Raw genomic sequence first — 57,069 nt, 5'->3', positions numbered from 1 at the left:
GTCACCCTTGGCGACGCCCTCGTCGATGATCGCGGCGTTGACGGTGGGCAGGTACAGCGACGCCAGCGTGCTGATCAGCTGGAGCACCATCAGCACCGCGACCGGCCGCCGGTACGGCCGGATGTACTGGCGCAGCAGTGCCAGGAGCATTTCGTAAGCGTCGCACACGGGACGCCCGCCGGTGGCCAGCCACCGCCGGACGGCCCAATCCGCGCACCGCATCCGCCGGCGCGGCTGAAACGCCTGCTCAGGCGCGTCGGTGGTTGACCCGCTGAGCTGCCGCTACAGTGCATCGTGTGGACCGGCAGCAGGCTGAGCAAAAGCAGGGTAGCGGTGCGGCGTAACTCGAGGGCGCTGGCCGTTGCGGCGTCGGCCCTGGCGATTTTGGTCCCGGCGGTTGCCGCGTGCTCCGATTCCGGCGGCAACAAACCGGGGGCGACGTCCTCGTCCTCGCCCGGTAACTCCGAGGGTCATCACGGGCCGATGTTCCCGCAGTGCGGCGGCATCAGCGATCAGACGGTGGCGGAGCTGACCAAGGTAACCGGCCTGATCAACACCGCCAGGAACTCCGTCGGATGCCAGTGGCTGGCGGGCGGCGGCATCCTCGGCCCGCACTTCTCCTTCTCCTGGTATCGCGGAAGCCCGATCGGGCGCGAGCGCAAGACCGAGGAGCTGTCGCGCGCCAGCGTCGACGACATCAACATCAACGGCCACAGCGGGTTCATCGCCATCGGAAACGAGCCCAACCTCGGTGACTCGCTGTGCGAGGTGGGCATCCAGTTCCAGGATGACTTCTTCGAATGGTCGATCAGCTTCAGCCAGAAGCCGTTTCCGCCGCCCTGCGACATCGCCAAGGAACTGGCGCGCCAGTCGATTGCGAACTCGAAATGACCAGAAGAAGCGTCCGCGCCGCCGTAGCCGTCTTGATCACCTCGCTGGTGGTGATGACGGGTTGTTCGAGGTCGGTCGGCGGCACCGCCGTCAAGGCGGGGGGCCCGACCCGCAACAACAACTCCCAGCAGCAGTACCCGAACCTGCTCAAGGAGTGTGAGGTGCTCACCAGCGACATCCTGGCCAAGACGGTGGGCGCCGACCCGCTCGACATTCAGAGCACGTTCGTGGGCGCCATCTGCCGATGGCAGGCGGCCAACCCGGCGGGGCTGATCGACATCACCCGGTTCTGGTTCGAGCAGGGCAGCCTCAGCAACGAACGCAAGGTCGCCGACTTCTTGAAGTACAAAGTCGAGACGCGGAACATCGCCGGAATCGATTCGATCGTGATGCGCCCGGACGACCCGAACGGCGCGTGCGGGGTCGCCAGCGACGCCGCCGGGGTGGTCGGCTGGTGGGTCAATCCCCAGGCGCCCGGCATCGACGCGTGCGGTCAGGCCCTCAAGCTGATGGAGCTGACGCTGGCCACCAACTCGTAGCGGGCTAGCGCGGCACCTCGAACCCGATCAGTGCGGCGCGCCCGAGTTCGAGACCCTTCCAGCCGGACGGCACGGTCAGCACGGCGATAGCCGACGTCGGATACTTGACCGAAATCCGTTCGGCCGCAGCGGCATCGGTGCCCTCGCCGGCCAGTCCGAGGGCCAGGTCGGACATCGTCGGCTCGTGACCCACGACCAGCAGCGTCTGCACGTCGTCGCCGACCGCGGTGATCTCCTCGATCATGGTGCCGGCCGTAGCCCCGTACAGCCGCTCGCTATAGCGCACCGGCGCGTCGACGTGCGTGTTGGCCAACGTCTCTCGCGCGCGCGTCGCGGTCGAGCACAGCACGGCGTCGACGGCAGGGACGTTGGCGCGCAGCCAGTCACCGGCGAGCCCGGCTTCTCGGATGCCGCGCGGCGCCAACGGCCGCTCGTGGTCGGCTACGCCGGGCGGGTAATCGGATTTCGCGTGACGCATCAACAGCAGCGTGCGGTCATCTCCCACGGCAGACACGCTAATCCTTATGCCGCGTCGCCGTCGCCGTCGCCGTCGCGGAGGAGCTTTTCGGGGTGGTGGAAGGTGTTGGTGCGGGGCCGGCCCCTGTCGTGGTGGGGTGGGGGGATCCAGACGGTGTCACCTTTGGTGTTTTTGCGGGTGCGCCAGCCGCCGGGTGTGAGCAGGCGGTGATGGGGTCCGCAGGCGAAGGTGAGGTCGTTGATGTCGGTGCGGCGGCTGCGGGCGTAGTCGGTGACGTGGTGGACTTCGGACAGGTAGCCGGGCACGGTGCAGCCCGGGGCGGTGCAGCCGCGGTCCTTGGCGTAGAGCACGATCCGTTGGCCGGGGTTGGCGAGGCGTTTGGTGTGATACAGCGCCAGCGGTGTGGCGTCGTCGTCGAAGATGGCCAGGTAGTGATGCGCGTGGCGGGCCAGCCGGATCACGTCGCTGATCGGCAGGCGGGTGCCGCCGCCGGTGCGCCCGTGCCCGGCGGCGGTCTGCAGCTCCTGCAGGGTGGTGGTGATGATGATGGAGGCCGGTAACCCGTTGTGCCGGCCGAGTTTTCCCGAGGCCAACAGCGCGCGTGATGCCGCCAACAACGCATCGTGGTTGCGTTGGGCGGCGCTGCGCCCATCGTGATCAATGGCCTGCTGACTCGGGGTGCCGTCCACACACGGCGTGTCGTCGAGGGGGTTGCACATGCCGGGGGCGGCCAGCTTGGCCAGCACCGCCTCGAGGGTGGCCCGCAGCTCGGGGGTGAGCAGCCCGCGCAGCTCCGACATGCCATCGGCTTGTTGCTTGCCCAGGGTGAGGCCGCGGCGGCGGGCGCGCTCGGCGTCGCTGTAGGTGCCGTCGGGGTTAAGGCAATCGGCGACATGCTCGGCCAGCCCCGCCAATTGCTCGGGCCGATACTGCGTTCCATACCTGACGAGGTCGGCCTCCACGGCCGCCCGGGTGGGCGCATCCACCGCGGCGGGTAACTGGTGAAAAAACCGGCGGATCACCCCCACCTGCCCGGGGCCCAGGGCGCCGTCGCGTTGGGCGGCGGCGGTCGCGGGCAGGATCGGTGCTAAAGGTTCGCCGGTCAGCCCGTGCCGGGGTCCTAGGTCGACGGCTTCTTTCACCCGCCTCGACGCCTCGGCGCGGCTGATCAGCGTCGCCTCGGCAATCGCCTGCGGCAGGCTGCCACACAACTCCTCGGCCGTGGCCTGCCGGCCCAGGGTGTTGATCACCGGATGCTCGAGGGCCGGCAGCTGCCGGCGCACCCTTTCGCAGCGTTCCAGGTAGGCCAACTGCGCGCGGGTGCCCAGGGCATTGCAGTCGTAGCCGCGCAGAGTTTCCAAGGCGGCATCGATGGCGTCGAACGCCGCCGACACCGCCTCCGGATCAGTACTCATACCCCCGAACCTAGCGACCCCCACCGACAAAAACGCGCCCGAGAATCGCCATAGATTCACACTCGCGCAAAAACTTTCAAAACTTCGCCCGAGCCGTGCGGCCGCCGGACCAAAAAGCCGCAAAATACCCGCTCGGAGACCTGCCGGGCGAGGTCCCGCGTCTTGTCGGTGCGCGGACTTAAGCTCGCGATGCCCGGATAACCACGCAGTTCGAAAGGGGGCCGCCGCCATGCGATTCCTGCACACCGCCGACTGGCAGCTCGGCATGACGCGGCACTTCCTTGCCGGTGACGCCCAGCCGCGCTACTCCGCGGCCCGGCGCGACGCGGTGGCCGGTCTGGGAGCGCTGGCGGCGGAGGTTGGCGCCGAGTTCGTCGTGGTGTCCGGCGATGTCTTCGAGCACAATCAGCTTCCCCCGCAGGTCGTCGGGCAGAGCCTGGAAGCCATGCGCGCCATCGGGATTCCGGTCTACCTGCTGCCGGGCAACCACGACCCGCTGGACGCCTCGTCGGTCTACACCAGCGCGCTGTTCGCCGCCGAACGCCCCGACAACGTGGTGGTGCTCGACCGGGCCGGCATCCATCAGGTGCGGCCCGGTCTGGAGATCGTCGCCGCGCCGTGGCGATCCAAGGCCCCCACCACCGATTTGGTTGCGGAAGTTCTCGGCGGCCTGACGCCCGGGCCCGTCACCCGCATCCTCGTCGCCCACGGCGGGGTCGACATCCTCGACCCCGATCGCGACAAGCCCTCCCTGATCCGGCTCGCCGCGCTCGAGGACGCGCTGGCGGCCGGCGCCGTGCACTATGTCGCACTGGGGGACAAGCATTCGCGCACCGAGGTCGGCAACAGTGGCCGGGTCTGGTATTCGGGCGCGCCGGAGGTCACCAACTTCGACGACGTCGAATCGGATCCGGGCCATGTCCTCATCGTCGAGATCGACGAAGCCGACCCGCGCCGCCCCGTCACGGTGGAGCCGCGGCACGTCGGCCGCTGGCGGTTCGTCACCATGCACCGGCAGGTCGACACCAGCCGCGACATCGCCGACCTGGACCTGAATCTGGACCTGATGACCGACAAGGAGCGCACCGTGGTGCGGTTGGCGCTCACCGGATCGCTGACGGTCACCGACCGCGCCGCGCTGGATGCGTGTCTGGACAAGTACTCCCGCTTGTACGCCTGGCTCGGCCTGTGGGACCGCCGCACCGACCTGGCGGTCATCCCGGCCGACGGCGAATTCAGCGACCTCGGCATCGGGGGATTCGCCGCCGCGGCCGTCGACGAACTGGTGGCCACCGCCCGCGAGGGAGACTCCGAGCACGCCGTCGACGCGCAGGCCGCGCTGGCATTACTACTACGCCTCACCGATCGGGGCGCCGCATGAAGTTGCACCGCCTGATCCTGACGAACTACCGCGGCATCACGCACCGCGAGATCGACTTCCCCGACCACGGCGTCGTCGTGCTGTGCGGCGCCAACGAGGTCGGCAAGTCGTCGATGATCGAAGCCTTGGACCTGCTGCTGGAGGCCAGGGACCGCTCGACGAAGAAGGAAGTCAAGCAGGTCAAGCCCACCCACAGCGACGTCGGCTCCGAGGTGAGCGCCGAACTGAGTTGCGGCCCTTATCGATTCGTCTATCGCAAGCGGTTCCACAAGAAATGCGAAACCGAGCTGACGATTCAGGCGCCGCACCACGAGCAGCTCACCGGCGACGAGGCGCACGAACGGGTCCGCGCGATGCTCGCCGAAACGGTGGACAGCGACCTGTGGCATGCCCAGCGGGTGCTGCAGTCCGCGTCGACGGCCGCGGTGGATTTATCGGGCTGCGACGCGCTGTCGCGTGCGCTCGATGTGGCCGCCGGCGACACCGGCGCGCTGTCCGGCACCGAGCCGTTGCTCATCGAACGCATCGACGCGGAGTATGGGCGCTACTTCACCCCGACCGGGCGTCCCACCGGTGAATGGGCCGCGGCGATCACCCGGCTGGCCGACGCCGAGGCCGCGGTGGCGGAATGCGCCGCGGCGGTCGCCGAGGTCGACGAGCGGGTGAATCGGCACGCCGTCCTGACCGAACAGGTGGCCGAGCTCGAGCAGCAACGCGTCGCCGCAGGCCCCCGGCTCGTCGCCGCGCAGGAGGCCGCGGAAAGGATCGCCGAACTGACCGGCCAGGCGCGCGAGGCCGGGTTGGTCGCGACCGCCGCGGTGGCGACGAGCGCCGCGGCGACAACCGCGCACAACGCGCGGCTGCAACTACTCGCCGAAATCGACGCCCGCACAGCCGCTGTCGCGGCCGCCGAGGCCCAGGCACTGGAGGCCGTCGAAGCGTGCGGGGTGGCTCAGGTCGACGCCCAGACCGCCGCCGCCGCGGCTCAGGAAGCCGCCGAAGCCCTTGCGGACCTACAACGCCGCGCCGAATCCGCCCGCAACACCGTGGCTCAGCTCGCCAATCGCGACGAGGCCGAGCGGTTGAGCGCCCGGCTGGCCAAGGTTGACGCCATCCAACAAAACCGCGACCAAGTGTGCGCGGCGCTGGGCGAGATCGCCATCACCGAGCAGCTGCTGCGACGCATCGAGACCGCCGCGGCCGCTGTCGAGCGCATCGGCGACCAGCTGGCATCGACGTCCGCCGCCGTCGAGTTCACCGCCGCCGCAGCCATCGAGCTCGTCGTCGGCGACCAGCGAATCTCGTTGTCCGAGGGCGAGACCTGGTCCACCACGACCACCGGGCCCACCGCGGTCCGGGTCCCCGGCGTCCTCGCCGCGCGGATCACGCCCGGCGCGACGACGCTCGATGTGCAGGCGAAACACGATGCGGCACAACAAGAACTGGCTGCCGCCTTGGCCGCCGCCGTGGTGACCGATGTCGCCGCCGCTCGAGCCTCCGATCAGCAGCGCCGCGAACTGCAGAGCAGCCGCGACCAGTTGAGCGCCACCCTGGCCGGCCTGTGCGGTGACGAGGAGATCGACCAACTACGCGCCCGGCTCGAGCAGCTGCGCGCCGGGCAACCAGAGTCGGACCAGCCCGCGGCGGACATCGGCGCCGCCCGCGACGAACTCGCGGCCCTCGAAGCGGCGGTCTTGACGGCGACGGCCGAATCCGAGGACCACCGCCGGAGTGCCGCCGCCACCACCGCGCGGCTCACCGAGTTATCCACCCGCGCAACGGTTCTCCAGAACGCGCTGGAGACGCAGCGCGGCGAGCTCGGCGCCGCCACCGACCGGCTGGCCCATGAGCGGGCATCGGCCGGTGATGACGAGCTGGCGTCGGCGGCGGACACGGCGCTGCGGGCGGCACGGGCCGCCGAAGGCCGCCACGCCGAACTGGCAGGCGCGCTGGCGGCGGCGAACCCGAGCGCGGTGCAGGCCGAATTGGCCGCCGCGACAAAGCAAACGGAGGAACTGCGGGAGCGTTACGACGAGGCGGCCCGGGAGTTGCGCGAGACCACCATCGAACTGTCGGTGTTCGGCGGCGAGGGGCGCCAGGGCAAGCTCGACGCCGCGGAAACCGAACGTGAGCACGCCGTCAGCGAGCACATCCGGGTGGGCAGCCGGGCGCGCGCGGCGCGGTTGTTGCGGTCGGTGATGACGCGCCACCGCGACACCACCCGCCAGCGGTACGTCGAGCCCTACCGCGCCGAACTGCAACGGCTCGGGCGGCCGGTGTTCGGCCCCACCTTCGAGGTCGACATCGACAGCGACCTGTGCATCCGCAGCCGCACGCTCAATGGCGTCACGGTGCCCTACGAATCGTTGTCGGGCGGAGCCAAGGAGCAGCTCGGCATCCTCGCGCGGCTGGCCGGCGCGGCCATGGTCGCCAAGGAGGACGCCGTCCCGGTGGTCGTCGACGACGCGCTGGGGTTCAGCGATCCCGACCGGCTGGCGAAGATGGGCGAGGTCTTCGACACGGTGGGCACGCACGGGCAGGTGATCGTGCTGACCTGCAGCCCCGACCGGTACGACGGCGTCAAGGGCGCGCACCGCATCGATCTCAGCGCCTAGCCCGGGGCCTGAACTGCGCCAATCCGGCTCACGGGCAGAATGGGGCCATGGCGGGGCGACACCGATGACGATGACTGCGAAGCGGCGCCGCACGCAGCAGAAGCTGGCGGCGCTACCAGGTGTGCGGCCCGTGCGCCGGCCGATCTCCCCGGATAACCCCGACGAGTTCGATCTGTACTACGTGCGCACCGGAAGGAAGTCCGCCCACCCGGTCGTCATCATCCCGGGAGGTCCCGGGGTGGCCTCGGTGCAGATGTACAGGGGTCTGCGGCGCCGCGCAGCGGCCGCGGGCCTGGACGTCATCATGATCGAACACCGCGGGGTGGGCATGTCCCGCCACGACGACACCGGCGCGGATCTGCCGCCCGAGGCGATCACCGTGAACCAGGTCGTCGACGACATCGCCGCCGTGCTCGACGACGCCCACGTCGACTCGGCCGTCATCTACGGCGCCTCGTACGGCACCTACATCGCCTCCGGGTTCGGCGTGCGCCATCCCGGCCGGGTGCGGGCCATGGTGCTGGACTCGCCGCTGCTGTCACGGCATGACATCGTGATCGTGCGCCGCGCGATCCGCCGGCTGCTGCTCAGGGGCGACAGCCCCGAAACCGCCGCGCTGGCGCCGAAAATGCGCAAACTCGTCGACGCCGGCGTGATGACCGCCGCGGCCACCCAGGTCGTGGCGACCATCTACGGTTACGGCGGCGCCGAGCTGCTCGAGCGCCAACTCGACCTGCTGCTGGACGGCCGAAAGCTGTTGTGGTGGGCGCTGTCCCGGTTCACCACCCTGAGCCACCTGCCGTATCGCTACGAGGAAGACCTGGTGAGCCGCATCGCGTTCCGCGAGCTCGACTACGCCGCGGAACCCGACGGATTGCCGCTCGACCCCGCCGTCGCCGAACGCGAGGCGCGCACGCAGAAGGTGTCTTTCGAGGACGAGCCCTACGACCTGCCGACCGAGCTGCCGAACTTCAACTGGCCCAACGTGGTGGTGTCGGGCGGTCGTGATCTGATCACCCCGCCGGCGGTCGCCGAGCGCGAGGCCCTGCTGCTCCCCAACGCGGTGTTGCTGAAGTTGCCCAACATGGCGCACAGCGCGCTGGACTTTCGCGAGCCCGCCGCGATCGCCATCGCAAAAGCGGTGTGGCGCGGCGAAGCCGAGAGCCTCATCGCGGAAGCGCCCGCGCTCGACGCCCTTCCGGCGCGCCCCGAGCTGCGCTTGCTGTGGAAGGCGATCGGGGTGGCCGCCACCGTGGAGGGCGCCCTGCCGATCCCGGCCTGGCTGCGCCGCATCAACTCCGCGTGAACCCGATTGCGGTGTAGCGCAAGTCGCCCAGACCGGCCGCGCCGAAGTTGGCCAGCGTGCTGCGGACCGCGACGTCGCCCGGCGATTGCGTCAGCGGCAGGCTGAAGCCTTCGGCCCAGATGAGCTTGTCGAGGTCGTTCGCCAGCGCCCTCGCCCTTTCGGGGTCGAGTTCTTCCAGCGTCCGCTCGATCGCCGCGTCGATCTGGGGGCCGCCGATCTTGCCGAAGTTGCTCTCCCCGCTCGACAGGTAGATCTGGGTCAGTGCCGAGAGCGGGAAAGCGTCGCCCAGCCAACCGAATTGGGCCATGTCGAAGTCCCCGACGTTGATGTAGTTGGTGAAGAATCCGCTGCCGGCTCTGGCCACGAGGTCGAGCTTGACACCGATCTGCGCGAGGCTGTGCTGCGCGATCTGGGCGAACTGCCGACTGCCCTGGGCGTCGTAGAACAGATCGCGGATCACCAACTGGCGGCCGTCCTTCTCCCGGAACTGACCGTTGAGCCTCCACCCCAGGGCGTCGAGCTCGCGTTTGGCCGCCTCCGGGTCGTAGGGGACGACCGCGCTGTTGTCCTGGTAGCCCTTCTGCCCCGCGACGTAGATGTGGTTGCCCAGCGCCACCGGGTCGCTGGTGAGCCCGTACTGGACGACCTTGGCGATGGTGCGCCGATCGATGCCCTTGGCCACCGCGAGCCGTAACGCCTTGTCGGACAGGATGGATCCGGGCGCGCCGTTGAACGTGAAGTGCGACCACGCGGGGGCCGGGGCGCGCCGGATCGAGATGCCCTTCGTGCGCTGGGCGATGGTCAGCTGGTCCACGGTGCCGACGCCGGACGCGTCGATGGTGTTGTTCTGCAACGCCGGTAGCCGCGCGGCGTCATCGAGCACCAGGTAGGTGATGTTGTCCAGGCGCGGTCGATCACCCCACCATTTCGGGTTGCGGGACAACACGATCCGCTGGGTGGTTCGGTCCAGCGACGTGACGATGAAGGGGCCCGCGGACGGGCCGGGCCCGTCGAGTTGGCCCTTGTTGAAGGCCTCGGGCGTGGCGGTCATGCTGCGGGGCAGCAGCATGCCGTTGCCGGCGAACATGCCGCGCCACTCGGCGTACGGCTTGGCGAAGGTCATGACGGCCTGCCGGTCGTCCACGCCCCGGGTGACCGACGCGACGCGGTCGGCGCCGCTGGGCCCGGCGATCTCGAACGTCTTGTCGGCGCCGCTCAGCGCGTGGATCTGGCTGGCGATGTCCTCCCACGTGATCGGTGTGCCGTCGGACCACACCGCCTTGGGGTTGATCGTGTAGGTCACCACCTGCGGTGCGGTGCCGGTGAGTTCGACGCTGGTGAAGTAGTCGGTGTCGACGGTGGTCGAGCCGTCAGCGCCGAGGATGAATGCCCGCGGCAACGTGGCCTTCATCATGGCGGCGACTTCGGCCGAATTGCCGTCGATGTGCAGGATGTTGAAGTTGGGCGGGAAGTCGGTGAGCGCCAGGCGCAGGCTGCCGCCGTCCTGCAGCGTGGCGGGATCGTGGGGATTGATGTCGCTGGTCGTGCCGATCTCGGCGCCGTGGCCGGTCTCCGGCATCAGGCTGATGGCCGGTGAGCATCCCGAGATCCCCACCGCCATGGCGAGAAGCGCCGTCGCCACCCGCCTAGACACGTTTGCCCGGATCGGGTTGTGGCACGGCGCCCAGCAGCCGCCGGGTGTAGTCGTGCTGCGGGTCGCCGAATACCTGCCGGCTGTCGCCCTGCTCCACAATTGTGCCGGCATACATCACCACCACCTGGTGCGCGAGGTGCTTGACCACCGAAAGATCATGGGAGACAAACAGATACGAGAGGCTAAACCGCTCCTGCAGGTCGAGCAACAGGTTGATGATGCCGGCTTGGATGGAGACGTCGAGGGCCGACACCGGTTCGTCGAGCGCCAGGATCTTCGGCTGCAACGCCAGCGCCCGCGCGATGCCGATGCGCTGTTTCTGCCCGCCGGAGAACTCGGCGGGGTAGCGCGCGGCGTCGGCCCGGCGCAACCCAACGATGTCGAGCAACTCGGCGACCCGGGCGTTGGTCTCGCTCTTGCCGAAGTCGTTGGCCAGCAACGGTTCGGCGAGCAGGTCGAAGACGGGCAGCCGTGGGTCCAGCGACGCCACCGGGTCCTGGAACACAACCTGGATGTCGCGCCGCAGACTTCGCCGGCGGGACGCGGTCAGGGTCGCGACATCGGCACCGAGCACCTCGATGGAGCCGGCTTGCGGCGCAACGAGTTCCAGGATCTCGTGCAGGGTGGTCGACTTGCCCGAACCCGACTCGCCGACGATGCCCAGGGTGCGGCCCTGCCGCAGTTCGAAGCCGACACCGTCGACCGCGCGCACCTCACCGACGGTGCGGCGCAGCACCACGCCTTTGGTCAGCCGGAACGTCTTGACCAGATCGCGCACCCGCACGACGACCGGCGAGTCGCCGGATTCCGGCCGGTGGATGTCCGTCTTGACCCCGTAGATGTCGGCGGCACTGCGCCCGTTGACCTGATCGGTGCGGATGCAGGCCGCGCGGTGACCGGCGCCGACGGCGAGCAACTCCGGTTCCTCCGTGCGGCATTCGTCGATCACCAGCGGGCAACGCGGCGCGAAGGGGCAGCCGGGTTCCAGCCCCACCAGCGACGGCGGCGCGCCGGGGATGGGCACCAGCCGAGTGCCCTGCGCGGCGTCGAGCCGCGGAACCGAGCCCAACAGCCCGACGGTGTAGGGCATTTGGCGATCGCGGTACAGGTCGTGCACCCCGGCGGATTCGACCACCCGGCCGGCGTACATCACCAGTGCGCGGTCGGCGAACTCGGCGACCACGCCCAGGTCGTGGGTGATGATGAGCACGCCGGCGCCGGTGATGTCGCGCGCGGTCTTGAGGACCTCGAGGATTTGCGCCTGCACGGTGACGTCGAGCGCGGTGGTGGGTTCGTCGCAGATCAACAGGTCCGGGTCGTTGGCGATCGCGATCGCGATGACGACGCGCTGGCGTTCGCCGCCGGACAGCTCGTGCGGGAAGGCGCGGGCGCGGCGTTCGGGCTGCGCGATGCCGACCAGCTCGAGCAGTTCCACCGCGCGCCGGCGGGCGGCGTTGCGGCCCACGCGCGGCTGGTGGATTTCGATCGCCTCGGCGATCTGGTCGCCGACGGTGTAGACGGGCGTCAGCGCCGACATCGGATCCTGGAACACCATGCCGACCGTCTTGCCGCGGAACCGCGACATCGCGTCGTCGCCCAGGCCGAGCAGCTCGGTGCCCTGCAACCGCACCGAGCCCCGCACCCGCGCGTACTCCGGCAGCAGGCCCACCACCGCCATCGCCGAAACCGACTTGCCCGAACCGGATTCGCCGACCATCGCCACCACTTCGCCCCGGGCGATGTCATAGCTGATGCCGCGCACGGCGGTCACCGGCTGGCCATCCGTCGGAAACGTCACGGCCAGGTCGGTCACCTCCAGCAGCGCGCTCACCGGTCGCCACCCCGCAACATGCCGGCGCCCGGATCGAGCGCGTCGCGCAGGCCGTCGCCGGTCACGTTGGCGCACACCAGGATCAGCACCAGCACGCCCGCCGGGAACAGGAACACCCACGGGAAGGTGGTCGCGGATTGGGTGCCGTTGGCGATCAGCGTGCCCAGCGACACGTCGGGCGGCTGAATGCCGAAGCCGAGGAAGCTCAGCCCCGTCTCGGCCAGGATGGCCGATGCGACGTTGAGGGCGGCGTCGATGATCAAGATCGAGGCCACGTTGGGCACCACGTGACGCAGGATGATCCGGCGGCTGGACACGCCCATGTACCTTGCGGCCCTGATGAATTCGCGTTCGCGCAGGCTCATGGTCATGCCGCGCACCATGCGCGAACTGATCATCCAGCCGAACCCGGCCAGCAGCAGGACGAGCATCAGGATGTTGGCGGAGCTCTTGGTGCGCGGGGTGACGATGGCGATGAGGATGAAGCTGGGCACCACGAGCAGCAGGTCGACCAACCACATCAGCGCCCGGTCCCGCCAGCCGCCGAAATATCCGGCGATCGAGCCGACGGTGGCGGCGATGCCGGTGGAGATGACCGCCACGCACACCCCGATCAGCATCGACTTCTGCATGCCCCGCAGGATCTGCGCCAGCAGGTCTTGGCCCAGCGCGTTGGTTCCCAGCCAGTGCCGGGCGTTCGGCGGTTGCAGCAGCGCGTCGAAATCGAGGTCGTCATAGGAGAACGGCAGCACCGCCGGCAGCGTGTAGCAGCCGACGAACAACAGCACCAGCAGCGTCAGCGCGGCGACCGCCAACCGGTTGCGCAGGAACCGGCGCAGCACCAGGGTGCGGCGCGAGGTGAACTCCTCGGCTTTTGGGGACGAAATCCCTTGAGCCGCTTCGACTGTGGGCTCGGACGTCATGACACCCGCACCCTTGGATCGAGGGCCGCGTAGAAGACGTCCGACAGCAGGCCGGCCAGCAGCACCACCGTCCCGGAGAACAGCGTGATCGCGGCGATGATGTAGGTGTCCTGCGTCGCGATGCCCTGCACCAGCCATTCGCCCATGCCGTGCCAGCCGAAGATCTTCTCCACGAACACCGCGCCGGTGACCAGCCCGGCCACCCCGTAGGCGAACAGGGTGGCCAACGGGATCAGCGCGGTGCGCAGCCCGTGCTTGACCAGCGCACGCCGGCGGGTGAGCCCTTTGGCGCGCGCGGTGCGAATGAAATCCTGGCCCAGGACGTCGAGCATCGCGTTGCGCTGATAACGGCTGTATCCGGCGGCGGCGGCCAAGGTGAGGGTGAGCGTGGGCAGGATCAGATGCCGCAGCCGGTCCACCAACTGGTGCCAGGCCCCGCCGCCCACGCCCGGTGAGGTTTCCCCGGTGTAGTCGAACAGGTGCACGCCGAGCGCCCAGTTCACCCGCAGCGCACCCAGGATCAGCAGGTTGGCGATGACGAACGTCGGGGTGCTGAGGATCAGCAGGGCCACCATGGTGACGAGGCGGTCGCTCAGTCGGTATTGGCGGATGGCGCCCCACGCGCCGGCCACGATGCCCAGCACCGTGCCCGCGAGCGACCCAATGACCAGCAGCCGCAGCGTGACTCCCACGCGGCGCCACAGTGTGGCCCCGACGGGCTGGCCGGTGATGGTCTTGCCGAAGTCGCCGCGAACGGCGTGCGAGGCCCACTGGGCGTAGCGGATCGGTATCGGCTTGTCCAGGTTGAGCGCGTGGGCCTTGGCGTCGATCACGGACTGCGGCGGCCGCGGGCTGCGTTGCAGCAGGCTGTCCAGCGGCCGGAAGGCCACCGACGTCAGGCAAAACGTGAGAAACGATGCCAGCGCCAGCAGCACCACGTAGTTGAGCAGGCGGCGCGCCAAGAAGCGAATCATCCCCGGACGCACCCGCCTCGCATTGGGACAGGTTAACGAGCCGGGCCCCGACCGGCCCGTTGCGGCGGCCGGATCCTTGTGATCCGGCTGATTTTCATGCGTCAATAATCGGTGGCCCGTTGTTAGCATGCACCGCGGTGTTGCGACATTTTCCGAGGAGGCTCGCGTGACGGTTACCGACGACTACCTGGCCAACAACGCCCAATATGCGAGCACCTTCCAGGGGCCGCTGCCCTTGCCGCCGGCCAAACACGTCGCGGTGGTCGCGTGCATGGACGCCCGGATCGACGTCTATCGCGTCCTTGGCATCAACGAGGGCGAGTCGCACGTGATCCGCAACGCCGGGGGAGTCGTCACCGATGACGTCATCCGCTCGCTGGCCATCAGTCAGCGGCTTTTGGGGACGCGGGAGATCATCCTGATCCATCACACCGACTGCGGGATGCTCACCTTCGCCGACGACGACTTCAAGCGCGCCATTCAAGAGGAGATTGGCCTCAAGCCGCCGTGGGCGGCCGAGGCCTTCCCCGACGTCGCCGAGGACGTCCGGCAGTCGTTGCGCCGCATCGAGGCCAGCCCGTTCGTGACCAAGCACGTGTCCGCGCGCGGTTTCGTCTTCGACGTCGCCACTGGGAAGCTGCAGGAAATCAGGGCCTAGCGTTCAGCCCACCTTGTAGGTGGCCAGGGCCTTCGCGACGAGCGTGCCCTGCGGGTCGACGATCTCGGCCTCGCAGTTGACCAGCGACCGGCCGCGCCGCAGCACCCGGCCGACCCCGATGACGTCGGTGGCGCGGGCCGGGGCCATGAAGTCCAACGTCATCGACACGGTCACGCCCCGCAGCTCCGGGGGAGCCTGCGCGCCGCACCAGGCCGCGGCCATGACGGTGACATCGACGAGGGTGGCGATCGCGCCGCCGTGCACCATGTCGCCGAGGGTCACGTTGGCGGGATCCCATGGCAGCCGCAGCCTGACCTCCCGGTCGTCGAGTCGGTCGGCGACGATGCCCAGCTTTGCGACGAATGGCGACTGGGGCAGGAACGCCGCGATGACGTCACGGCCACTCGGTGCGGGTTCGGCAGGCATCCGCTCTGCTGTCGCACCGCAGACCGGCCGGAAAAGGGCCGCCGCCGCACTTGACCCGATATGTCCGGTGTCCGGCCGCCGCGCCATCGCAACGCCGGGCACTTGACAACCGTCGGGCCGAACTGATGCTATGTAGGGCAAAGCTGCCAAACTTGACCGACTCTACCAGGTTTACTCGAGGAAGCCATGACCAGCGATCTGAAGGCGGGCCCCGCCGCCGGCCAATACGAGCTGAGCCATTTGCGCTCGCTCGAGGCCGAAGCGATCCACATCATCCGGGAGGTGGCCGCCGAGTTCGAGCGGCCGGTGCTGCTGTTCTCGGGCGGCAAGGACTCCATCGTCATGCTGCACCTGGCGCTGCGGGCGTTCCGGCCCGGGCGGTTGCCCTTCCCGGTGATGCACGTCGACACCGGCCACAACTTCGACGAGGTGATCGCCACCCGCGACGAGTTGGTCGCCGAGCACGGCGTGCGCCTGGTGATCGCCTCGGTCCAGGAGGACATCGACGCCGGCCGGGTCGTCGAGCCCAAGCAGGGACGCAACTCGATCCAGACGGTGACGCTGCTGCGCGCCATCCGGGAGAACAAGTTCGACGCGGCGTTCGGCGGCGCCCGCCGCGACGAGGAGAAGGCGCGCGCCAAGGAGCGGGTGTTCAGCTTCCGCGACGAGTTCGGCCAGTGGGACCCGAAGGCGCAGCGGCCCGAGCTGTGGAACCTGTACAACGGCCGGCACCACAAGGGCGAGCACATCCGCGCGTTCCCGCTGTCCAACTGGACCGAGTTCGACATCTGGTCCTACATCGGCGCGGAGGACATCGCGCTGCCCTCGATCTATTACGCCCACCGGCGCAAGGTGTTTCGCCGCGACGGCATGCTGCTCGCGGTCGACCGGCACATGCGGCCGCGCGACGACGAGCCGGTGTTCGAAGCGACCGTGCGATTCCGCACGGTCGGCGACGTCACCTGCACCGGATGCGTGGAGTCGGAGGCCTCGACCGTGGAGGAGGTCATCGCCGAGACCGCGGTGTCGCGGCTGACCGAACGCGGCGCGACCCGGGCCGACGACCGCATCTCGGAGGCCGGGATGGAAGACCGCAAACGGCAGGGGTACTTCTGATGGCCACACCGACGACGCTGCTTCGCCTGGCCACCGCGGGTTCCGTCGACGACGGCAAGTCCACGCTGATCGGGCGGCTGCTCTACGACTCCAAGGCCGTCATGGAGGACCAGTGGGCGGCGGTGGAGCAGACGTCCAAGGAGCGCGGCCACGACTACACGGACCTGGCGCTGGTGACCGACGGCCTGCGCGCCGAACGCGAGCAGGGCATCACGATCGACGTCGCCTACCGCTACTTCGCCACTCCCAAGCGGAAATTCATCATCGCCGACACCCCGGGCCACATCCAGTACACCCGCAACATGGTGACCGGCGCGTCCACGGCCCAGCTGGTGATCGTGCTCGTCGACGCCCGGCACGGCCTGCTGGAGCAGTCCCGCCGGCACGCCTTCCTGGCCTCGCTGCTGGGCATCCAGCACATCGTGCTCGCGGTGAACAAGATGGACCTGATCGGCTGGGACAGGGAGAAATTCGAGGCGATTCGCGACGAATTCCACGCCTTCGCCGCGCGCCTGGACGTGCACGACGTGGCCACCATCCCGATCTCCGCGCTGCACGGCGACAACGTGGTGACCAAGTCCGACCAGACCCCCTGGTACGAGGGCCCGGCGCTGCTGTCGCATTTGGAGGAGGTCTACATCGCCGGTGACCGCAACCTGGTCGACGTGCGATTCCCCGTCCAGTACGTCATCCGGCCGCACACCCGCGAGCATCAGGACCACCGGAGCTACGCCGGCACCGTGGCCAGCGGGGTCATGCGCCCGGGCGACGAGGTCGTCGTCCTGCCGATCGGCAAGACCACCAGGATCACCGCGATCCACGGGCCGAACGGCCCAGTGGAGGAAGCGTTTCCGCCGATGGCGGTGTCGGTCAGCCTCGCCGACGAAATCGACATCTCGCGCGGCGATCTGATCGCCCGCACCAACAACCATCCCCGCGTCACCCAGGACTTCGACGCGACCGTGTGCTGGATGGCCGACGACGCGGCGCTGGAGCCGGGCCGTGACTACGTCATCAAGCACACCACCCGGACCACGCGCGCGCGGGTGACCGGGCTGGACTACCGGCTCGACGTGAACACCCTGCACCGCGACAAGTCGGCAACGGCCTTGCAGCTCAACGAACTCGGCCGCATCTCGCTGCGCACCCAGGTGCCACTGCTGCTCGACGAGTACTCCCGCAACGCCAGCACCGGTTCGTTCATCCTCATCGACCCCCACACCAACGGAACGGTTGCGGCGGGCATGGTGCTGCGCGACGTCTCGGTGCAGACGGCGAGCCCGAATACCGTGCGGCACAAGTCATCGGCCCCCGCCGAAGCCCGGCCGCGCGGCAAGACGGTGTGGTTCACCGGCCTGTCCGGTTCCGGCAAGTCGTCGGTGGCCATGCTCGTCGAGCAGATGCTGCTCGAAAGGGGAAGCGCCGCTTACGTTCTCGACGGTGACAACCTGCGGCACGGCCTGAACGCCGACCTGGGCTTCGCCATGGCCGACCGCGCCGAGAACCTGCGCCGGCTGGCGCACGTGGCGGCGCTGCTGGCCGACGCGGGCAACGTCGTGCTGGTGCCCGCGATCAGCCCGCTGACCGAGCAACGCGAAATGGCTCGTAATGTGCACGCCGCCGCGGGGTTCGACTTCATCGAGGTGTTCTGCGACACCCCGATCGAAGAATGCGAGCAGCGCGATCCGAAGGGGCTGTACGCCAAGGCCCGCGCCGGCGAGATCGCCCACTTCACCGGCATCGACAGCCCGTATCAACCGCCGGTCAACCCCGACCTGCGGCTTACGCCCGACCGCACCGTCGAGGAGCAGGCGCAGAGCATCGTCGATCTGCTCGAATCGCGGGCTTGACGCACGGCTGCGACTGATTGCCGCCGCCGGGTGGCACAATCCACAGAGTGCGCATGTCGGCGAAGGCGGAGTACGCGGTGCGGGCCATGGTCCAACTCGCCACGGTCCCCCATGGGACGTTGGTGAAGACCGACGACTTGGCCCAAGCGCAGGGCATACCACCGCAGTTCCTCGTCGACATCCTGACCAACCTGCGCACGGATCGCCTGGTGAGGAGCCATCGGGGCCGCGAGGGCGGCTATGAACTCGCCCGTCCGGGCAACGAGATCAGCATCGCCGACGTGCTGCGCTGCATCGACGGACCGCTGGCCAGCGTGCGCGACATCGGCCTGGGGGACCTGCCGTACTCGGGTCCGACGGCTGCGCTCACCGACGTGTGGCGGGCGCTGCGCGCGAGCATGCGCTCGGTGCTGGAGGAGACCACGCTGGCCGATGTCGCCGCCAACGCCCTGCCCAAGCACGTCGCGCAATACGCCGACGACTATCGGACGCAGGAGAGCACGCGGCACGGCACGCCGCGCGCCGGCGAATAGGCGCACCCCGCCCGCGGATTCAGCTCCCCGATCCGTACGGGCGGGTCAGGATTTCCATGGCGTGACCCGAGGGGTCGCGGAAGTACACCCCGCGCCCGCCGTCCCTGTGGTTGATCTCGCCCGGCCGGTTGGCGCCCGGGTCCGCCCAATGCTCGAGGCCGCGCGACGAGATCTTGCCGTAAATGGAGTCGAACTCCTCCTCGGAAACCAGGAAGGCGTAGTGCTGCCGGGTGATCTCCGCGCCCTCGGGAGCGTCCGCATAGTCCAGGCTGACGTCGTGTTCGAGTTGCACAACCATGAAGTGGCCGAACGGCTTTGGGCTGGGCAGGCCGAACAACTCGGTGAGGAACTCCGCGGATTCGCGTTTGTCGCGGGCGGCGACGATGGTGTGGTTGAAATTGATGGCCATGGTGTTGATCCTATTTCGGTGCGGTGAGCTCCAGGGCGATGTTGTCGGGGTCGCGGAACTGCAGGATGTAGGACGGGCCGATGTCTTTCACCGGCTCGTGCGTGATGCCGAGCTCGTCGAGATGCGTTGCCGCGGCGTCCAATTCGTCCTTGGTGGCCACCCGGAACGCGATGTGGTCGAGCCCGGTGCGGTCCTCGTCGAAGCGGTCGGTGGCGACCGGGCGCAGCCCGAGCAGCGTGCCGCCGAGGTCGTAGATGACGCCGCCGAACAGGAAGCTCAACTGGGCGCGGGTGGCCTCGTCGGCGTTGTCGGGCACCTCCAGGAGGACCGGCCAGCCGAACACGCTCTCGTAGAACTGCCGGGACCGCTCGATATCGGTGACGGTGAGCCGGACGTGCGCGATGGAACTGCTGGTGAAACCCATCTGCTCCATGCTGCCACTTGCGCGAGCCGATGTTGACTCCCATGCCAGAATCGCCGTCGTGCGGATTGCGATGACGCTGCCGGTGATGGAGCCGGACTTGGATGCGGGAATTCTGCAGAGCTGGGCACGCGCGATCGACGAGGGTCCGTTCTCGTCGTTGTGCTGGGGCGAGCGCATCGCGTTCGAAAACCCGGACAACCTCACGCTGCTGGGCGCGCTGGCCGCCTGGACCAGTCGGGTGCGGCTGCTGACGACGGTGATCGTGCCGCAGCTGCATGACCCCGTCATGCTGGCCAAGGCGCTGGCGACCGGCGACATGCTCTGCGGCGGGCGGCTGAGCGTGGGCATCGGGGTCGGCGGCAGGCACGAGGACTACCACGCCGTCGGCGCCGACCCGGCGACGCAGACCATGCGGGAGATGGCCGACCGGGTGGCCGTGATGAAGCGGGTCTGGGCGGGCGAAAAGCTCACCGAGTCGGTGCTTCCGGTCGGGCCGGCGCCGGTGCAGGCCGGTGGGCCGCCGCTGTTGGTGGGCAGCATCGGCCCGAAGACCATCCGCAGCGCGGCCGCCTGGGCCGCCGGACTGGCCGGGACCACGCTGGACCTGGACGTCGCCAAGCAGAACGAGCTGTTCGACGTCGCGCGCGACGCCTGGGCCCAGGCGGGCAAGGGCAGGCCGCACCTGGTGACGTCGTTCTGGTTCGCGTTCGGGCCGCCCGATCAGGCGCGCGCCCAGGTGCACCGTCACCTGCGGCGCTACATGAACTGGATTCCGGCGGAGTACGTCGACGCCATGGCGCCGACGACCGGGTGGGCCGGCACCGAGGAGGAGCTGCTGGCGGTGCTGCGCAAGTTCTCCGACATCGGCACCGACGAGGTGCAGCTCATCCCGACGAGCTCGGACGTCGACCAGCTCGCCCGCGCCGCGGACGTCGCCGCCCGGCTGTAGCGCTAAGCCACTAGGCGGACGCGCGCTCGTCGCCAGCGGCCGGCTGCTGGGGCGGCTGCCCCTTGCGCAGCGTCGCCAGCAACTCCCGATACGGGCCGACCAGGTACACGGTGTCGCCGCCGCGCAGCCAGGCGTCCCGGCGCGGGTGCAGCTCGACGGGCGCGTCCTGCCTAGTGATCGCGATGACGCGGGTCTGGGTGGACAGCTCGAACATCTTCAGCCCGTCGAGCTCGCTGCCGGCCGCCACGTGCATGCCGCCGACCATGAACGAGCGCTGCCCGACGGAGAACGTGCCCAGCACCTGGAGGCCCATCGCGGCGCCGATGAACCACGGCGCGGCCAATTCGACGGTGGACCGGACGTTTTCGAACCCGAACCGTTGCGCCACCGCGGCCCCCAGCACGCGGTCGTAGACGCGCAGCACCAGGGGAACGTCGGGCCGGACGACTTCGGGCATGACGCGGGGGCCCAGCATCTCGCGCAGCACGATCCCGGTTTCGATGTTGACCATGTCGTCCTGCGTCAGCACCGCCACCGCGCGGGCGTGATCCACGCGGGCGGACTCGAGGGTCTGGCGCAGCGTCGCGTCCCCGAAGATCACCGGCACGTCGAGGTCGGCGGCGGTCGACAGGTAGCGGTTGTTCTCGTCCCGCTCGACGACCGCGACGTCGTATCCGGCCAACCTCAGGTCGGCGACGACGCGGCTGCCGAACGACCCGAGCCCGACCACGATGACGTGGTTGCGCAGGTGGCGGGCACGGCGCCGCCCGACCGAGTGGGCGAACCGCCGCGACAGCAGCAGGTCGGCGATGAAGGCGACGAGCAGCGCGGTGGTCGTAACGCCGGCGAACATCAACATGATGCTGAACAGCCGCAGCCAGGTGGGCTGCTGCAGGAAGCTGAAGTCGCCGTAACCCACCGTGGCGATCGTCTCGGTGCTGAAATACAGCGCGTCCAGCCACGTCATCCGCGGGTGCGGCTGGTAGCAGAAGCGCAGGATCACCGTCGATCCGACCAGCAGGCACGCGGCGGCCAGCAACGCCCGCGCGAACATCGGGTTGACGTCGTCGCGCAGGGCGCGCGCTGCGTCGATCGCGCGCCGCAGCCGGGTCAGGCGCGTGCGCGTCACCGTCGGCCGCGGAACCTTGATGCCGCGGGCGGCCAATTCCTCGGCGGTGCCGATCATCGCCGTCCAGTCACCGGCGTGTACCGACAGGTCGCGGCCCGGGCACGACACCACCTCCCCGGGGGTGGCGCAGTTCTCCCCATGAATCACCGCCACCGGTGCCAGATCGCCGTAGATCTCGCGCAGCGTCGCGTTGCGCGGCGCCTCGGCGCCGGAGACGACGAATTCGATGCCCGCCGCCTCGAACGGGTGCACGGTGTGCGCGAGGCAGGCCTCCACCACCGAGGGCGCCGCCAGGTCGGCGACGTCCAGAATCGCGCCGGGGCGCTTGTCGGCGGCCATCGCCGTCCGCAGCACGTCGTTGCCCAGCCGGGCCACCACCCGCACCCGGGGGTTGGCTTTCCTTGCCAGCAGCGCGATTTCGAGGTTCGTCGCGTCGTCGTCGCCGACACAGATCACGGCGCGGGCGCGGGTGACTTCGGCGTTTTCGAGCTCGCCGGCGTTTTCGAGCTTGACGATGTGCACGCCGGCGTTGTTGAGCTCCTCGACGATCGTGGTCGCCAACGCGTCGTCACCGCTCACGATGATGTGGCCGCGCATGGTTACGCCCGCTTCGGGTCGTCCGGCATAACCCCCACCTCTGCTGACGTTGGCGTTTTGTTCCTATGACTATCAGGCACCATGCCGATTCATGCCAGCCCGACACCGGACGCGCTGACGGCGAGGTGAATTGCCAGCGGGCCTCGCGAGGGATTCGATAGCGGTATGACGCAGCCGGAACTGCCGGGGCCGCTCGCCGCCTTAACCCGGCTCATCTCCGAGCGCATCGCCGCGGCCGATTTCGCCGGGGCGTTGCCCCTGATGAACGAGCTGGTCACCGTGTGCCGCCCGATCCTGGGGGAGCGACACCCCAACGTGTTGGACATGAAGCTCGCGCTGGTGCACCTGCAGCTCCAGATGGGCGACCAGGCCGGGGCCTACGCCGTCCTCGAGCAGCTGGTACCCGAGTTCGAGGAGGTACTCGGCCGCGAGCACATCACCACGCTGACGGCGCGCCACATGTTCGCCGACCGGCCGCAGCAGGAGGGGCGGGCCGCGCTGGCCGAATGGCAGCAGCTGCTGGCCGACGAGGAGCGGGTGCTGGGCGTCGAGCACCCCACCGCGCTGACGTCCAGGGACCGGGTTGCGCAGAAGCGCAAGGAGCTCGGCGACTACCCGGGCGCCATCGCCGAGGGTGAACAGGTCCTCGCCGCGCGGTCCCGGGTGCTCGGCGACCACCACGAGGACACCCTGGGCACGCGGATGGCCTTGGCGCAGTGGCACGGCGAGTCGGTCGACGGCGCCGGCGCGTTGGCCGAGCTTCGGTCGCTGCTCGAGGTGATGCTCGAGAAGCTGGGGCCGGACCACCGCCACACCTTGATCGCCCGGCACACCATCGCGCTCTGGGAGCCCGAGCCCGCGGACTGCCGGGAGAAGGTCGCCACCTGGGAAGCGCTGGTGGACGACGAGGCCCGGGTCTTCGGCGCCGACAACTTCGTCACCGTCGCCGCCCGGGAGGAACTGGCGAAATGGCGCGGCCGCGTCGAGGACCGCCGGTGGGCCAACGGGGTGCGGGGCCGGGTCGAAGAAGCCAACAAGCGCCGCCTGCTCGCCAAACAGCAAGCCACCCAACGATTTTCGGATGGCGAATATCTCCGGTGCTGGCTTGCCGAGCGCGGGGCCCAATTCCCGGTCTGGGCAAACCATTACGGCGGCGACGCCATATGGGACTTCTCCCCGGATTCCCTCGATGCCCTGGAAGAGCTCGTCATCCAGCAGGCCCCGACGCCCGAGCAGCTGCTGGACGAGGAGCGCAACGCGCCCTTCGTCGACGGCGCGGTGTGGTACCTCGGCGAGGTGCTGCGCCGCGGACGGTCCCTGCCGTGGGAATACACCCGCGGGGTGACGTCGGATCCCACCGTCGGACACGTCGACGTGTTCGAGGCCCTCACCAGCGCGCTGCATTCGGCCGACCGTGGCGCCCTGCGCCGCACCTACGACCGCTTCACGGCGGCCCAGTGATACTGGGTTGGTGATCGAACGCATCGCGACCCGCGAGATCTATCGGAGCCAATGGATGGTGCTCCGGGAGGACGACATCCGTCGCCAGGACGGCAGCCCGGGCATCTATGGCGTGGTGGACAAACCGGACTATGCGTTGGTGATGCCGTTCGACGGACGGCGCTTCCGGCTGGTCGAGCAGTTCCGGTATCCGCTCGGGGAGCGGCGGTGGGAGTTCCCGCAGGGCACCGCGCCGGGCCTGGCGGACACCGACCCGTCCGAGCTGGCGCGGCGTGAGCTGCGCGAGGAAACGGGACTGAGTGCGACGTCGTTCGAGGTGCTCGGCCGGCTCGATGTCGCCCCGGGCATGACGAGCCAGCGCGGATGGGTGTTTCTGGCCACCGGAATCGCCGAGGGGGAGCCGGATCTCGAGCCCGAGGAACAGGACCTGCGCAGCGCCTGGTTCGACCGCGAGGACGTCGAGCAGTTGATCCGTTCGGGAGTGATCGCCGACGCGCAATCCGTCGCCGCCTACGGCCTGTTCCTGCTGCGGCGGGCATGACGGTGCGGGGACCCGCCGGGTCCCCGCACCGTGAGGGTGGTGGTCAGGCCGAGGTGACGTACTGCGGGCAGTAGGCCGAAGCGGCGTCGACGGCGAAGGTCTTGGAGCCCTTGGTGCTCAGGCCGGTCGCCTGGGCCACCGCGCTGATGACCTCCTTGCTCGAGTGGCCCTGGTCGAGAGCGTTGCAGACGGCGTGCGCGTCCTTGATGGCGACCGAAGCGCTCGGCGGGGTGATGCCGTCCGAGGCCAGCTGGGCGAGGAACGCGTCGTCGACCGAGCTCGCGCCCGCGGTGCCGGCGAGGCCGAGCGCGGCCAGGCCCAGGGCGGCGGTGCCAACGACGGAGGCGGTGAAACGGCGAGAGAACATCGGGGTCTCCTTGGTGCTGAGGTGAATTTTTCTGGTGGACGCTTGGTGCGTTGATCACAGAATCAGCACGGGGGCTTAACGGGTTCTCAACGAATTCTTGGCGCGCTATCAGGGGCCAGGTACGCCGTCAGCAAGTCCGGCAGCAGCGCGGCGGCCGGTCAGGCCGAACCCACGTTCAGTGCCGACTCCGCCGGAACCGGCTGAGTCACTGCGGCGCGGGCGTCATCGAGGCGATGTAGTAGACCTCGTGCCCGGTCGGGTATCCGCCACCATTGGTGGCGATGTGCACGTGGTCGTAGTGGTTGAGGGTCTCCGACCCGAGGTCGGCGGTCCAGCTGCCCCCGCCGACGCCGGGGTAGATCTTTTGCCGCCAGATCACGTGGTTGATTCCCCAGCGCTTCGCGTTGGCCAGCGCGTAGCCCGCGATCTGGTTGCCCAACTCGATGCCCTCGGGGCTGTTGTGGTTGGGGATCATCACGTCGATCGCTAGGCCGTTGGGATGCCACGGCAGCGCGTCCTCCCGGTATCCGCCGATGGTGGTGATCTGCGGGAACAGCACGCTGATGGCCCGCTCCGCCCAGATCGTCTTGACCTGCAGCCTGTCCTCGGACCCGACGCCGTGGGGCAGCGCCACCTGGAACTGCTGGCCGGTCGCCGGCGGCGCGTTTGCGGTCAGCATCTGCACTTCCTCGGGGGTGGCGGTGTGCGGGGCGTTGGCCGGTGCGCTGGGGGCCGCGTCGGCGGGTCCGGCGGCCGCGCTGGTGGCGGGCGCGGGCGGCGAGGTGGGCGCGGAGGGTCGCGGCTTGGTGCCCTGGGCGTAGACCATGCCGGCCGACAGCACCAGCGAGGCCGCGATGGCCAGCCATCGGCTCCGGCCGTTGGCTAACAGGTTCCTGCCCACGAGCTGCAGCTTAGTGTCGTGTGGGGCGGGTGTGGCGCGTTTTGTTCAGCTCGGCCGAATAGGGTCTGCGCGCTTCCCGGGCGGTCCACAATGACACCATGTCCAGCCAGTCTTTCGCCGACGCCAACCTCTTCCACCGGACGATGCGCCGCTTCGCGTCGACGCCGGTGGGCGTGGCGCTGCTGCGGCACACCGCGCACCACCTCGACCGGCTGATCACCACGGTCACCCGGGGCAGGAGCAGCTTCGCTGGAGTCGCGACCGGCATCCCCGTGGTCATGCTCACCACCACCGGCGCCAAATCCGGCGAGCCCCGCACCGTCGCCGTCTACGGCATCCCGCATCCGGATGGGCTGGCGCTAATCGCCTCCAACTTCGGTGGCGCCAAGCATCCGGCCTGGTACCACAACCTGAAGGCCCATCCGGAGGCGACGGTGTCGATCGGGCGCGACACCTGGCACGCCACCGCGCGGCTGGCCACGCCGGACGAGCGCGACGAGATCTGGGCCAAGGGCCTCGAGCTGTATCCGGGCTGGCGCAAGTACGAGGTGCGGGCCGGCAATCGGCACATCGAGGCGTTCGTCCTGGCGCGCAACTGAATTCGGCTGTCCCGCAGATGATCTGGGGTCAATCCGCGTCGCCCAAGTAGGCATCGGCCCAGGCGCCGATGATCCGCCCGGCCCGGCGGGCTTGCCCGCGAACGGTCAGAAAGTGATCCGACCCCTCGAGCGAGACGAAGCTGCGCGGATGGCGCGCCAGGCGGAAGATCTCGCTGGCGTTGGCGATGCCGACCGTGTTGTCGGTGGGCGAGTGCAGGATCAGCAGCGGAAGCCGCAGGCCCTTGATCTTGTCGCGCAGGTGGGCGGCGCGCACGTCCTCGACGAAGGCTCGCTTGAGCGTCAGCGTCCGCCCGCCGACCATCCACTCGGCACTGCCCTCCGCCAGGCACCGGTCGACGACCGCGTCGTAATGCTTCTCGACGTGGCTCGGGTCGACGGGCGCGGCGACGGTGACGACCGACCGCACGCCGGGCGACTGTCGGGCCGCGGCGAGCACCGCCGCGCCGCCCCACGAGTGCCCGATCAGGATGTCGGCCGGCGTCCCGCGGGTCGTCATGAATTCGCATGCCCGGGCGATGTCGTCGACCTTGACCGTGAACGACCCGTCGCCCCAGTCGCCCTCCGATCCGCCGAGACCCAGCGCGTCGAAGCGCAGCATGCCGATGCCGTCGGCGGCCAGTTGCTTGCAAATCCGCGCCGCGGCGGGCGAATCCTTGCCCAGCGTGAAGCCGTGCGCGAACACGCCCCAGCCGCGCACCGGTCCGTCCGGGACCTCGATTACGCCCGCCAGCATCGCGCCCGTGGAACCTTGGAACGTGACACGTTCGCCCATGCTGACGATCTAACCCGCCCGTCAGCCTCTGCGGGCGACGTCTTGGCTCAGGATCTGGGGCCAGGTCTCGACATCGGCCGGGATGTGCGCCACCGTGAGCGTTGACCGCGGCATCAGTGCGGCAAGCGATTCCGCTGTCGACATCGGATGCGCCGGGTCGCCGACCCAGGCCAGAATCGTCGTCGGCACATCGATTCGTGCGACCGCTTCGCGAGCGGGCAGGTCGCTGAGGGCCGCGCCCCGAAACAGTGACGGCAGCAGCGCGTCGGCCACATCGGGAACCGTTTCGGGCCTGCCGACCGTGGCCGGCGGCGGAGTCACCCCACGCGACGACGCGATGAATGCCCCGACACCCTCGGTTTCGATGAAGTCGGCCGCGGCCCGGTAGATCGCCGCCTGCGCGGGCCGGGTTTCCCACGCCGTGGCCGGCACCATGAGCGTGAGGCCGGCGAAGCGGTCCGGCTCGCGGGCAGCCGCGTGCAGCAGCGTGCCGGCACCCATCGACGGGCCGACCCCGTGCACCCGCTCGCCGGGAAACCATTTGTCGAGCAGCTGCAGAAGATCCTCGGCGAGGCTTTCCCATCGGTAATCCTCCGGGACCTTGCGCCCGGTCGACTTGCCGTGGCCGCGTGCGTCATACCGCAGCAGTCGGGTCCCGCTGAGGCCCCTGCCGAGGTCGAGATTGAGCACCCGGTCACGCGCCCGGCTGGAGGTAAGTCCGTGCAGTTGAACCACCGGATGACCACCTTCGTCGCTCAGTTCAACCGCAAGCTCTGCTCCGGGAACCACGAAAGTGGACATCACCCAACTCTTTTCACGACCGGACGGCTCGCCCCGGAGCCGACCGCGTTGACCGAGCATTCAGGCTATCCGGGGCGTTAGGGTACCGCCATGCGGCTGACCAACGTGGCGCACCTGCGGCTCCCCTTCGGGCGACTCTGGGGCTACGACGTGTCGGTGTCTGACCTCGGCAAGCAGCTCCCGGTGTCGTTTGACCAGCGCATACACGTCGGTGCGGGCGCGCGGCCCGGTTCCTGGATGGCGCTGTCCATTCGGTTGCCGGCGGGGGTCAGCCGCCAATCGTTGGCCGATGCCTGGCTGGCCGTGATCGCCCGCCACGGCACGCTACGAACGGCATTCACACCCGGGACGGACGGCGATCCGCAGCTGCATGAGATCGATGTTCACCCGGGTGGGTGGGTAGAGCATGAGATCGCTCCGGGCCAGGCGGTGAACGACGCACTGCGGGTAGTTCTCAATGCGACGTGCTCGCCCTATCAGCGGCCGTCACATCGGTTGTGTGTGTTGGAGACTGCCGCCGGATTGACGGTGGTGATCGCCGCCGACCACGCCCACGTGGACATGTGGTCGATGCTGGTGATTGCCCGGGACCTGTTGTCGATGCTCGCCGACGCCCGGATCGGACCTACGTCACCGCCGCAGTCGCCGCCGCCGGCATTTGTCGTGCACACGCAAGCGCTGCTTGACCTTCCCGCGGCACCGGACAGCGTGCGCGCGCGATGGGCACAGATCATCAGCGACAGCGGTGGGGTGATGCCACGGTTTCCGCTGCCGTTGGGCGAGTCCGGGCCGCATCCGGAACGCGTTGAAGTGCGTGACGTGTTCGATGTCGATGACGGCGCCGCGTTCGCCGCGCAGGCACGCGACGACGGTGTCTCGACGCTGGCACTCGCTGTGGTCGCCATGACTGCGGTGACCCGCGAGTTGGCCGGGGCGCCGCTGCGCGCGGTTTTCCCCGTGCACAGCCGATTCGAAGACAAATGGCACGACTCGGTGGGCTGGTTCATCACCAATTCGGTCCTGGAATCGGCGGTTTCCGAGCCGCACGCCGCGGCCGCCGCCGTCAAAGAAGCCGTGCAGCTTGGTTCCTGGCCACTGGCCGACGTACTGGCTCCGTGGGGTGGAATGCCCATCGCGCCAGGCATGTTCGCGATTTCCTGGCTGGACCAAAGCAGACTTCCAGTGCGCATCGACTCGGTCGGACTCGACGCCCAGTACGTGAGCGCGAGCGTTGACACCGACGGCGTCATGCTCTGGTTCATCCAGGACGAGTCCGGGCTACATCTGCGATGCCGCTACCCGGATACCGCGGACGCACGAACAAACGTGGGGGGGTGGCTGGACCTGTTGGTAGCCCGCCTACAGGCACTGGCGCAGTCCTCGGTTCGCGGACTGCTGCGGGTAGCGGAGCGCACATATCGTGTGCAGCGCGCGACGCGCGAACACGTGGGGGTGATCGCCCAGCTGCTCTCCGACGACGAGTTCGGTCAGGATCGCGAAGCCGCCGAACTCGAACGTTACGAGGCGGCCTACGACATCGTCGTTCGCAACCGATCCAACTATCTCGGAGTCGTCCTGAACGGTTCCGACAAGGTCGTCGCGACCGTGCAATTGACGATCATTCCCGGCCTTTCCCGCGGTGGCGCCACCCGGCTGCAGATCGAGGGGCTACGGGTCGCCAAAGCCGAACGTGCCCAGGGTATTGGTACTGCACTCGTCGAGTGGGCACACAACTACGGCCGAGCACACGGGGCACGGCTGGCGCAGGTGACCACGGACGAGGCTCGCGAAAGGGCTCGGGCGTTCTATCGCCGGCTCGGGTACCGCGACGCCCACGTCGGGCTGAAATGCACCATCTGAGTTGATGCGCGGTGAAAGTTGCAGCGTGGGTAATGGAAACACCGTCTGAACTGCAAGAACATGAGTGCCCCCGGCAGGATTCGAACCTGCGGCCTTCTGCTCCGGAGGCAGACGCTCTATCCCCTGAGCTACGGGGGCGCTTCGACTTCGGTGATGCGCCATTGGGCCCCGCCAGAGTAGCGCATGCTGGTGTCCGCTTCGTCACCGCAATGGATTCGGGGCGCGGGCACCTCAGCCAATAGGATGGACGCTCGTGACCCCCGCTGACCTCGCCGAGCTGCTCAGGAGCACCGCCGCCGCGGTGCTGGCCGAGCGCGGGCTGGATGCCGCCGCCCTGCCGGCGACGGTCACCGTGGAGCGGCCCCGCAATCCCGAGCACGGCGACTACGCCAGCAACCTGGCCCTGCAGCTGGGCAAGAAGGTCGGCACCAACCCCCGCGAACTGGCGGGCTGGCTGGCCGAGGCGCTGGCGCGGGCCGACGGCATCGCCTCGGCGGAGGTCGCCGGGCCCGGCTTCATCAACCTTCGCCTGGAGGCGCAGGCGCAGGCGGTGATCGTCAACAACGTCCTCGACGCCGGCGACACCTTCGGCCACTCCGACGCGCAAGCGGGCCACAAGATCAACCTGGAGTTTGTCTCGGCCAACCCCACCGGGCCGATCCACATCGGCGGCACCCGCTGGGCCGCCGTCGGCGACGCGCTGGGCCGGCTGCTGAGCACCCAGGGCGCCGCCGTCGAGCGCGAGTACTACTTCAACGACCATGGCGCCCAGATCGACCGGTTCGCCGGCTCGCTGATCGCCGCGGCCAAGGGCGAACCAACCCCCGAGGACGGCTACGCCGGCGCCTACATCAACGACATCGCCGCGCAGGTGCTCGCCAAGGCGCCCGACGCGCTGGGCCTGCCCGACGCCGACATGCGGGAAACGTTCCGCGAGATCGGCGTCGACCTGATGTTCACCCACATCAAGGAGTCGCTGCACGAGTTCGGCACCGACTTCGACGTCTACACCCACGAAGACTCGATGCACACCAGCGGCCGGGTCGACCAGGCCATCGCCCGGCTGCGCGAGACCGGCAACATCTACGAGAAGGACGGCGCAACCTGGTTGCGCACCAGCGCTTTTGGCGACGACAAGGACCGCGTCGTGATCAAGAGCGACGGCAAGCCGGCCTACATCGCCGGTGACATCGCCTACTACCTGGACAAGCGGCAGCGCGGCTTCGACCTGTGCATCTACATGCTCGGGGCCGACCACCACGGCTACATCGCCCGGCTCAAGGCCGTGGCCGCCGCGTTCGGCGACGACCCGGCCCACGTCGAGGTGCTCATCGGGCAGATGGTCAACCTGGTCCGCGACGGCGCACCCGTGCGGATGAGCAAGCGGGCCGGCACCGTGATCACGCTCGACGACCTGGTCGAGGCGATCGGTGTCGACGCGGCGCGCTACAGCCTGATTCGCTCCTCGGTCGACACCCCCATCGACATCGACCTGGCGCTGTGGTCGTCGGCGTCGAATGAAAACCCGGTCTACTACGTGCAATACGCGCACGCCCGGCTCTCGGCGCTGGCCCGCAACGCCGCCGAACTGGGACTGGCTCCCGACACCGGGCACCTCGAGCTGCTCAGCCACGACAAGGAGGGCACGCTGCTGCGCTCCCTCGGGGAATTCCCCCGGGTGCTGAAAACGGCCGCGTCCCTGCGGGAACCGCACCGGGTGTGCCGCTACCTGGAAGACCTCGCCGGCGACTATCACCGGTTCTACGACTCGTGCCGGGTCCTGCCCCAGGGCGACGAGCAACCCACCGACCTGCACACCGCGCGCCTGGCGCTGTGTGCGGCCACCCGCCAGGTGATCGCCAACGGCCTGACGATCCTCGGCGTCGCCGCCCCGGAGCGAATGTGAACGTCCACCCCGCCGGTCCCCGGCACGCCGAGGAGACCCGGCACCCCGACAGCCCGCCGCGGCCGCAGTCCGCCGACGAGCTGTTGCGGCTTGCGCCAAATGTTTGGCCGCTCAACATCGTTCGCGACGACACCGGGACGGCCAGCCTCGCCGGGATCCCGCTCACCCGGCTCGCCCAGGAATACGGGACCCCGTTGTTCGTCATCGACGAGGACGACTTCCGCTACCGCTGCCGCGAACTCGCGACGGCCTTCGGCGGCGGGCACAACGTGTGCTACGCCGCCAAGGCCTTCCTGTGCACCGAGATCGCCCGCTGGGTCAACGAGGAAGGCCTCTCCATCGACGTGTCCACCGGCGGCGAGCTCGCCGTCGCGCTGCACGCCGACTTCCCGCCGGAGCGGATCACCTTCCACGGCAACAACAAATCCGTCGCCGAGCTGACGACGGCGGTCAAAGCCGGTGTCGGGCATGTCGTCTTGGACTCGATGACCGAAATCGAGCGCCTCGATGCCATCGCGGGGGAGGCTAGCGTCGTCCAGGACGTCTACGTGCGGCTCACCGTCGGGGTGGAAGCCCACACCCACGAATTCATCTCCACCGCACACGAAGACCAGAAGTTCGGGCTGTCGGTGGCCAGCGGCGCGGCGATGGACGCCGTGCGCCGTGTGTTCGCCGCCGATCACCTGCGCCTGGTCGGGCTGCACAGCCACATCGGCTCGCAGATCTTCGACGTTGACGGCTTCGAGGTCGCCGCGCACCGCGTCATCGGGCTGTTGCATCAGATCGTCGACGAATTCGGCGTCGACAAGACGGGCCAGATCTCGACCGTGGATCTCGGTGGCGGCCTGGGCATTTCCTACCTGGGCACCGACGACCCGCCCCCGGTGGCCGAGCTGGCGGCCAAGCTGACGGCCATCGTCGCCAACGAGTCGGCGGCGGTGGGCCTGCCCACCCCGCGGCTGGTGGTCGAGCCCGGCCGTGCCATCGCCGGGCCGGGCACCATCACGCTCTACGAGGTCGGCACTGTCAAGGACGTCGACGTGAGCAGCACGGCCCAGCGCCGGTACGTCAGCGTCGACGGCGGCATGAGTGACAACATCCGCACCGCGCTCTACGACGCGCAGTACGACGCGCGGCTGGTCTCGCGGACCAGCGACGCACCGGCGACGCTGGCCCGGATCGTCGGAAAGCACTGCGAGACCGGCGACATCGTCGTGCGCGACGCATGGGTGCCCGACGACCTGCGGCCCGGCGACCTGCTCGGGGTCGCCGCGACCGGCGCGTACTGCTATTCGCTGTCGAGCCGCTACAACATGGTCTGCCGTCCGGCGGTGGTGGCAGTGCGGGCGGGACGGTCCCGCCTGATCCTGCGCCGCGAGACGGTCGACGATCTACTCAGTCTGGAAGTGAGGTGAACGGTGCCCCGTGACGAAAAGCCCGTGGGCGTGGCGGTACTCGGGTTCGGCAACGTCGGAAGCGAAGTGGTCCGGATCATCGAGGGCAGCGCCGACGACCTCGCGGCCCGGGTGGGCGCACCCCTGGCGTTGCGCGGCGTCGGGGTGCGGCGCGTCGCCGCCGACCGCGGCGTCCCGATCGAATTGCTCACCGACAACATCGAGGAACTCGTCTCGCGCGAAGACGTCGACATCGTCGTCGAGCTGATGGGGCCGGTCGAGCCGGCGCGCAAGGCCATCCTGCGCGCGCTCGAACACGCCAAGTCCGTCGTCACCGCGAACAAGGCGCTGCTGGCCACCTCCACCGGGGAGCTGGCGCAGGCCGCCGAAAACGCGCATGTCGACCTGTATTTCGAGGCCGCGGTCGCCGGTGCGATCCCGGTGATCCGCCCACTGACGCAATCGCTGGCGGGTGACACGGTGCTGCGCGTCGCCGGCATCGTCAACGGCACCACCAACTACATCCTGTCCGCGATGGACAGCACCGGCGCCGACTACGACACCGCGCTGGCCGAGGCGAGCGCGTTGGGCTACGCCGAGGCCGATCCCACCGCCGACGTCGAGGGCTACGACGCCGCGGCCAAGGCCGCGATCCTGGCGTCGATCGCCTTCCACACCCGGGTGACCGCCGACGACGTCTACCGCGAGGGCATCACCAAGATCACGCCGGCCGACTTCGCCTCGGCACGCGCCCTGGGCTGCACCATCAAGCTGCTGTCCATCTGCGAGCGGATCGCGACCGACGATGGGCAGGAACGGGTTTCGGCACGCGTCTACCCGGCGCTGGTGCCGCTGTCGCATCCGTTGGCGACGGTCAACGGGGCGTTCAACGCGGTCGTGGTCGAGGCCAAGGCCGCCGGCCGGCTGATGTTCTACGGTCAGGGCGCCGGCGGCGCGCCCACCGCATCCGCGGTGACGGGTGACCTGGTGATGGCCGCCCGCAACCGGGTGCTGGGCAGCCGCGGGCCGAAGGAATCCAAGTACGCCCAGCTTCCCATCGCCCCAATGGGTTTCATCTCCACCCGCTACTACGTCAGCATGAACGTCGCCGACAAGCCCGGTGTGTTGTCGACGGTGGCGGCCGAATTCGCCAAGCGTGAGGTCAGCATCGCCGAGGTCCGCCAGGAGGGCGTGTCCGACGAAGGCGGGCGGCGGGTGGGGGCCCGGGTCGTGGTGGTCACCCACAGCGCCACCGACGCCGCGCTGTCCGAAACCGTCGACGCGCTGGCGGATCTGGACGTGGTGCAGGGCGTCACCAGCGTGCTGCGACTCGAAGAGACCGGCCGATGAGCGTCCCGCGCACCGCCGTGCACCAGCCCTGGCCCGGCCTGATCGCCGCATACCGCGACCGGCTGCCGATCGGCGACGACTGGACCCCGGTCACCCTGCTCGAGGGCGGCACCCCGCTGATCGCGGCGACCCGCCTGTCCGAAAAGACCGGCTGCACAGTGCATCTCAAGGTCGAGGGCCTCAACCCGACCGGCTCGTTCAAGGACCGCGGCATGACCATGGCGGTCACCGACGCGCTGGCCCGCGGCCAGCAGGCCGTGTTGTGCGCGTCGACCGGCAACACCTCGGCCTCGGCGGCGGCCTACGCCGCCCGCGCCGGCATCACCTGCGCGGTGCTGATCCCGCAGGGCAAGATCGCGATGGGCAAGCTGGCGCAGGCGGTCATGCACGGCGCCAAGATCATTCAGATCGACGGCAACTTCGACGACTGCCTGGAACTCGCCCGGAAGATGGCCGCCGACTTCCCGACGATCGCGTTGGTCAACTCGGTCAACCCGGTGCGCATCGAGGGCCAGAAGACGGCGGCGTTCGAGATCGTCGACGCGCTGGGCAGCGCGCCCGACGTGCACGCCCTTCCGGTCGGCAACGCGGGCAACATCACCGCGTACTGGAAGGGCTACACCGAATACCACCACGACGGCGTCACCGACAAGCTGCCCCGCATGCTGGGCACCCAGGCGGCCGGCGCCGCGCCGCTGGTGCACGGCGCCCCGGTCAGCCACCCCGAGACGATCGCGACCGCGATACGCATCGGTGCCCCCGCTTCGTGGGCCGCCGCGGTCAACGCGCAGCAGCAGTCCAACGGGCGCTTTCTGGCCGCCACGGACGAGGAGATCCTGGCCGCCTACCACCTGGTCGCCGAGAGCGAGGGCGTCTTCGTCGAGCCCGCGTCGGCGGCCAGCATCGCGGGGCTGCTCAAGGCCGTCGACGACGGCTGGGTGGCGCGCGGGTCGACGGTGGTCTGCACGGTGACCGGCAATGGCCTAAAGGACCCGGATACGGCGTTGCGGGACATGCCGACGGTGTCGCCGCTGCCCGTCGATCCGGTGCTGGTCGTCGAGAAGTTGGGCCTGGCCTGAATATGACGGCCCAGATGCTGCCCGCCGGGCTGGTGGCGAGCGCCGTGGTGTCGGCGTCCAGCGCCAACCTGGGGCCCGGTTTCGACAGCGTCGGGCTGGCGTTGAGCCTCATCGACGAGATCGTCGTGGAGACAACGGATTCCGGCCTGGTGGTGCTGGTCGAGGGGGAGGGCGCCGACCAGGTGCCCCTCGGCCCGGAACACCTGGTGGTGCGCGCCGTCGAATGCGGGCTGCGGTCCGCGGGTATGGGCGCCGCGGGCCTGGTGGTCCGCTGCCGCAACGCCATCCCGCACTCCCGCGGCCTCGGCTCGTCGGCGGCGGCCGTGGTGGGCGGCCTGGCCGCAGCGAACGGTCTTGTGGCACAGACGGATTCGAAACCACTCAGCGATTCGCAGCTGATCCAGCTGTCGTCAGAATTCGAGGGTCACCCCGACAACGCCGCGGCCGCCGTGCTCGGTGGTGCGGTGGTGTCGTGGATCGACGCCTCCGGTGAGCGGCCCCGGTACTCGGCGGTGACGCTGCGGCTGCACCCGGACATCCGGCTGTATTGCGCGATACCCCAAGAGCGCTCGTTGACCGCCGAGACCCGCGTGCTGTTGCCCGCCCAGGTGAGCCACGAGGACGCCCGGTTCAACGTCAGCCGCGCCGCCCTGCTGGTGGTCGCGCTGACCGAACGCCCGGATCTGCTCATGGCGGCCACCGAGGATGTCCTACATCAGCCGCAGCGCGCCCCGGCGATGCCGGCGTCCGCGGAATATTTGCGGCTGTTGCGGCGTCATAACGTCGCAGCGACGCTTTCGGGGGCTGGTCCGGCGCTGATTGCCCTGAGCACGCAGCCGGAGTTGCCCACGGAGGTGCTGGAGTACGGGGCCGCCAACGGATTTGCCCTGACTGGGATGACCGCCGGCGAAGGAGTTCGCTGGAGCCCGGGCGTCACAGTCCCCGGTTGATCCACGGCGCGGCCGGAGGGTTTGCTTGCTTCCAGGCAGGATGCGGGCTATCCTCGGACCCGTCCAGCAATCGCAGCATCTGCATCTGCATACATACTGCCTTGCCGCTAGGACACACCAATTCTTCTCGTGAACGAGGTTCGCCGCTTACTCCGCCGATTAAGGCGATCACCGTTGCAGAGTCGATGATTGGGCGCACTCGGCAATTTCGCTGAATGCAACGACCCCCCGGATGACCTGATCAACGGGGGAAGAAAGGAAATCCGTGACCGATACGGACCTGTTCACGGCTGACGCGAGCGCCGACAGCAATGAGGCGCCGAACGCTGTGACCCCAGACACATCCGACGTCAAAACCGATGCACCGGTTGGCTCACTGTCCACCATGGTGCTTCCCGAATTGCGCGCGCTGGCTAACGAGGTCGGCGTCAAGGGGACGTCGGGCATGCGCAAGAACGAACTCATCGCCGCCATCAAGGAAATCAGGGGACAGTCCAACGGGACTTCCGCCCCGGCCGAGGACGGCGCCAAGCCGGAGGCCGCCGCCGACGCACCGGCCGCCGAGGAGGAGAACCAGAACGGTTCGTCGACCGAGGCGCCCCGCCGTGAGCGGCGCAGCGCCTCCCGCGAGCCGGGATCGGCCCGCGCCGACGAGGCGGACGGCGAGCGCCCACGCAACCGCGAGGGCAACGCCACCGGCGAGGACGACACCCGCCAGGGCGGCAAGAAAGACAACCAGAGCGGCGCGCGCGGCCAGGACGGCGGCGACCAAGGCGGTGATCAGCAAGGCTCGGGCGGTCAGCAGTCTCGCGGCGGTTCGAACCAGAACCAGCAGGACGACGACGGCGAGGGCCGTCAGGGCCGCCGGGGCCGTCGCTTCCGTGACCGCGATCGCAGGCGGCGCGGCGAGCGATCCGGCGAGGGCGGCGACACCGAACTCCGTGAGGACGACGTCGTGCAGCCGGTCGCCGGCATCCTCGACGTTCTCGACAATTACGCGTTCGTCCGCACCTCCGGCTACCTGGCCGGTCCCCACGACGTCTACGTGTCGATGAACATGGTGCGCAAGAACGGTCTGCGCCGCGGTGACGCGGTGACCGGCGCGGTTCGCGTGCCCAAGGAGGGGGAGCAGCCCAACCAGCGGCAGAAGTTCAACCCCCTTGTGCGGCTGGACAGCGTCAACGGCGGCCCGGTCGAGGACGCCAAGAAGCGGCCCGACTTCACCAAGCTGACGCCGCTCTACCCCAACCAGCGGCTGCGCCTGGAAACCACGCCCGACCGGCTGACCACGCGGGTCATCGACCTGATCATGCCGATCGGCAAGGGCCAGCGCGCGCTGATCGTGTCGCCGCCCAAGGCCGGCAAGACGACGATCATGCAGGACATCGCGAACGCGATCACCAAGAACAACCCCGAATGCCACCTCATGGTCGTGCTCGTCGACGAGCGGCCCGAGGAGGTCACCGACATGCAGCGCTCGGTCAAGGGCGAGGTCATCGCCTCCACCTTCGACCGGCCGCCGTCGGACCACACCCAAGCCGCCGAGCTGGCGATCGAGCGCGCGAAGCGGCTCGTGGAGCAGGGCAAGGACGTCGTGGTGCTGCTCGACTCGATCACCCGCCTGGGGCGCGCCTACAACAATGCGTCGCCCGCGTCCGGCCGGATCCTGTCCGGTGGTGTTGACTCCACCGCGCTGTACCCGCCGAAGCGTTTCCTGGGTGCCGCGCGAAACATCGAGGAAGGCGGGTCGCTGACGATCATCGCCACCGCGATGGTCGAGACCGGGTCCACCGGTGACACGGTCATCTTCGAGGAGTTCAAGGGCACCGGTAACGCCGAGCTCAAGCTGGACCGCAAGATCGCCGAGCGTCGGGTCTTCCCGGCGGTGGACGTCAACCCGTCCGGTACCCGCAAGGACGAGCTGCTGCTGTCGCCCGACGAGTTCGGCATCGTGCACAAGCTGCGCCGCGTGCTGTCGGGGCTGGACTCCCACCAGGCGATCGACCTGCTGATGTCGCAGCTGCGCAAGACCAAGACCAACTACGAGTTCCTGGTGCAGGTGTCCAAGACCACGCCGGGATCGATGGACAACGACTAGTCGGGTCGGTACCGAGGCAACGGATGCGCCGGGAATGTGGACGGGCACCCCGTTGTTTGGGAGAACAGCGGTTGACCTGGCATAATCGACGCCCGACAAGATCGAAGAGGACAGCATGAAATCTGACATTCATCCCGCTTACGGGGAGACCACCGTGCACTGCGGGTGCGGGAACACCTTTACCACCCGCAGCACCAAGCCCGGCGGCAACATCGTCGTCGAGGTGTGCTCGCAGTGCCACCCGTTCTACACCGGTAAGCAGAAGATCCTCGACAGCGGTGGCCGCGTGGCCCGCTTCGAGAAGCGCTACGGCAAGCGCAAAGGTGCCGACAACACCGACAAGTAGCTGCGTTGCCGACGCCCGAACTGTGCAAGAGCACAGGCCGGGCGTCGGTTTGCGTTTGCGGCATCCAGGCGCGGAACCGGGCAGGAGGTGACACATGACGCAGCCGGTGCAGACGATTGACGTGCTGCTGGCCGAACACGCCGAGCTCGAGCGGCGGCTGGCGGATCCCGACCTGCATAGCAATCCCGGCGAGGCGCGCAAGGCCGGCCGCCGGTTCGCCCGGCTGGCCCCGATCGTCGCCACCTACCGCAAGCTGGAGTCGGCGCGCGACGACCTGGAGACCGCCCGGGAGCTGGCCGTCGACGACGAATCCTTCGCCGACGAGGTGACCGAGCTGCAGGAGCGGGTCGCCGAACTGGACACCCAATTGACCGACATGCTGGCGCCCCGCGACCCGCATGACGCCGACGACATCGTGCTCGAAGTCAAATCCGGTGAGGGCGGCGAGGAATCGGCGTTGTTCGCCGCCGATCTGGCCAGGATGTACATCCGCTACGCCGAGCGGCACGGCTGGAACGTCACCGTGCTGGACGAGACGACGTCCGACCTCGGCGGCTACAAGGACGCGACGCTGAGCATCGCCAGCAAGGGCGACTCCGCCGACGGGGTGTGGTCCCGCATGAAATTCGAGGGCGGCGTGCACCGGGTGCAGCGTGTCCCCGTGACGGAATCCCAAGGGCGCGTTCATACTTCGGCGGCGGGGGTGCTCGTCTATCCCGAACCCGAGGAGGTGGGCGAGGTGCAGATCGACGAATCGGATCTGCGCATCGACGTGTACCGCTCCTCGGGCAAGGGCGGGCAAGGCGTGAACACCACCGACTCGGCGGTGCGAATCACGCACCTGCCCACCGGGATCGTGGTCACCTGCCAGAACGAGCGCTCGCAGCTGCAGAACAAGACGCGCGCGCTGCAGGTGCTGGCCGCCCGCCTGCAGGCGCTGGCCGAGGAACAGGCGCTGGCCGACGCCTCGGCCGATCGGGCCAGCCAGATCCGGACCGTGGACCGCAGCGAACGCATCCGCACCTACAACTTCCCCGAGAACCGGATCACCGACCACCGGATCGGTTACAAGGCGCACAATCTCGACCAGGTGCTCGACGGCGACCTCGACGCGATGTTCGACGCGTTGGGCGCCGCGGATAAACAATCCCGGCTGCAACAGGCATGACCCCCCTGCGGCGCGCGATCGACTCCGCTGCGGCGACGCTCGCCGAGGCCGGGATCGACTCCGCGCGTTGGGATGCCGAGGAACTGGCGGCCCACCTGGCCGGCACCGAGCGCGGCCGGCTGGCCCTGCTCGAGTCGCCCGGCGACGACTTCCTCGACCGTTACCGCGACGTCGTCGCCGCGCGGTCCCGACGGGTGCCGTTGCAGCACCTCACCGGCGGCGCCGCGTTCGGACCGTTGACGCTGCACGTCGGCCCCGGCGTCTTCATCCCGCGCCCGGAAACGGAAGCCCTGTTCGCGTGGGTCACCGAACAACGCCTGCCCGCGCGGCCCGTGATCGTCGACCTGTGCACCGGTTCCGGGGCGTTGGCGGTGGCGTTGGCGGATCACCGCCCGGCCGCCCGCGTCATCGGCGTCGACGACTCCGAGGCGGCCCTGCGCTACGCGCGGCGCAACGCGGCGGGCACCGCGGTCGAACTCGTCCACGCCGACGTCACCGCGCCCGGCCTGCTGCCCGAACTGGACGGCGGTGTCGACCTGGTGGTGGCCAACCCGCCCTATGTGCCCGACTCCACCGCCGTGGAACCCGAAGTCGCCGAACATGATCCGCGCCACGCGGTGTTCGGCGGTCCCGACGGGATGGCGGTGATCGGCCCCGTCGTCGGCCTGGCCGGCCGCTGGCTGCGCCCGGGTGGCATCTTCGTCGTCGAGCACGACGACACCACGTCCGCGCGGACCGTCGAAATGGTCGCCGGCACGGGGCTTTTCGAAGACGTCCGGGCGCACAAAGACCTGGCCGGCCGGCCGCGATTCGTGACGGCTCGAAGGGGTGGGGCCGATGACTGAAATCTTCGATTGCGCCGACCCCGACCAGCGGTCGCGCGGGATCGCCTCGGCGGCAGGGGCGCTCAAGGGCGGCCGGTTGGTCGTCATGCCGACCGACACCGTCTACGGCATGGGGGCCGACGCCTTCAACAGCGCCGCGGTCGGCGCCCTGCTATCGGCGAAGGGCCGGGGCCGGGACATGCCCGTCGGCGTGCTGGTCGGCTCCTGGCACACCATCGAGGGCCTCGTCTACACCATGCCGGGCGGGGCCCGCGACCTGATCCGCGCCTTCTGGCCGGGCGCGCTGAGCCTGGTGGTGACTCAGGCGCCGTCGCTGCAGTGGGACCTCGGTGACGCCCGCGGCACCGTGATGCTGCGGATGCCGCTGCACCCGGTGGCCATCGAGCTGCTGCGCGAGGTGGGGCCCATGGCGGTGTCGAGCGCGAACGTCTCCGGCCGCCCGCCCGCGGTCGATGCCGCGCAGGCCCGTGACCAACTCGGCGATCTCGTCGACGTGTATCTCGACGCGGGCACGGCAGAGCAGCAGGCCGCCTCCACCATCGTCGACCTGACCGGCCCCGCCCCGCGCATCCTGCGGCCCGGCCCGGTAAGCGCCGAACGCATCGCGGAAGTTCTCGGCGTGGACGCCGAAAGCCTGACCGCCCAACCCTGACCGGAGCGGTGGTTGCCAGGTTGGTGCAGTACGGTCTCGACGTGTCCAGCGACCCGATCGGCGGTCCAGCCAACCTGGCCAGCGGTTTGCTCGCCCTGGCCGATCGCGGCGCCGGCGTCCCGCTGCGCGAGCTGGCGCTGGTGGGACTGACCGCGGCGATCATCACCTACTTCGCGACCGGACCGGTGCGGGTGCTCGCCACCCGGCTGGGCGCTGTGGCCTACCCCCGGGAACGCGACGTCCACGTGACACCGACCCCGCGGATGGGCGGGCTGGCGATGTTTCTCGGCGTCGTCTCGGCCGTCTTCCTGGCGTCCCAGCTTCCCGCCCTCACGCGCGGGTTCGTCTACTCGACCGGCATGCCCGCGGTGCTGGTGGCCGGCGCGGTGATCATGGGCATCGGCCTCATCGACGACCGCTGGGGGCTGGACGCCCTGACGAAGTTCGCCGGCCAGATCACCGCGGCCAGCGTGCTGGTCACCATGGGCGTCGCGTGGAGCGTCCTCTACATCCCGATCGGTGGCGTCGGCACCATCGTGCTGGACCAGGCTTCCTCGATCCTGCTCACGCTCGCGCTCACGGTGTCCATCGTCAACGCGATGAACTTCGTCGACGGGCTGGACGGGCTGGCCGCCGGGCTCGGCCTGATCACCGCCCTGGCCATCTGCATGTTCTCGGTCGGCCTGCTGCGCGACCACGGCGGCGACGCCCTGTTCTATCCGCCCGCCGTGATCTCCGTGGTGCTCGCGGGGGCCTGCCTGGGCTTCCTGCCGCACAACTTCCACCGGGCCAAGATCTTCATGGGCGATTCCGGCTCGATGCTGATCGGGCTGATGCTGGCCGCGGCTTCCACCACCGCCGCCGGCCCCGTCTCGCAGAACGCCTACGGGGCGCGCGACGTGTTCGCCCTGCTGTCGCCGTTCCTGCTGGTGGTCGCGGTCATGTTCGTGCCGATGCTCGATTTGCTGCTGGCGATCGTGCGCCGCACCCGCGCGGGCCGCAGCGCGTTCAGCCCCGACAAGATGCACCTGCACCACCGGCTGCTGCAGATCGGTCATTCCCACCGCCGGGTGGTGCTGCTGATCTATCTATGGGTCGGCATCGTCGCGTTCGGCGCGGCCAGCACGATCTTCTTCAATCCGCGCGACACCGCCGCCGTGATGCTGGGCGCCATCGTCGTCGCCGGGATCGCGACCGCGATCCCGCTCATGCGGCGGGGTGGCGAGTACGACGACGAGGACTACGACAGCTAGTAGTAGTGGGCGGTCTTCGTATGGTACGGTGCAGGTAGAAGCCCAAAAAGCCGCACAAATAACCGGTCCACCGGACGCACATCCGGTCGGGTCGGCTGGGGACTCGCGTCGGGAGATACCCGTTGGGTGAATCAACTGTGACGTGCGATACGCTCGGCGGGCCACCGATCAGTCGGTCGGGGGACTCCCGCTCCACAACTTGGGATTGAGGTGCTGCAGTGACGACACCAGCGCAGGATGCGCCGTTGGTGTTTCCCTCTGTTGCGTTCCGCCCGGTCCGCTTGTTCGTGCTCAGCCTCGCCGTCACCGCGATCGCCGTGCTGGCCGCCGGCCTGGCCGGTCACCTGATGGTCGGGGTCTTCTTCGGCGTCGGGCTGCTGCTCGGTTTGCTCAACGCCCTTCTGGTGCGTCGCTCGGTCGCGTCGATCACCGCGAAAGAGCATCCGCTGAAAAGCACGATGGCGCTGAACTCGGCCACCCGGCTCGCCATCATCACGGTCATCGGGCTGATCATCGCCTACGTGTTCCGGCCGGCCGGCCTGGGCGTCGTGTTCGGACTGGCGCTCTTCCAGGTCTTGTTGGTGGCATCGACGGCGCTTCCGGTGTGGAAGAAGCTGCGCGCCGGCGACTGGGCGGAGGCCCAACCGTCGGACGGCGGCGACGTGACCGCGGGCTCGGAAGGAACGGAAGGAAGAAGCGGCACCGATGACTGAGACGACGTTCCTGGCCGCCGCCATCGAGGTGGGGGAGCACAACCAGGCCAAATGGCTTGGGCTGACGGTTAACACCGACACGATCCTGTCGACCGCCATCGCCGCCGTGATCGTGCTGGCGCTGGCGTTCTTCCTGCGGGCGAAGATCACCTCCACCGGGGTCCCCAACGGCGTTCAGCTGTTCTGGGAGGCCATCACGGTCCAGATGCGCGACCAGATCGAGAGCGCGGTCGGGATGCGGATCGCGCCGTTCGTATTGCCGCTTGCGGTCACCATTTTCGTGTTCATCCTGATCTCCAACTGGCTGTCGGTGCTGCCGCTGCAATACACCGACAAGTCCGGGCACACCACGGAGCTGCTGAAGTCGGCGGCGGCGGACATCAATTACGTGCTGGCGCTGGCCCTCTTCGTGTTCGTCTGCTATCACGTCGCGGGCATCTGGCGCCGCGGCATTGTCGGCCACCCGCTCGCCGTGCTCAAGGGTCACGTCGCGTTCCTGGCGCCGATCAACCTGGTCGAGGAGCTCGCCAAGCCGATCTCGTTGTCGCTCCGACTTTTTGGCAACATCTTCGCCGGCGGCATCCTGGTCGCGCTGATCGCGCTCTTCCCGCCGTACATCATGTGGGCGCCCAACGCCATCTGGAAGGCCTTCGACCTGTTCGTCGGGGCGATCCAGGCGTTCATCTTCTCGATCTTGACCATCCTGTACTTCAGCCAAGCCATGGAGATCGAGGAACACCATGACTGAGGCTGCCATCAATCGCTTTGTCCCACACACCATTACAGAGGCCTGGTAGACCGCTACCAGATATCAAGGAGGATAAGAATGGCCATGGACCCCCAAGTCGCTGCCGCGGCTCTCATCGGCGGTGGACTCATCATGGGCGGTGGCGCGATCGGCGCCGGTATCGGTGACGGTATCGCCGGTAACGCGCTGGTTTCCGGCATCGCCCGCCAGCCCGAGGCGCAAGGCCGGCTGTTTACGCCGTTCTTCATCACCGTCGGTCTGGTCGAGGCCGCCTACTTCATCAACCTGGCCTTCATGGCGCTGTTCGTGTTCGCCACACCCGTCGGCTCCTAATTCGCTGTGATGGGTGACGCGAGCCTGAGCGTTCTGGCATCCGGCCGGGTGGTGGCCGAGGGAGGCAACAACTTCCTCGTTCCAAACGGCACGTTCTTCTTCGTGCTGGCCATCTTCCTGATCGTGCTGGCCGTCATCGGCACCTTCGTGGTGCCGCCGGTCATGCGGGTGTTGCGCGAACGCGACAACATGGTTGCCAAGACGGCCGCCGACAACAAGAAGGCGACCGAGCAATTCGACGCCGCCAAGGCCGACTATGAGGAAGCCCTGACGGAGGGCCGGGTTCAGGCGTCGTCGCTGCGCGACAACGCCCGCGCCGAAGGTCGTAAGGTGGTCGAAGACGCGCGTTCCCGTGCCGAGCAGCAGGTGATGTCGACGTTGCAAATGGCATCCGAGCAATTGAAGCGGGAGAGAGACGCCGTGGAACTGGATCTGCGCGCCAACGTGGCGGGCATGTCGGCGACGCTGGCCAGCCGGATCCTCGGCGTCGAGGTCGCCCCGGTCACCGCGGCCACGTCGGCAACCGGGAAATCTGGACGGTAATCGCGCATGTCGACTTTCATCGGGCAGTTGATCGGATTCGCGGCCATCGTGCTGCTGGTCTGGCGGTACGTCGTGCCGCCGGTGCGTCGTCTGATGGCCGCTCGTCAAGAGGCCGTGCGCCAGCAGCTGAAAGACTCTGCGGCAGCGGCGGATCGGTTGAAAGAGTCGGAAACGGCCCACAGCAATGCCGTGGAATCCGCCAAGACCGAGGCCGAACGGCTGGTGGAGGAGGCGAAGACCGACGCCGGCCGCATCGCCGAGCAGTTCCGCGCCCAGGCCGAGTCGGAGTCCGAACGCATCACCGCACAGGGCGGCCGCCAGGTCGACCTCCTGCGCACGCAGTTGAGCCGCCAGCTGCGCCTGGAACTCGGTCACGAGGCGGTGCGCCAGGCGGGCGAGTTGGTGCGCAACTACGTCGCCGACCCGGAGCAGCAGTCCGGCACCGTCGATCGGTTCCTGGACGAGCTCGAAGCGATGGCCCCGGCGCCCGCCGAGGTCCAGTATCCGCTGTTGGCCAAGATGCGCTCCGCCAGTCGAGTGGCGGTGGCCGGTCTGTCCGAGCGGTTCAGCGACATAGCCAAAGACCTTGACAACAAAGCCCTTTCCAACCTGTCGGCCGAGCTCGTCTCGGTCGCCGAGATGCTGGACCGGGAGATCGTCGTCACCCGGTACTTGACCGTGCCGGCCGAGGACGCGGGCCCCCGCGTCCGATTGATCGAGCGGCTGGTCTCGGGGAAGGTCTCCGACGCCACGCTCGACGTCCTGCGGCTGGCCGTGTCGGAACGTTGGTCGGCCAACTCCGATTTGGGCGACGCGATCGAGCACATCTCACGGCAGGCGTTGCTCGAAGTCGCCGAGCGGGAGAACAAGGTCGACGACGTCGAAGACCAGCTGTTCCGGTTCGCCCGCATTCTGGACGCGCAGCCGCGACTCGCCATCCTGTTGGGTGACTACGGCGTGCCGGTGGAAGGCCGAATCAACCTGCTGCGCAAGGTACTCGACAGCGCCAGCGGCAGGGTCGAGCCGATCGTCGTGGCGCTGCTGACCCAGACCGTGCAGCTGCTCAGGGGCGAATCGGCCGAGGAGGCCATCCAGTTCTTGGCGAAGGTCGCCGTGGCACGCCGCGGCGAGATCGTCGCGCAGGTCAGCGCGGCGGCCGACCTCAGCGACGCCCAGCGGTCGCGCCTCACCGACGTGCTCGGCCGCATCTACGGTCACCCGGTGACGGTGCAGCTGCAGACCTCCGAGGAGCTGCTGGGCGGCCTGCTCATCTCCGTGGCGGACGAAGTGATTGACGGGACACTCGCTTCGCGCCTCGCCGCTGCCCAGGCCCAATTACCCGACTGACACCAACCACGCCCCCTAACCACACGCGATACCAAGATCAAGTAGGAAGACGAAAAGCCATGGCCGAGTTGACAATCTCCGCTGATGACATCCAGAGCGCCATCGAGGAGTACGTAGGCTCTTTCACCTCCGACACCTCCCGGGAGGAGGTCGGTACCGTCGTCGAGGCCGGGGACGGCATCGCGCACGTCGAAGGCCTGCCCTCCGTCATGACGCAGGAACTGCTCGAGTTCCCGGGTGGGGTCCTCGGTGTCGCGCTGAACCTCGACGAGCACAGCGTCGGCGCGGTGATCCTGGGTGACTTCGAGAAAATCGAAGAGGGCCAACAGGTCAAGCGGACCGGCGAGGTTCTGTCCGTGCCCGTCGGCGATGCCTTCCTGGGTCGCGTCGTCAACCCGCTCGGCCAGCCCATCGACGGCCGGGGCGACATCGACACCGACATCCGGCGCGCGCTCGAGATCCAGGCGCCGTCCGTGGTGCAGCGGCAAAGTGTGAGCGAGCCGCTGCAGACCGGCATCAAGGCCATCGACGCGATGACGCCGATCGGTCGCGGCCAGCGGCAGCTGATCATCGGCGACCGCAAGACCGGCAAGACCGCGGTCTGCGTCGACACCATCCTCAACCAGCGTGGGAACTGGGAGAGCGGCGACGAGAAGAAGCAGGTCCGCTGCGTGTACGTGGCCATCGGCCAGAAGGGCACCACGATCGCCTCGGTCCGCCGGGCGCTCGAAGAGGGCGGCGCGATGGACTACACCACCATCGTCGCGGCCCCGGCCTCCGACTCGGCCGGCTTCAAATGGCTTGCGCCGTACACCGGTTCGGCGATCGCCCAGCACTGGATGTACGACGGCAAGCACGTGCTGATCGTGTTCGACGACCTGAGCAAGCAGGCCGAGGCGTACCGCGCGATCTCGCTGCTGCTGCGTCGCCCGCCGGGCCGCGAGGCCTACCCCGGTGACGTGTTCTACCTGCACTCGCGGCTGCTGGAGCGCTGCGCGAAGCTCTCCGACGACCTCGGGGGTGGCTCGCTGACCGGCCTGCCGATCATCGAGACGAAGGCCAACGACATCTCGGCCTACATTCCCACCAACGTCATCTCGATCACCGACGGCCAGTGCTTCCTGGAGTCCGACCTGTTCAACCAGGGTGTGCGGCCGGCCATCAACGTCGGTGTGTCGGTCTCCCGCGTGGGTGGCGCGGCGCAGATCAAGGCCATGAAAGAGGTGGCCGGCTCGCTGCGTCTGGACCTTTCGCAGTACCGCGAATTGGAATCGTTCGCGGCGTTCGCCTCGGACCTGGATGCGACGTCGAAGGCGCAGCTGGAGCGCGGCGAGCGGCTGGTCGAACTGCTCAAGCAACCGCAGTACCAGCCCATGCCCGTTGAGGAGCAGGTGGTTTCGATCTTCCTGGGCACCGGCGGTCACCTGGACTCCGTGCCCGTCGAGGATGTCCGGCGCTTCGAAACCGAACTGCTGGACCACATGCGGGCTTCGGAGGAGAGCTTCCTGTCCGGCGTCCGCGACAGCGGCAAGCTCTCGGAAGAGGGTGAGAACCAGCTGACCGAGATCATCAAGAACTTCAAGAAGGGCTTCGCGGCCACCGGCGGCGGCTCGGTGGTGCCCGACGAGCACGTCGAGCCCCTGGATGAAGAAGACCTCGAAAAGGAGTCGGTGCAGGTCAAGAAGGAAAAGCCGAAGGACAAGAAGGAAGCCAAGAACGGCAAGGACAAGAAGTAGCTAACAATGGCTGCCACACTTCGCGAACTACGCGGCCGGATTCGCTCCGCAGGGTCGATCAAGAAGATCACCAAGGCACAGGAGATGATCGCGACGTCGCGCATCGGTAAGGCGCAGGCCCGGCTGGAATCGGCTCGGCCCTATGCATTTCAGATCACCTCCATGCTCACCACGCTGTCGTCCGAGGCCGCTCTGGATCACCCGTTGCTCGTCGAACGGGAGGAACCCAGGCGGGCCGGTGTGCTGGTGGTGTCCTCCGATCGGGGGCTGTGCGGCGCCTACAACTCCAGCATCTTCCGTCGGGCAGAAGAGCTGTTCTCGCTGCTGAGGGAGGAAGGCAAGACGCCGGTCGTGTACACGGTCGGCCGAAAGGCGCAGAACTACTTCAAGTTCCGCAACTGGGACATCACCGAGTCGTGGACGGGGTTCTCCGAGCAACCCAAGTACGAGAACGCCGCGGAGATCGCCGAGACCCTGGTCGAGACGTTCATGAAGGGCGCCGGCGACGACGAGTCATCGGACGACCAGGGGGTCGACGAACTGCACATCGTCTACTCGGAGTTCAAGTCGATGATGTCTCAGGCCGCGGCGGCCCACCGCATCGCTCCGCTGGTCGTGGAGTATGTCGAGGACACCGACGAACTCCACACGCTGTACTCGTTCGAGCCGGACGCGACAACGCTTTTCGAGTCGCTCTTGCCGCGGTACGTGACCACCCGCGTCTACGCCGCACTGCTCGAATCGGCGGCATCCGAGCTGGCGTCGCGCCAACGAGCGATGAAGTCGGCGACCGACAACGCGGACGACCTGATCAAGGAGCTGACGCTGATGGCGAACCGCGAGCGGCAGGCTCAGATCACCCAAGAGATCAGCGAAATCGTCGGCGGCGCAAACGCGCTCGCCGACGCTCAGTAGCAAACGAGGAAGAGAAGAAGAATATGGCTGCTACTTCTGGAACCGCAGAGAAGACCGACAAGTCCACCAAATCCGAGACCAGCGGCCGCGTGGTGCGGATCACCGGTCCGGTGGTTGACGTCGAGTTCCCGCGCGGATCCGTGCCGGAACTGTTCAACGCGCTCAACGCCGAGATCACGTTCGAGGAACTCAAGAAGACCCTCACGCTCGAGGTCGCACAGCACCTCGGCGACAACCTGGTTCGCACGATTTCGTTGCAGCCCACCGACGGTCTGGTGCGCGGGGTCGAGGTCACCGACTCCGGCAAGTCGATCTCGGTGCCGGTCGGCCAGGAGGTCAAGGGCCACGTCTTCAACGCGCTGGGCGACTGCCTGGACAAGCCCGGGTACGGCGAGGACTTCGAGCACTGGTCGATCCACCGCAAGCCGCCGGCCTTCGAGGAGCTCGAGCCCCGCACCGAGATGCTCGAGACCGGGCTGAAGGTGGTCGACCTGCTCACCCCGTACGTGCGAGGCGGCAAGATCGCGCTGTTCGGCGGTGCCGGCGTGGGCAAAACAGTGCTGATCCAGGAGATGATCAACCGTATCGCCCGAAACTTCGGTGGTACTTCGGTTTTCGCCGGCGTAGGCGAGCGCACCCGCGAGGGCAACGACCTCTGGGTCGAGCTCAAAGAGGCCGACGTGCTCAAGGACACCGCGCTGGTGTTCGGTCAGATGGACGAGCCGCCCGGCACCCGTATGCGGGTGGCGCTGTCGGCGCTGACGATGGCCGAGTGGTTCCGCGACGAGGCCGGCCAGGACGTGCTGCTGTTCATCGACAACATCTTCCGTTTCACGCAGGCCGGATCCGAGGTCTCCACGCTGCTCGGCCGGATGCCGTCGGCGGTGGGTTACCAGCCCACGCTGGCCGACGAGATGGGTGAGCTGCAGGAGCGCATCACCTCGACGCGGGGCCGGTCGATCACGTCCATGCAGGCGGTCTACGTGCCGGCCGACGACTACACCGACCCCGCGCCCGCGACGACGTTCGCCCACCTGGACGCGACCACCGAGCTGTCGCGTTCGGTGTTCTCCAAGGGCATCTTCCCCGCGGTGGACCCGCTGGCATCGAGCTCGACCATCCTCGACCCGAGTGTCGTCGGCGACGAGCACTACCGCGTCGCGCAGGAAGTCATCCGAATCCTGCAGCGGTACAAGGACCTCCAGGACATCATCGCCATCCTCGGTATCGACGAGCTGTCGGAAGAGGACAAGCAGCTGGTGCAGCGCGCGCGGCGCATCGAGCGGTTCCTGTCGCAGAACATGATGGCGGCCGAGCAGTTCACCGGCCAACCGGGTTCCACGGTTCCGCTGAAGGAGACCATCGAGGCGTTCGACCGCCTGTCCAAGGGCGACTTCGACCACATCCCCGAGCAGGCCTTCTTCCTGATCGGCGGCCTCGACGACCTGGCCAAGAAAGCCGAAAGCTTCGGCGCCAAGTTGGATTCCTGAGGACCGAGCGCTAAGGCTCTGAAAGGCTCTGTGGCATGGCCGAATTGAACGTCGAGATAGTCGCCGTCGACCGGAAGATCTGGTCGGGTGAAGCAACGTTTTTGTTCACCCGCACCACCGTCGGCGAGATCGGCATCCTGCCCCGGCACATCCCGGTGGTCGCCCAGCTGGTCGACGACGCGATGGTGCGCGTCGAACGCGAAGGCGAAGACGACCTGCGGGTCGCCATCGAGGGCGGGTTCCTCTCGGTCACCGAGGAGACGGTGACGGTCCTGGCCGAGTCGGCCGCGTTCGAGTCCGAGATCGACGAAAGCGCCGCCAGGGAGGATTCGGAGTCCGACGATCCCCGCATCGCGGCGCGCGGGCGCGGCAGATTGCGCGCCGTCGGCGCGATCGACTAGCCGGCCTCGGAGAAGGCCATGAGCGCGCCCATGATCGGCATGGTCGTGCTCGTCGTCGTCCTGGCGGGCGCGGTCGTCGCGCTCAGCTATCGACTCTGGAAGCTGCGCCAGGGCGGCACCGCGGGGATCATGCGAGACATCCCCGCGGTCGGCGGCCACGGCTGGCGGCACGGCGTGATCCGTTACCGCGGCGGTGAGGCCGCGTTCTACCGGCTCTCCAGCCTGCGGCTGTGGCCGGACCGTCGGCTCAGCCGCAGGGGAGTGGAGATCGTGGCCCGGCGTGCGCCACGCGGCGACGAATTCGACATCATGACCGACGAGATCGTGGTGGTGGAGCTGCGCGACACGACGCAGGACCGCAGGACCGGCTACGAGATCGCCCTGGACAAGGGCGCATTGACGGCGTTCCTGTCCTGGCTGGAGTCCCGTCCTTCGCCGCGCGCGCGTCGTCGCAGCGTTTAGGTCTTGCGCCGCAAGTCAACTCGCGCCCGGCGCCCCGCCGCCCGGTTTCCAGAGCACGTCGCCCTCGGGATTGGCCGCGCGCGCCAGGATGAACAGCAGATCCGAGAGGCGGTTCAGGTATTTCGCCGGCAGGACGTTGACCTGCTGGGGCGCCGCATCGATGGCCGCCCATGCCGACCGTTCCGCTCGACGCGCGATCGTGCGGGCGACGTGCAGCAGTGCCGACAACGGCGAACCACCCGGCAGCACAAAGGAATTCAGCGCCGGCAGGTTCTCGTTATATTTGTCACACCAACCCTCGAGCCGGTCGATGTAGGGCTGGGTGATCCGCAGCGGGGGGTGCTCGGGGTTTTCCACCACCGGGGTGGACAGGTCCGCACCCGCGTCGAACAGGTCGTTCTGGATCTGGCGCAGCACGCCGGCGATTTCCTCGTCGGGCTGACCCAGGGCGATCGCCACGCCGATCGCCGAGTTCGCCTCGTCACAATCCGCGTAGGCGACCAGGCGCGGATCGTTCTTGGAGACCCGCGAGAAGTCGCTCAATCCCGTCGTGCCGTCGTCACCGGTCCGGGTATAGATGCGGGTCAGGTGTATCGCCATGAGCAAAACGGTACTGCGGCCCGTGACGGGCCGGCGCCTTGGCTCGGCTGACTGCTTGACTTCTCCGCACTCCGCTGCGCGGAGTGCATCGTCGTCAAGCGGCTGACTGACAACCAGAAACCGCTTCACTAGACTGACGCGGGTGGCTGAGCGATTCGTGGTGACCGGCGGCAACCGGTTGTCCGGCGAAGTCGCGGTAGGGGGCGCCAAGAACAGCGTGCTCAAGCTGATGGCCGCGGCGCTGCTGGCCGAAGGCACCAGCACCATCACCAACTGCCCCGACATCCTCGACGTGCCGTTGATGGCTGAAGTGCTGCGCGGGCTGGGCGCCACCGTCGAGCTCGACGGCGACGTCGCCCGCATCACCTCGCCGGACGAACCGAAGTACGACGCCGACTTCGCGGCGGTCCGGCAGTTCCGGGCGTCGGTATGCGTGCTGGGGCCGTTGGTCGGCCGGTGCAAGCGGGCCAGGGTCGCGCTCCCGGGCGGTGACGCGATCGGGTCGCGCCCGCTGGACATGCATCAGGCGGGCCTGCGCCAGCTCGGCGCGCAATGCAACATCGAGCACGGCTGCGTCGTCGCCCAGGCCGACACGTTGCGCGGCGCCGAGATTCAACTGGAATTTCCGTCGGTGGGCGCCACCGAGAACATCCTGATGGCCGCCGTGCTCGCCGAGGGTGTCACCACCATCCACAACGCGGCCCGCGAACCCGACGTCGTCGACCTCTGCACCATGCTGAACCAGATGGGTGCGCGGGTCGAAGGCGCGGGATCGCCGACCATGACCATCACCGGCGTCCCGCGGCTACACCCCACCGAGCACCGCGTGATCGGGGACCGCATCGTCGCCGCCACCTGGGGCATCGCCGCCGCGATGACGCGAGGTGACATCTCGGTCACCGGCGTCGACCCCGCCCACCTGCAGGTGGTGTTGCACAAGCTGCACGACGCCGGCGCCACCGTCACCCAGACGGACAACAGCTTTCGGATCACCCAGTACGAGCGCCCCAAGGCGGTCAACGTCGCGACGCTGCCGTTTCCGGGGTTCCCCACGGATTTGCAGCCGATGGCCATCGCGCTGGCGTCCATCGCCGACGGCACGTCGATGATCACGGAAAACGTTTTCGAGGCGCGCTTTCGCTTTGTCGAAGAGATGATCCGGTTGGGCGCCGACGCCCGCACCGACGGCCACCACGCGGTCGTCCGCGGCCTGCCGCAATTGTCGAGCGCACCCGTGTGGTGTTCCGACATTCGGGCCGGCGCCGGCCTGGTGTTGGCGGGCTTGGTGGCCGACGGTGACACCGAGGTTCACGACGTCTTCCACATCGATCGCGGCTACCCGTTGTTCGTGGAGAACCTGTCGATTTTGGGAGCGGAGATCGAGCGGGTAGAGTAGCCAAAGTCAGTGCCCCACAGGGGCGGTCGCCACACCAGGCGGCCGACAACCCGGGCCCTTGACTCCCTCGCTGGATTGGTACTAGCCTGGCACGGCTGCTCCCGAGACGGTCTGCAGAAGACCAAAACCGGGAGTTGACTCCTCTGCCGGACCTGTATTAAGCTGGCAGGGTTGCCCCAAAACGGGCGAAACAAGTGTTGTTTGAGAACTCAATAGTGTGTTTGGTCTTTTTATTTGTTGTTGTTTTTTTGGCCATACCTAGCACTCCCCGTGTGTGGGTATGGCAATTTTTGATGCCAGTTAAATGGCGTCTTGTCAGGTATCTCTGATTTGAATTCACCTCGTTCTGCGAGGAGATTTTGTTTGGAGAGTTTGATCCTGGCTCAGGACGAACGCTGGCGGCGTGCTTAACACATGCAAGTCGAACGGAAAGGCCCCTTCGGGGGTACTCGAGTGGCGAACGGGTGAGTAACACGTGGGCAATCTGCCCTGCACTTCGGGATAAGCCTGGGAAACTGGGTCTAATACCGGATAGGACCACTTGGCGCATGCCTTGTGGTGGAAAGCTTTTGCGGTGTGGGATGGGCCCGCGGCCTATCAGCTTGTTGGTGGGGTGATGGCCTACCAAGGCGACGACGGGTAGCCGGCCTGAGAGGGTGTCCGGCCACACTGGGACTGAGATACGGCCCAGACTCCTACGGGAGGCAGCAGTGGGGAATATTGCACAATGGGCGCAAGCCTGATGCAGCGACGCCGCGTGGGGGATGACGGCCTTCGGGTTGTAAACCTCTTTCACCATCGACGAAGGTCCGGGTTTTCTCGGATTGACGGTAGGTGGAGAAGAAGCACCGGCCAACTACGTGCCAGCAGCCGCGGTAATACGTAGGGTGCGAGCGTTGTCCGGAATTACTGGGCGTAAAGAGCTCGTAGGTGGTTTGTCGCGTTGTTCGTGAAATCTCACGGCTTAACTGTGAGCGTGCGGGCGATACGGGCAGACTAGAGTACTGCAGGGGAGACTGGAATTCCTGGTGTAGCGGTGGAATGCGCAGATATCAGGAGGAACACCGGTGGCGAAGGCGGGTCTCTGGGCAGTAACTGACGCTGAGGAGCGAAAGCGTGGGGAGCGAACAGGATTAGATACCCTGGTAGTCCACGCCGTAAACGGTGGGTACTAGGTGTGGGTTTCCTTCCTTGGGATCCGTGCCGTAGCTAACGCATTAAGTACCCCGCCTGGGGAGTACGGCCGCAAGGCTAAAACTCAAAGGAATTGACGGGGGCCCGCACAAGCGGCGGAGCATGTGGATTAATTCGATGCAACGCGAAGAACCTTACCTGGGTTTGACATGCACAGGACGCGTCTAGAGATAGGCGTTCCCTTGTGGCCTGTGTGCAGGTGGTGCATGGCTGTCGTCAGCTCGTGTCGTGAGATGTTGGGTTAAGTCCCGCAACGAGCGCAACCCTTGTCTCATGTTGCCAGCGGGTAATGCCGGGGACTCGTGAGAGACTGCCGGGGTCAACTCGGAGGAAGGTGGGGATGACGTCAAGTCATCATGCCCCTTATGTCCAGGGCTTCACACATGCTACAATGGCCGGTACAAAGGGCTGCGATGCCGCAAGGTTAAGCGAATCCTTTTAAAGCCGGTCTCAGTTCGGATCGGGGTCTGCAACTCGACCCCGTGAAGTCGGAGTCGCTAGTAATCGCAGATCAGCAACGCTGCGGTGAATACGTTCCCGGGCCTTGTACACACCGCCCGTCACGTCATGAAAGTCGGTAACACCCGAAGCCAGTGGCCTAACCCTTGGGAGGGAGCTGTCGAAGGTGGGATCGGCGATTGGGACGAAGTCGTAACAAGGTAGCCGTACCGGAAGGTGCGGCTGGATCACCTCCTTTCTAAGGAGCACCACGAAAAGCACCCCAATTGGTGGGGTGCGAGCCGTGCGGGGTTCTCACCTGTAGTGGGTGAGGGCCGGGTGCACAACAGCAAATGATTGCCAGACACACTATTGGGCCCTGAGACAACACTCGGCCAGTCCGTGTGGTGTCCCTCCATCTTGGTGGTGGGGTGTGGTGTTTGAGTATTGGATAGTGGTTGCGAGCATCTAGACGGATGCGTTGCCGGCAACGGTGGTGCGTTCGTCGAAATGTGTAATTTCTTTTGAAAACTCTTGTGTGTAAGTAAGTGTCTAAGGGCGCATGGTGGATGCCTTGGCATCGAGAGCCGATGAAGGACGTGGGAGGCTGCGATATGCCTCGGGGAGCTGTCAACCGAGCATTGATCCGAGGATTTCCGAATGGGGAAACCCAGCACGAGTGATGTCGTGTTACCCGTATCTGAATATATAGGGTGCGGGAGGTAACGCGGGGAAGTGAAACATCTCAGTACCCGTAGGAGAAGAAAACAATTGTGATTCCGTCAGTAGTGGCGAGCGAACGCGGAACAGGCTAAACCGCATGCATGGATAACCGGGTAGGGGTTGTGTGTGCGGGGTTGTGGGATTGATACATCTCAGCTCTACCTGGCTGAGGGGTAGTCAGAAAGTGTCGTGGTTAGCGGAAGTGGCCTGGGACGGTCCGCCGCAGACGGTGAAAGCCCGGTACGCGAAAACCCGGCACCTGCCCTGTATCAACACCCGAGTAGCAGCGGGCCCGTGGAATCTGCTGTGAATCTGCCGGGACCACCCGGTAAGCCTAAATACTTCTCGATGACCGATAGCGGATTAGTACCGTGAGGGAATGGTGAAAAGTACCCCGGGAGGGGAGTGAAAGAGTACCTGAAACCGTGTGCCTACAATCCGTCAGAGCCTCCTTGTGGGGTGATGGCGTGCCTTTTGAAGAATGAGCCTGCGAGTCAGGGACACGTCGCGAGGTTAACCCGTGCGGGGTAGCCGCAGCGAAAGCGAGTCTGAATAGGGCGCATCCCCTTTGGGGTGTAGTGGCGTGTTCTGGACCCGAAGCGGAGTGATCTACCCATGGCCAGGGTGAAGCGCGGGTAAGACCGCGTGGAGGCCCGAACCCACTTAGGTTGAAGACTGAGGGGATGAGCTGTGGGTAGGGGTGAAAGGCCAATCAAACTCCGTGATAGCTGGTTCTCCCCGAAATGCATTTAGGTGCAGCGTTACGTGTTTCACCACGGAGGTAGAGCTACTGGATGGCCGATGGGCCCTACTAGGTTACTGACGTCAGCCAAACTCCGAATGCCGTGGTGTATAGCGTGGCAGTGAGACGGCGGGGGATAAGCTCCGTACGTCGAGAGGGAAACAGCCCAGATCGCCGGCTAAGGCCCCTAAGCGTGTGCTAAGTGGAAAAGGATGTGCAGTCGCAGAGACAACCAGGAGGTTGGCTTAGAAGCAGCCACCCTTGAAAGAGTGCGTAATAGCTCACTGGTCAAGTGATTGTGCGCCGATAATGTAGCGGGGCTCAAGCACACCGCCGAAGCCGCGGCAACCGTAAGGTTGGGTAGGGGAGCGTCCCCCATGCAGCGAAGCTACCGGGTAACCGGTGGTGGAGTTTGGGGGAGTGAGAATGCAGGCATGAGTAGCGATAAGGCAAGTGAGAACCTTGCCCGCCGTAAGACCAAGGGTTCCTGGGCCAGGCCAGTCCGCCCAGGGTGAGTCGGGACCTAAGGCGAGGCCGACAGGCGTAGTCGATGGACAACGGGTTGATATTCCCGTACCCGTGTGTGGGCGTCCCTGACGAATCAGCGGTACTAACCACCCAAAACCGGATCGACCATTCCCCTTCGGGGGCATGGAGTTTCGGGGCTGCGTGGGACCTTCGCTGGTAGTAGTCAAGCAATGGGGTGACGCAGGAAGGTAGCCGTACCAGTCAGTGGTAATACTGGGGCAAACCTGTAGGGAGAGCGATAGGCAAATCCGTCGCTCATTAATCCTGAGAGGTGATGCATAGCCGATTGAGGTGAATT

At 67.8% G+C, this 57,069-nt stretch carries 52 protein-coding genes, 1 tRNA gene and 2 rRNA genes (2 of these 55 running past the window's edge); 38 read left to right on the top strand and 17 right to left on the bottom strand.

Annotation, left to right across the window (positions count from 1 at the left end; translation table 11 throughout):
- The coding region annotated (locus A5702_RS08140; protein ID WP_068219738.1) for an ABC transporter ATP-binding protein crosses the window boundary (this coding region is incomplete at its 3' end): on the bottom strand, positions 1-150 show 150 of its 1,551 nt. The annotated region extends 1,401 nt beyond the left edge of the window.
- Between the two features lie 183 nt (positions 151-333).
- Between A5702_RS08140 and A5702_RS08135 the strand changes: the two genes are divergently transcribed.
- Both A5702_RS08135 and A5702_RS08130 read left to right on the top strand, forming a co-directional pair.
- Complete coding sequence (locus A5702_RS08135) at positions 334-891, top strand: DUF3558 domain-containing protein (RefSeq protein WP_055405497.1); 558 nt, start codon at positions 334-336, stop codon at positions 889-891.
- Complete coding sequence (locus A5702_RS08130) at positions 888-1,430, top strand: DUF3558 domain-containing protein (RefSeq protein WP_055405498.1); 543 nt, start codon at positions 888-890, stop codon at positions 1,428-1,430. Before A5702_RS08135 ends, A5702_RS08130 begins: the two co-directional genes overlap by 4 nt.
- A gap of 4 nt (positions 1,431-1,434) precedes the next feature.
- On the opposite strand, the gene A5702_RS08125 is transcribed toward A5702_RS08130, so the two are convergent.
- Positions 1,435-1,908 carry a histidine phosphatase family protein gene (locus tag A5702_RS08125; RefSeq protein ID WP_068219735.1) on the bottom strand — a complete coding sequence of 158 codons (474 nt, stop codon included), beginning with the start codon at positions 1,906-1,908 and terminating at the stop codon, positions 1,435-1,437.
- 44 nt (positions 1,909-1,952) lie between these two features.
- Positions 1,953-3,323, bottom strand: coding sequence for an HNH endonuclease signature motif containing protein (locus A5702_RS08120; protein WP_068219712.1), 1,371 nt, complete (start codon positions 3,321-3,323; stop codon positions 1,953-1,955).
- 229 nt (positions 3,324-3,552) lie between these two features.
- Between A5702_RS08120 and A5702_RS08115 the strand changes: the two genes are divergently transcribed.
- From A5702_RS08115 to A5702_RS08105, 3 genes are all read left to right on the top strand, one after another.
- Positions 3,553-4,704 carry an exonuclease SbcCD subunit D gene (locus tag A5702_RS08115; protein ID WP_068219709.1) on the top strand — a complete coding sequence of 384 codons (1,152 nt, stop codon included), beginning with the start codon at positions 3,553-3,555 and terminating at the stop codon, positions 4,702-4,704.
- Positions 4,701-7,319: an AAA family ATPase gene (locus A5702_RS08110; RefSeq protein ID WP_068219706.1), complete on the top strand. Its 2,619-nt coding sequence runs from the start codon at positions 4,701-4,703 to the stop codon at positions 7,317-7,319. Before A5702_RS08115 ends, A5702_RS08110 begins: the two co-directional genes overlap by 4 nt.
- Before the next feature lie 64 nt (positions 7,320-7,383).
- Complete coding sequence (locus tag A5702_RS08105; RefSeq protein ID WP_067817917.1) at positions 7,384-8,625, top strand: alpha/beta hydrolase; 1,242 nt, start codon at positions 7,384-7,386, stop codon at positions 8,623-8,625.
- Here A5702_RS08105 and A5702_RS08100 read toward each other — a convergent pair.
- Genes A5702_RS08100 through A5702_RS08085 form a run of 4 tightly spaced genes read right to left on the bottom strand, consistent with a single transcriptional unit; the run spans position 8,612 to position 14,007 of the window.
- Positions 8,612-10,246, bottom strand: coding sequence for an ABC transporter family substrate-binding protein (locus tag A5702_RS08100; RefSeq protein ID WP_055402422.1), 1,635 nt, complete (start codon positions 10,244-10,246; stop codon positions 8,612-8,614). The genes A5702_RS08105 and A5702_RS08100 overlap by 14 nt on opposite strands.
- Before the next feature lie 25 nt (positions 10,247-10,271).
- Positions 10,272-12,110: an ABC transporter ATP-binding protein gene (locus A5702_RS08095; protein ID WP_068219703.1), complete on the bottom strand. Its 1,839-nt coding sequence runs from the start codon at positions 12,108-12,110 to the stop codon at positions 10,272-10,274.
- A complete protein-coding gene (locus A5702_RS08090; RefSeq protein ID WP_055402418.1) occupies positions 12,107-13,033 on the bottom strand; it encodes an ABC transporter permease in 927 nt (308 codons plus the stop codon). The genes A5702_RS08095 and A5702_RS08090 overlap by 4 nt, the downstream gene beginning before the upstream one ends.
- Positions 13,030-14,007, bottom strand: a complete 978-nt coding sequence (locus A5702_RS08085) for an ABC transporter permease (protein ID WP_055402416.1) — start codon at positions 14,005-14,007, stop codon at positions 13,030-13,032. The genes A5702_RS08090 and A5702_RS08085 overlap by 4 nt, the downstream gene beginning before the upstream one ends.
- Positions 14,008-14,173: 166 nt before the next feature.
- Here A5702_RS08085 and A5702_RS08080 point away from each other — a divergent pair, with 166 nt between their 5' ends.
- Positions 14,174-14,665 carry a carbonic anhydrase gene (locus tag A5702_RS08080; RefSeq protein WP_068219732.1) on the top strand — a complete coding sequence of 164 codons (492 nt, stop codon included), beginning with the start codon at positions 14,174-14,176 and terminating at the stop codon, positions 14,663-14,665.
- Positions 14,666-14,668: 3 nt separating this feature from the next.
- Here the strand turns inward: A5702_RS08080 and A5702_RS08075 are convergent, their stop codons facing one another.
- Positions 14,669-15,091: a PaaI family thioesterase gene (locus A5702_RS08075; RefSeq protein ID WP_068219700.1), complete on the bottom strand. Its 423-nt coding sequence runs from the start codon at positions 15,089-15,091 to the stop codon at positions 14,669-14,671.
- A gap of 186 nt (positions 15,092-15,277) precedes the next feature.
- Between A5702_RS08075 and cysD the strand changes: the two genes are divergently transcribed.
- From cysD to A5702_RS08060, 3 genes are read left to right on the top strand one after another with little or no spacing between them, the layout of a single operon-like run.
- Entirely contained in the window at positions 15,278-16,207 is a 930-nt protein-coding gene (gene cysD, locus A5702_RS08070) for a sulfate adenylyltransferase subunit CysD (protein ID WP_055402410.1), read from the top strand.
- Positions 16,207-18,057, top strand: a complete 1,851-nt coding sequence (cysC, locus tag A5702_RS08065; RefSeq protein ID WP_068219697.1) for an adenylyl-sulfate kinase — start codon at positions 16,207-16,209, stop codon at positions 18,055-18,057. The genes cysD and cysC overlap by 1 nt, the downstream gene beginning before the upstream one ends.
- A gap of 47 nt (positions 18,058-18,104) precedes the next feature.
- A complete protein-coding gene (locus A5702_RS08060) occupies positions 18,105-18,590 on the top strand; it encodes an RrF2 family transcriptional regulator (protein ID WP_068219694.1) in 486 nt (161 codons plus the stop codon).
- Positions 18,591-18,609: 19 nt separating this feature from the next.
- Here the strand turns inward: A5702_RS08060 and A5702_RS08055 are convergent, their stop codons facing one another.
- Positions 18,610-18,999, bottom strand: a complete 390-nt coding sequence (locus tag A5702_RS08055; RefSeq protein WP_055402403.1) for a VOC family protein — start codon at positions 18,997-18,999, stop codon at positions 18,610-18,612.
- Positions 19,000-19,009: 10 nt separating this feature from the next.
- Entirely contained in the window at positions 19,010-19,423 is a 414-nt protein-coding gene (locus A5702_RS08050; RefSeq protein WP_055402430.1) for a VOC family protein, read from the bottom strand.
- A 70-nt stretch (positions 19,424-19,493) separates the two neighbouring features.
- Between A5702_RS08050 and A5702_RS08045 the strand changes: the two genes are divergently transcribed.
- Positions 19,494-20,372 (top strand): LLM class flavin-dependent oxidoreductase, encoded by an 879-nt coding sequence (locus A5702_RS08045; RefSeq protein WP_067817896.1) that lies wholly within the window; start codon positions 19,494-19,496, stop codon positions 20,370-20,372.
- Positions 20,373-20,382: 10 nt separating this feature from the next.
- On the opposite strand, the gene A5702_RS08040 is transcribed toward A5702_RS08045, so the two are convergent.
- Positions 20,383-22,098 (bottom strand): NAD-binding protein, encoded by a 1,716-nt coding sequence (locus tag A5702_RS08040; RefSeq protein WP_067817893.1) that lies wholly within the window; start codon positions 22,096-22,098, stop codon positions 20,383-20,385.
- Between the two features lie 165 nt (positions 22,099-22,263).
- Between A5702_RS08040 and A5702_RS08035 the strand changes: the two genes are divergently transcribed.
- Positions 22,264-23,559 (top strand): hypothetical protein, encoded by a 1,296-nt coding sequence (locus A5702_RS08035; RefSeq protein ID WP_068219691.1) that lies wholly within the window; start codon positions 22,264-22,266, stop codon positions 23,557-23,559.
- A 55-nt stretch (positions 23,560-23,614) separates the two neighbouring features.
- Positions 23,615-24,100, top strand: coding sequence for an NUDIX hydrolase (locus A5702_RS08030; RefSeq protein ID WP_231965015.1), 486 nt, complete (start codon positions 23,615-23,617; stop codon positions 24,098-24,100).
- Between the two features lie 43 nt (positions 24,101-24,143).
- Here A5702_RS08030 and A5702_RS08025 read toward each other — a convergent pair whose 3' ends face one another.
- Together A5702_RS08025 and A5702_RS08020 are read right to left on the bottom strand one after the other, a co-directional pair.
- Positions 24,144-24,467 carry a DUF732 domain-containing protein gene (locus A5702_RS08025; protein WP_067819828.1) on the bottom strand — a complete coding sequence of 108 codons (324 nt, stop codon included), beginning with the start codon at positions 24,465-24,467 and terminating at the stop codon, positions 24,144-24,146.
- A 205-nt stretch (positions 24,468-24,672) separates the two neighbouring features.
- Positions 24,673-25,293 (bottom strand): glycoside hydrolase, encoded by a 621-nt coding sequence (locus tag A5702_RS08020; RefSeq protein WP_369817878.1) that lies wholly within the window; start codon positions 25,291-25,293, stop codon positions 24,673-24,675.
- A gap of 173 nt (positions 25,294-25,466) precedes the next feature.
- On the opposite strand from A5702_RS08020, the gene A5702_RS08015 reads away from it, so the two are divergent.
- Positions 25,467-25,967, top strand: coding sequence for a nitroreductase family deazaflavin-dependent oxidoreductase (locus A5702_RS08015; protein ID WP_068219682.1), 501 nt, complete (start codon positions 25,467-25,469; stop codon positions 25,965-25,967).
- Between the two features lie 28 nt (positions 25,968-25,995).
- On the opposite strand, the gene A5702_RS08010 is transcribed toward A5702_RS08015, so the two are convergent.
- Positions 25,996-26,760 carry a S9 family peptidase gene (locus tag A5702_RS08010; protein WP_055402388.1) on the bottom strand — a complete coding sequence of 255 codons (765 nt, stop codon included), beginning with the start codon at positions 26,758-26,760 and terminating at the stop codon, positions 25,996-25,998.
- Between the two features lie 21 nt (positions 26,761-26,781).
- Positions 26,782-27,561, bottom strand: a complete 780-nt coding sequence (locus tag A5702_RS08005) for an alpha/beta fold hydrolase (protein ID WP_055402386.1) — start codon at positions 27,559-27,561, stop codon at positions 26,782-26,784.
- Between the two features lie 90 nt (positions 27,562-27,651).
- Between A5702_RS08005 and A5702_RS08000 the strand changes: the two genes are divergently transcribed.
- Positions 27,652-29,421, top strand: coding sequence for a GNAT family N-acetyltransferase (locus tag A5702_RS08000; protein ID WP_068219679.1), 1,770 nt, complete (start codon positions 27,652-27,654; stop codon positions 29,419-29,421).
- 65 nt (positions 29,422-29,486) lie between these two features.
- Here A5702_RS08000 and A5702_RS07995 read toward each other — a convergent pair.
- Positions 29,487-29,559, bottom strand: a tRNA-Arg gene (locus A5702_RS07995).
- Positions 29,560-29,674: 115 nt separating this feature from the next.
- Here A5702_RS07995 and argS point away from each other — a divergent pair.
- The 21 genes from argS (at position 29,675) to A5702_RS07890 (ending at position 51,150) form a co-directional block, all read left to right on the top strand.
- Positions 29,675-31,327, top strand: a complete 1,653-nt coding sequence (argS, locus tag A5702_RS07990; RefSeq protein WP_068219676.1) for an arginine--tRNA ligase — start codon at positions 29,675-29,677, stop codon at positions 31,325-31,327.
- Entirely contained in the window at positions 31,324-32,742 is a 1,419-nt protein-coding gene (gene lysA, locus A5702_RS07985; protein ID WP_055402373.1) for a diaminopimelate decarboxylase, read from the top strand. Before argS ends, lysA begins: the two co-directional genes overlap by 4 nt.
- Before the next feature lie 3 nt (positions 32,743-32,745).
- Positions 32,746-34,071, top strand: a complete 1,326-nt coding sequence (locus A5702_RS07980) for a homoserine dehydrogenase (protein WP_068219672.1) — start codon at positions 32,746-32,748, stop codon at positions 34,069-34,071.
- Positions 34,068-35,150: a threonine synthase gene (gene thrC / locus A5702_RS07975; protein ID WP_055402369.1), complete on the top strand. Its 1,083-nt coding sequence runs from the start codon at positions 34,068-34,070 to the stop codon at positions 35,148-35,150. The genes A5702_RS07980 and thrC overlap by 4 nt, the downstream gene beginning before the upstream one ends.
- Before the next feature lie 2 nt (positions 35,151-35,152).
- A complete protein-coding gene (gene thrB, locus A5702_RS07970; protein ID WP_055402367.1) occupies positions 35,153-36,100 on the top strand; it encodes a homoserine kinase in 948 nt (315 codons plus the stop codon).
- A 265-nt stretch (positions 36,101-36,365) separates the two neighbouring features.
- Positions 36,366-38,198: a transcription termination factor Rho gene (gene rho, locus A5702_RS07965; protein WP_055402365.1), complete on the top strand. Its 1,833-nt coding sequence runs from the start codon at positions 36,366-36,368 to the stop codon at positions 38,196-38,198.
- Between the two features lie 115 nt (positions 38,199-38,313).
- Positions 38,314-38,544 (top strand): 50S ribosomal protein L31, encoded by a 231-nt coding sequence (gene rpmE, locus A5702_RS07960; protein ID WP_055402362.1) that lies wholly within the window; start codon positions 38,314-38,316, stop codon positions 38,542-38,544.
- Positions 38,545-38,638: 94 nt separating this feature from the next.
- Positions 38,639-39,712: a peptide chain release factor 1 gene (gene prfA / locus A5702_RS07955; RefSeq protein ID WP_055402360.1), complete on the top strand. Its 1,074-nt coding sequence runs from the start codon at positions 38,639-38,641 to the stop codon at positions 39,710-39,712.
- Positions 39,709-40,557 carry a peptide chain release factor N(5)-glutamine methyltransferase gene (prmC, locus tag A5702_RS07950; protein ID WP_055402359.1) on the top strand — a complete coding sequence of 283 codons (849 nt, stop codon included), beginning with the start codon at positions 39,709-39,711 and terminating at the stop codon, positions 40,555-40,557. The genes prfA and prmC overlap by 4 nt, the downstream gene beginning before the upstream one ends.
- Positions 40,550-41,209 (top strand): L-threonylcarbamoyladenylate synthase, encoded by a 660-nt coding sequence (locus A5702_RS07945; RefSeq protein WP_068219727.1) that lies wholly within the window; start codon positions 40,550-40,552, stop codon positions 41,207-41,209. Before prmC ends, A5702_RS07945 begins: the two co-directional genes overlap by 8 nt.
- A 23-nt stretch (positions 41,210-41,232) precedes the next feature.
- Positions 41,233-42,462 carry a glycosyltransferase family 4 protein gene (locus tag A5702_RS07940; protein ID WP_156349507.1) on the top strand — a complete coding sequence of 410 codons (1,230 nt, stop codon included), beginning with the start codon at positions 41,233-41,235 and terminating at the stop codon, positions 42,460-42,462.
- A 218-nt stretch (positions 42,463-42,680) separates the two neighbouring features.
- Positions 42,681-43,175 (top strand): ATP synthase subunit I, encoded by a 495-nt coding sequence (locus tag A5702_RS07935; protein ID WP_068219670.1) that lies wholly within the window; start codon positions 42,681-42,683, stop codon positions 43,173-43,175.
- Complete coding sequence (gene atpB / locus A5702_RS07930; protein WP_055402356.1) at positions 43,168-43,923, top strand: F0F1 ATP synthase subunit A; 756 nt, start codon at positions 43,168-43,170, stop codon at positions 43,921-43,923. The genes A5702_RS07935 and atpB overlap by 8 nt, the downstream gene beginning before the upstream one ends.
- An 84-nt stretch (positions 43,924-44,007) precedes the next feature.
- Positions 44,008-44,256, top strand: a complete 249-nt coding sequence (locus tag A5702_RS07925; protein WP_082459816.1) for a F0F1 ATP synthase subunit C — start codon at positions 44,008-44,010, stop codon at positions 44,254-44,256.
- Between the two features lie 9 nt (positions 44,257-44,265).
- The gene (locus tag A5702_RS07920) at positions 44,266-44,799 is read left to right on the top strand and encodes a F0F1 ATP synthase subunit B (RefSeq protein ID WP_055402351.1); all 534 of its coding nucleotides are present in this window, start codon (positions 44,266-44,268) and stop codon (positions 44,797-44,799) included.
- Between the two features lie 6 nt (positions 44,800-44,805).
- On the top strand, positions 44,806-46,146 hold the full coding sequence (locus tag A5702_RS07915; protein WP_055402348.1) for a F0F1 ATP synthase subunit B/delta: 1,341 nt from the start codon (positions 44,806-44,808) through the stop codon (positions 46,144-46,146).
- Positions 46,147-46,205: 59 nt separating this feature from the next.
- Positions 46,206-47,882: a F0F1 ATP synthase subunit alpha gene (atpA, locus tag A5702_RS07910; RefSeq protein WP_055402347.1), complete on the top strand. Its 1,677-nt coding sequence runs from the start codon at positions 46,206-46,208 to the stop codon at positions 47,880-47,882.
- 6 nt (positions 47,883-47,888) lie between these two features.
- Positions 47,889-48,797, top strand: a complete 909-nt coding sequence (locus tag A5702_RS07905; protein WP_055402346.1) for a F0F1 ATP synthase subunit gamma — start codon at positions 47,889-47,891, stop codon at positions 48,795-48,797.
- Between the two features lie 23 nt (positions 48,798-48,820).
- Positions 48,821-50,287: a F0F1 ATP synthase subunit beta gene (atpD, locus tag A5702_RS07900; RefSeq protein WP_055402344.1), complete on the top strand. Its 1,467-nt coding sequence runs from the start codon at positions 48,821-48,823 to the stop codon at positions 50,285-50,287.
- A gap of 35 nt (positions 50,288-50,322) precedes the next feature.
- Complete coding sequence (locus tag A5702_RS07895; RefSeq protein WP_067747732.1) at positions 50,323-50,688, top strand: F0F1 ATP synthase subunit epsilon; 366 nt, start codon at positions 50,323-50,325, stop codon at positions 50,686-50,688.
- Positions 50,689-50,706: 18 nt separating this feature from the next.
- Positions 50,707-51,150, top strand: coding sequence for a DUF2550 domain-containing protein (locus tag A5702_RS07890; protein ID WP_055405686.1), 444 nt, complete (start codon positions 50,707-50,709; stop codon positions 51,148-51,150).
- A 15-nt stretch (positions 51,151-51,165) separates the two neighbouring features.
- Here A5702_RS07890 and A5702_RS07885 read toward each other — a convergent pair whose 3' ends face one another.
- Positions 51,166-51,750, bottom strand: a complete 585-nt coding sequence (locus A5702_RS07885; RefSeq protein ID WP_055405687.1) for a cob(I)yrinic acid a,c-diamide adenosyltransferase — start codon at positions 51,748-51,750, stop codon at positions 51,166-51,168.
- A gap of 142 nt (positions 51,751-51,892) precedes the next feature.
- Here A5702_RS07885 and murA point away from each other — a divergent pair, with 142 nt between their 5' ends.
- The 3 genes from murA to A5702_RS07870 all read left to right on the top strand — a co-directional run.
- Positions 51,893-53,146, top strand: coding sequence for a UDP-N-acetylglucosamine 1-carboxyvinyltransferase (murA, locus tag A5702_RS07880; protein ID WP_067899412.1), 1,254 nt, complete (start codon positions 51,893-51,895; stop codon positions 53,144-53,146).
- 360 nt (positions 53,147-53,506) lie between these two features.
- A 16S ribosomal RNA gene (locus A5702_RS07875) occupies positions 53,507-55,037 on the top strand.
- Positions 55,038-55,320: 283 nt separating this feature from the next.
- A 23S ribosomal RNA gene (locus A5702_RS07870) occupies positions 55,321-57,069 on the top strand; it runs 1,351 nt beyond the window's last position.
- Together the 16S and 23S rRNA genes form the textbook arrangement of a ribosomal RNA operon.

The sequence above is a fragment of the Mycobacterium sp. E3339 genome (genome assembly GCF_001666915.1).
GTDB lineage: Bacteria > Actinomycetota > Actinomycetes > Mycobacteriales > Mycobacteriaceae > Mycobacterium.
Note: the sequence above shows the minus strand (reverse complement) of the source record. Positions and strands in the feature narration are given on the sequence as shown.

Excerpts from the sequence above, each read along its gene's own strand:
- A5702_RS08130 (WP_055405498.1), top strand. The coding sequence starts at position 888 with ATGACCAGAAGAAGCGTCCGCGCCGCCGTAGCCGTCTTGATCACCTCG.
- A5702_RS08125 (WP_068219735.1), bottom strand. The coding sequence starts at position 1,908 with ATGCGTCACGCGAAATCCGATTACCCGCCCGGCGTAGCCGACCACGAG.
- A5702_RS08120 (WP_068219712.1), bottom strand. The coding sequence starts at position 3,323 with ATGAGTACTGATCCGGAGGCGGTGTCGGCGGCGTTCGACGCCATCGAT.
- A5702_RS08115 (WP_068219709.1), top strand. The coding sequence starts at position 3,553 with ATGCGATTCCTGCACACCGCCGACTGGCAGCTCGGCATGACGCGGCAC.
- A5702_RS08110 (WP_068219706.1), top strand. The coding sequence starts at position 4,701 with ATGAAGTTGCACCGCCTGATCCTGACGAACTACCGCGGCATCACGCAC.
- A5702_RS08105 (WP_067817917.1), top strand. The coding sequence starts at position 7,384 with ATGACGATGACTGCGAAGCGGCGCCGCACGCAGCAGAAGCTGGCGGCG.
- A5702_RS08100 (WP_055402422.1), bottom strand. The coding sequence starts at position 10,246 with ATGGCGGTGGGGATCTCGGGATGCTCACCGGCCATCAGCCTGATGCCG.
- A5702_RS08090 (WP_055402418.1), bottom strand. The coding sequence starts at position 13,033 with ATGACGTCCGAGCCCACAGTCGAAGCGGCTCAAGGGATTTCGTCCCCA.
- A5702_RS08085 (WP_055402416.1), bottom strand. The coding sequence starts at position 14,007 with ATGATTCGCTTCTTGGCGCGCCGCCTGCTCAACTACGTGGTGCTGCTG.
- A5702_RS08075 (WP_068219700.1), bottom strand. The coding sequence starts at position 15,091 with ATGCCTGCCGAACCCGCACCGAGTGGCCGTGACGTCATCGCGGCGTTC.
- cysD (WP_055402410.1), top strand. The coding sequence starts at position 15,278 with ATGACCAGCGATCTGAAGGCGGGCCCCGCCGCCGGCCAATACGAGCTG.
- cysC (WP_068219697.1), top strand. The coding sequence starts at position 16,207 with ATGGCCACACCGACGACGCTGCTTCGCCTGGCCACCGCGGGTTCCGTC.
- A5702_RS08055 (WP_055402403.1), bottom strand. The coding sequence starts at position 18,999 with ATGGCCATCAATTTCAACCACACCATCGTCGCCGCCCGCGACAAACGC.
- A5702_RS08050 (WP_055402430.1), bottom strand. The coding sequence starts at position 19,423 with ATGGGTTTCACCAGCAGTTCCATCGCGCACGTCCGGCTCACCGTCACC.
- A5702_RS08045 (WP_067817896.1), top strand. The coding sequence starts at position 19,494 with ATGACGCTGCCGGTGATGGAGCCGGACTTGGATGCGGGAATTCTGCAG.
- A5702_RS08040 (WP_067817893.1), bottom strand. The coding sequence starts at position 22,098 with ATGCGCGGCCACATCATCGTGAGCGGTGACGACGCGTTGGCGACCACG.
- A5702_RS08035 (WP_068219691.1), top strand. The coding sequence starts at position 22,264 with ATGACGCAGCCGGAACTGCCGGGGCCGCTCGCCGCCTTAACCCGGCTC.
- A5702_RS08030 (WP_231965015.1), top strand. The coding sequence starts at position 23,615 with ATGGTGCTCCGGGAGGACGACATCCGTCGCCAGGACGGCAGCCCGGGC.
- A5702_RS08025 (WP_067819828.1), bottom strand. The coding sequence starts at position 24,467 with ATGTTCTCTCGCCGTTTCACCGCCTCCGTCGTTGGCACCGCCGCCCTG.
- A5702_RS08020 (WP_369817878.1), bottom strand. The coding sequence starts at position 25,293 with ATGGTCTACGCCCAGGGCACCAAGCCGCGACCCTCCGCGCCCACCTCG.
- A5702_RS08015 (WP_068219682.1), top strand. The coding sequence starts at position 25,467 with ATGTCCAGCCAGTCTTTCGCCGACGCCAACCTCTTCCACCGGACGATG.
- A5702_RS08010 (WP_055402388.1), bottom strand. The coding sequence starts at position 26,760 with ATGGGCGAACGTGTCACGTTCCAAGGTTCCACGGGCGCGATGCTGGCG.
- A5702_RS08005 (WP_055402386.1), bottom strand. The coding sequence starts at position 27,561 with ATGTCCACTTTCGTGGTTCCCGGAGCAGAGCTTGCGGTTGAACTGAGC.
- A5702_RS08000 (WP_068219679.1), top strand. The coding sequence starts at position 27,652 with ATGCGGCTGACCAACGTGGCGCACCTGCGGCTCCCCTTCGGGCGACTC.
- thrC (WP_055402369.1), top strand. The coding sequence starts at position 34,068 with ATGAGCGTCCCGCGCACCGCCGTGCACCAGCCCTGGCCCGGCCTGATC.
- thrB (WP_055402367.1), top strand. The coding sequence starts at position 35,153 with ATGACGGCCCAGATGCTGCCCGCCGGGCTGGTGGCGAGCGCCGTGGTG.
- rpmE (WP_055402362.1), top strand. The coding sequence starts at position 38,314 with ATGAAATCTGACATTCATCCCGCTTACGGGGAGACCACCGTGCACTGC.
- prfA (WP_055402360.1), top strand. The coding sequence starts at position 38,639 with ATGACGCAGCCGGTGCAGACGATTGACGTGCTGCTGGCCGAACACGCC.
- prmC (WP_055402359.1), top strand. The coding sequence starts at position 39,709 with ATGACCCCCCTGCGGCGCGCGATCGACTCCGCTGCGGCGACGCTCGCC.
- A5702_RS07945 (WP_068219727.1), top strand. The coding sequence starts at position 40,550 with ATGACTGAAATCTTCGATTGCGCCGACCCCGACCAGCGGTCGCGCGGG.
- atpB (WP_055402356.1), top strand. The coding sequence starts at position 43,168 with ATGACTGAGACGACGTTCCTGGCCGCCGCCATCGAGGTGGGGGAGCAC.
- A5702_RS07925 (WP_082459816.1), top strand. The coding sequence starts at position 44,008 with ATGGACCCCCAAGTCGCTGCCGCGGCTCTCATCGGCGGTGGACTCATC.
- A5702_RS07920 (WP_055402351.1), top strand. The coding sequence starts at position 44,266 with ATGGGTGACGCGAGCCTGAGCGTTCTGGCATCCGGCCGGGTGGTGGCC.
- A5702_RS07915 (WP_055402348.1), top strand. The coding sequence starts at position 44,806 with ATGTCGACTTTCATCGGGCAGTTGATCGGATTCGCGGCCATCGTGCTG.
- atpA (WP_055402347.1), top strand. The coding sequence starts at position 46,206 with ATGGCCGAGTTGACAATCTCCGCTGATGACATCCAGAGCGCCATCGAG.
- A5702_RS07905 (WP_055402346.1), top strand. The coding sequence starts at position 47,889 with ATGGCTGCCACACTTCGCGAACTACGCGGCCGGATTCGCTCCGCAGGG.
- atpD (WP_055402344.1), top strand. The coding sequence starts at position 48,821 with ATGGCTGCTACTTCTGGAACCGCAGAGAAGACCGACAAGTCCACCAAA.
- A5702_RS07895 (WP_067747732.1), top strand. The coding sequence starts at position 50,323 with ATGGCCGAATTGAACGTCGAGATAGTCGCCGTCGACCGGAAGATCTGG.
- A5702_RS07890 (WP_055405686.1), top strand. The coding sequence starts at position 50,707 with ATGAGCGCGCCCATGATCGGCATGGTCGTGCTCGTCGTCGTCCTGGCG.
- A5702_RS07885 (WP_055405687.1), bottom strand. The coding sequence starts at position 51,750 with ATGGCGATACACCTGACCCGCATCTATACCCGGACCGGTGACGACGGC.